This window comes from Streptomyces sp. NPDC093544, from assembly GCF_040683495.1.
Lineage (GTDB): Bacteria > Actinomycetota > Actinomycetes > Streptomycetales > Streptomycetaceae > Streptomyces.
Genome location: NZ_JBFBEA010000014.1, coordinates 173014 through 229844 on the forward strand (window position 1 = coordinate 173014; position 56831 = coordinate 229844).

A 56831-nucleotide genomic window follows, 5' to 3' on the forward strand; every position below is an offset into this window, starting at 1 on the left:
ATTGGCCTCCTTGACCGCCGCGATGTCCAGCCCGAGCTGGAAACCGGGCCGGCACCACGGCACCCACACCACGCTGTCCCCGAAGCACTCGGCGGTCAGCTTCTCCCCGTCCGCCGCGCACGCGAGCGCGATGCCCGAGTCGGGGTGCAGGTGGTCGACGTGCGGCGCGTCCACCAGAGCGTGCATCGCGGTGTCGATGGACGGAGCGGCGCCCCCCTTGCCGTGCAGGCAGTAGTCGAACGCGGCGACCATCTCGTCCTCGCGTTCCACCCCCGGATAGACGCCCTTAAGCGCATGCAACCGGTCCAGCCGCAACACAGCGAGCCCGCCCTCGGTCAGGGTCCCGAGATCACCCCCCGACCCCTTGACCCACATCAACTCGACATCACCACCGGTGACGGGATCGGTATCGGTGCCCTTCGCGGACGTGTTGCCGCCCGCGTAGTTGGTGTTACGGGCGTCAGCACCAAGCCGACGGGACCGGGCGAGCAGAGCAGCGGCTTCGGAATGGATAGCCATGATCAGTCCTTCACAAGAAAACCAACGTGCACGGAGACGCCCCTCCAGGGGCGCGGGGAACTGCGCGACCAGCCACAGACGGCCCGCAGCCTGCCACCGCCGGAACCCGGCAGACGCGACGCAGCACAGCGCAAGGCAGCACAGCGTCTACGCCCCCCAGCCGGCTTGTTGCCCACCCACGCGCTCCGCAGAGATCTTCGCTGCCCACCCGGACCGGTGGTACGCCGCCACGGGATCGGGGTCGAGCTCCAACTCCTCCCGCAAGGAGGCCAATAGCGGACGCACGTCCGAGTTGTACGCATCCATCAACACCGCGTTCGCCGCCAGTACATCCCCACCCCGCTGTGCTTCACCAAGCGCGGAACGGTCGACGAGAAGCGCCTTCGCCGTGGCCTCCTGGACGTTCATCACGGACCGGATGATCGCCGGGATCTTCGCCTCGATGTTGTGGCACTGGTCGAGCATGAAAGCGATGTCCGGTGTGAAGCCGCCGCCGCGGATCACCTCGTACATGATCCGGAACAGCTGGAAGGGGTCGGCGGCGCCCGCCATCAGGTCGTCGTCGGCGTAGAAGCGTGAGTTGAAGTCGAAGCCGCCGAGCTTCCCCTCACGCAGCAGCGTCGCGACGATGAACTCGATGTTGGTGCCGGGCGCGTGGTGCCCGGTGTCCACCACGACCTGCGCCTTGGCACCGAGCTTGAGGCAGTGGGCGTACGCCGTGCCCCAGTCCGGCACGTCCGTCGTGTAGAAGGCGGGCTCGAACAGCTTGTACTCCAGCAACAGCCGCTGGTCGTCGCCGATGCGCTCATACACCTTCGCCAGGCCCTCGGCGAGCCGGTCCTGACGCTCGCGGATGTCGTCCTGGCCCGGGTAGTTGGTGCCGTCGGCGAACCACAGCTTCAGGTCCTTCGAACCCGTCGCGTCCATGATGTCGACGCACTCCAACAGATGATCAAGAGCCTTGCGGCGCACCACCGCGTCCGGATGGCAGATGCTGCCGAGCCGGTAGTCGTCGTCCTGAAAGGTGTTGGAGTTGATCGTGCCCAGCTTCAGTCCACGCTCCTCCGCGTGCTTCGCCAACGCCGCGTAGTCCTCGACCTTGTCCCAGGGGATGTGCAGCGCGACGCTCGGGGCCGCCCCGGTGAACTCGTGCACCTTCGCCGCGTCGTCCAGCTTCTCGCGCGGATCGCGCGGTACGCCGGGCTGCGTGAACACCTTGAAACGCGTTCCCGAGTTCCCGTACGCCCATGACGGCGTCTCTACTGCCTGGGTCTTGAGAGCGGCTTTCACCGCGGCGAGCTCGGTCACTTCAGGGCTCCTGTGACATCTGGTCTTGAAGACGGTCTGGAACGCGTCCGGAAGGCATTTGAAGGGCGTCTCAAAGACGTCTGAAAGGTGTCTGGATGAAACGATTCAGAGAGCGAAACTATGAGGCTGCCAGGGGGCTGTCAACCCTTCTGGCGGGGGCTGTTTCTCGTAACTCTCTTGTGACCGCTGGATATCGAGATTTTCGAGGCGGACCCATTGACGTGACCTGGGCTACATGTCTAACGTCCCGGCAACCTAGTTGAAACCTTTCACGACGTCGTGAGGCTTCTCGGCCCGCGTCGTTGAGGAGCCCCCATGACCCACCGGTCCGACGCGGGCCCGGCCCCCGTCCTGGCGCTTGAGGACATCTCCAAGTCCTTCGGCGCCGTACGTGCCTTGCGCGACGTTTCCCTGGAACTGTTCCCCGGCGAAGTGCACGCACTCGCCGGCGAGAACGGCGCGGGCAAGTCGACCCTCATCAAGACGCTCGCCGGCGTGCACCGACCGGACGCCGGCTGGGTGCTGCTCGACGGCGAGCCCACCGTCTTCCACGGTCCCGCCGACGCCCGGGACGCGGGCATCGCGGTGATCTACCAGGAGCCCACGCTCTTCCCCGACCTCTCGATCGCCGAGAACATCTTCATGGGCCGCCGACCTCGGCGCTCCCTCGGCCGCATCGACCACAAGGCCACGCGCACCGCGACCCTGGCCCTGATGAAGCGCCTGGGCGTCGAACTCGACCCCGACCGCCCGGCGCGCGGCCTGTCCATCGCCGACCAGCAGATCGTCGAGATCGCCAAGGCCCTCTCCTTCGACGCCCGCGTCCTGATCATGGACGAGCCGACCGCGGCCCTCACCGGCAGCGAGGTGGCGCGTCTGTTCGGCGTCGTCCGCACCCTGCGCGAGCAGGGTGCGGCCGTGCTGTTCATCTCGCACCGGCTGGAGGAGATCTTCCGGATATGCCGGCGGGTGACCATCCTGAGGGACGGCGCCCTGATCTCCAGCGAACCGCTGGAGGGCATGACCGAGGACGATCTCGTACGCCGGATGGTCGGCCGTGACCTCGACGAGCTCTATCCCAAGCAGGACGTCGAAGCGGGCGAAGTGGCCTTGAGCGTACGGCGGCTCACCCGCGAGGGCGTCTTCAGCGATGTCTCCTTCGATGTCCGGCGCGGTGAGATCGTCGGTCTCGCCGGGCTCGTCGGCGCCGGTCGCACCGAAGTAGCCCGGGCGGTGTTCGGCGTCGACCGGTGGGACGGCGGTGAGGTGGCCGTCGACGGTAAGCCGCTGACGAACGGCGCGCCCTCTCTGGCCGTGGCCGCGGGGCTGGCCCTCGTACCCGAGGACCGGCGCGCCCAGGGCCTGGTGATGGACATGTCCATCGAGCGCAATATCGGCCTGACCGGGCTGCGTACGACCGTGAAGGCCGGACTGGTGGACCGGGGCGCCGAGCGAAGCCGCTCGCTCGACTGGGCGGTCAAGCTCCAGGTGAAGTACGCGCGGATCGCCGACGCCGTGTCCACGCTCTCCGGCGGCAACCAGCAGAAGGTCGTTCTCGCCAAGTGGCTGGCCACCGGACCCAAGGTGCTGATCGTCGACGAGCCGACCCGTGGCATCGACGTCGGTACGAAGGCCGAGGTGCACCGGCTGCTCAGCGAGCTGGCCGGCGACGGGGTGGCCGTCCTGATGATCTCCTCCGACCTGCCCGAGATCCTCGGCATGGCCGACCGTGTCCTCGTGATGCACGAGGGGCGGCTCACCGCCGAGATCCCGCGCTCCGAAGCCACCGAGGAATCAGTGATGGCCGCAGCCACCGGGAGGGCCGCCGCATGACGACGACCATGACGGGGAGGGCCGCTGTATGAAGGCGACCGTCACAGGGAGGGCCGACGCGTGACCGTGACCGCGCCCAACCCGAATCCGGCGCCCGCCGCCGAGGTGCCCAAGTCGAGCGGCACCCGGCTGGTGGACCGTGTCTTCAAGATGCGGGAACTCGCCATCCTGGCCGTCTTCCTGGTGATGATCGTGATCACCCAGCTGGGCAACAGCGAGTTCCTCTCCGAGCAGGGCATCAAGGACCTGCTGCTGAACGCGACCATCCTGGTGCTCGTCGCCACCGGTCAGTCGCTGGTCGTGATCACCCGGAACGTCGACCTGTCGGTCGGCTCGACGCTCGGCATCAGTGCCTTCGCGGCCGGCAACTATCTCCAGGGCGGCGGAAACCCCGTCGTCGCGCTCGCCCTCGCGATCCTGCTCGGCGTCGGCTGCGGACTGGTGAACGGGCTGCTGGTCAGCCTCGGTCAGGTGCCCGCGCTCGTCGTCACCCTCGGCACGCTCTACATCATCCGCGGCATCGACTCCATCTGGGTCGGCTCCCGCCAGATCACCGCGGCCAACCTCCCCGACTCCTTCATCGACTTCGGCTCCGACGGCATCTCGGCGGTGCCCTGGCTCGCGCTGATCGCGGTGGCGGTCGTGGTGGTCACCGCGTACTACCTCAAGCACTTCGGCAGCGGACGCGAGCTGTACGCGCTCGGCTCCAACCCGGAGGCCGCGCGGCTCGCCGGCATCCCTGTCCGCAAGCGGATCCTGACCGCGTACGTCGTCTGCGGCGGCCTCGCCGGGCTCGCGGGCGCCCTGTATCTCGCCCGGTTCGGCAACGTGGACTCCGGTACGGGCAACGGCTATGAACTCACCGTCGTCAGCGCGGTCGTGGTCGGCGGTGTCGTCTTCACCGGCGGCTCCGGCAGCGTCTACGGGGCCGCGCTCGGCGCACTGCTCCTCACCTCGATCAACAGTGTGCTGCCCGCGCTCGGGGTCAGCTCCGTCTGGGTGCTCGCCATCAACGGCATCCTGCTCATCCTCGCCATCGCGGTCGACCGGATCGTCGCCCTGCGGGTGGCGACCGCCCTGAAGAAGAGGAACGCCCGCCATGGCTGACTCCGCTCTCACGCGCGCCGTCCGCCGGCCCGCCTTGAAAAGGTGGGATTCAGCCGTCGGCGTGCTCCTCCTCGTCGTCCTGCTGTTCTCCTTCGGGTTCGTCGACGGCTTCGGCAACGCGCTCAACCTGTCGTTCCTGATCGGCAACACGCTGCCCATCGCGCTGATCGCGCTGCCGATGACCCTGCTGGTCGTGGCGGGAGAGATCGACCTCTCGGTCGCGTCCACGGCCGGGCTGTCCGGCGCGGTGATGGGCGCGCTGTGGAACCAGGGCATGACCATCGAGACGATCATCCCGCTGTGCCTGCTGCTGGGCGTGGTGTGCGGGCTGATCAACGGTCTGCTGGTGACGCGGCTCGGGCTGCCGTCCCTCGCTGTCACCATCGGTACGCTCGCCGCCTACCGGGGCATCGCGCAGATCGTGCTCGGCTCGGACGCGGTGACCGACTTCCCCACCCAGTACCTGGACTTCGCGGCCGGACGCATCGGCGACACCTTCATCCCGTACGCGTTCCTGCCCTTCCTGGTGCTGCTCGTGATCGCCGTGGTCGTGCTGCACGCCACCCCGTTCGGGCGGTCCGCCTTCGCGGTCGGCGCGAACGAGGAGGCCGCCCGGTTCGCGGGCATCCGCGTCAAGCGGCAGAAGCTGCTCCTGTTCGTCGCCACCGGCTTCATGGCCTCGCTCACCGGCATCTTCTGGGCGCTGCACTACGCCAGCGCCCGCTACGACAACGCCACCGGACTCGAACTGTCCGTCGTCGCCGCCGTGTTGCTCGGCGGCATCGATTTCGACGGCGGCAAGGGCACGCTCGGTGGCGCCATCGCCGGGGTGTTTCTGCTCGGGGCTCTGCAGAACGTGATGAGCCTGCAGGATGTCTCGGCCCAGTCGCAGATCGTCGTCACCGGCGTCCTGCTCGTCCTGTCCGTGCTCGGTCCGCGGGTCGCACGGCAGATCTCAGTCGCTCGGGCGCAAAGGCTGACATAGATGGGCTGTTCGAAAGCTGCCGGTCCGTTGTGGCTGGTCGCGCCCACGCGGCGGAGCCGCAAATGGACACCGTCCCGCGCCCCTTCAGGGCGCGTCCGCTCACCTTCGTTCAAAGGACCCCGCCATGCGCAAGTCATCCCTCCGCCGCACCTGTGTGGCCCTCGCCGCCGTCACCTCGCTCGCCCTGGCCGCCACGGCCTGCGGCGGGACCACCAAGAAGGACGTCAGCAACGAGACAGGCTCGGCCGCCGCGGCCGGCACCGCCGACCCGAACGCGGCCACCAAGAAGGGCCTCACCGTCGGCTTCCTGCCCAAGGCGGTCAACAACCCGTACTTCACCTCTGCCGACAAGGGCGGCGAGGCGGCCCTCAAGGAACTGGGCTCCAGCTACAAGGAGGTCGGCCCGAGCAGCGCCACCGACACCAGCGGCCAGGTGAGTTACGTCAACACGCTCACCCAGCAGCAGGTCGACGCCATGGCCGTCTCCGCGCAGGACCCGGGCGCTCTGTGCACCGCGCTCAAGCAGGCCATGAAGAACGGCATCAAGGTCATCACGTACGACTCCGACACCAAGCCCGACTGCCGCAACGCCTTCGTGTCGCAGGCCAGCGCCGAGGACCTGGGCCGTACCGAGGTGCAGCTGCTCGCCGAACAGATCGGCTACAAGGGCGAGATCGCGATCCTGTCCGCCGCGCAGACCGCGACGAACCAGAACACCTGGATCGACTTCATGAAGGACGAGCTGAAGGACCCCAAGTACAAGGACATCAAGCTGGTGAAGGTCGCGTACGGCAACGACGACGCCCAGCAGTCCTTCCAGCAGACCCAGGGCCTGCTCCAGGAGTACCCGAAGCTGGCCGGGATCATCTCCCCGACCACCGTCGGCATCAAGGCCGCCGCCCAGTACCTGTCCGGCTCCAAGTACAAGGGCAAGGTCAAGCTGACCGGCCTCGGCACCCCCAACGACATGCGCAAGTACGTCAAGAACGGCACCGTCGAGGCCTTCGAGCTGTGGAACCCGGCGACGCTCGGCGAGCTGGCCGCGCGGACCGCCGTGGCCATGTCCTCGGGACAGATAACCGGCAAGGAGGGCGAGACCTTCAAGGCCGGTGCCATGGGCGAGTTCACCATCGGCAAGGACGGTGTGATCAACCTGGGCAAGCCGACGGTCTTCGACGCCAAGAACATCGACCAGTTCGACTTCTAGAACTTTCAGGACCCTCCAAGACTTCCAGGACCCTCCAGGACGTCTTGTGCGCCTTTTGTTCGCCTTCCAGGCCATGAGGCGACGCACGTTGTCGGCGACCGCTCTGGTGGGCTCGGGGGGCGAGCCCAGGCCTGGCAGCCGGTACGGCGCACGCGGCCGACCCAGGCCTGTCCGTCACCCTGACCGGGAAGTCCAGTGGCAGGGCGCCCTCACCGCTGCGTGTCGTCGATTTCCGGCTGCCCGCGTGACCACTGCTTTCGGCGGACCCGCGGGTAATGTGATGATCCGCGTGCCGTTTCCCGTGCCCCTGGAGGTCCCTGCCTGATGGCCCATTCGGTGGGTATCAAGGACGTCGCCCGCGCCGCCGGAGTCTCGGTCGGCACGGTCTCGAACGTCATCAACCGCCCGGACTCGGTCGCCACCGAGACCCGTGCCCGCGTGCTGTCCGCGATCGACCGGCTCGGCTACGTCCGCAGCGAGTCCGCGCGCCAGCTGCGGGCCGGGCGCAGCCGGATCATGGGCCTGCTCGTCCTCGACATGGGCAACCCGTTCTTCGTGGACGTCGCGCGCGGCGCCGAGCGCGCCGCGCGGGACACCGGGCTCGGCGTGATGGTCTGCAACAGTGCCCAGAGCGCGAGCGAGGAGGCCGAGTACCTCTCCCTCTTCGCCGAGCAGCGGGTGCGCGGTGTGCTGCTCACGCCGACGGACGCGAGCGGGCGCAACATCGAGGCCTTCCGCCGCAACGGCATCCCGTTCGTGCTCGTCGACCGGGTGGCTGACGGCACCACCGAGTGCTCGGTCTCGGTCGACGACGTGGCGGGCGGCGCGCTGGCCGTACGTCATCTCATCGACGCAGGTCACCGCTCCATCGCGTACGTCAGCGGGCCCCCAGGCCTCAACCAGGTCAGGGACCGCAGGACGGGCGCCCTGAACGCCCTGACCGAGGCGGGGCTCGGCCCTGAGCGCATGCGCGAGCTGCCCACCGAGCGGCTCGACGTAGCCGCCGGGCGCGATGCCGGCGCCCGGCTCCTGGGCCTTGCCGACCGCCCGACCGCCGTCTTCTGTGCCAACGACCTGCTCGCGCTCGGCGTGCTGCAGGCCATGTACGCGGCCGGGGTCGGCGTCCCCGACGACCTCGCGATCGTCGGCTACGACGACATCGAGTTCGCCGCCGCCGCGGCCGTCCCGCTCACCTCTGTACGCCAGCCCGCCGTGACCATGGGAGCCCTCGCCGCCGAGCTGCTCCTGGAGGAGACCGAGGCGGAGACCGCGCCCACGCCGCACGAGCACCGGCGCGTGGTGCTCCAGCCGGAGCTGGTGGTGCGCCGTTCCAGCCTGTCGGCGCGCTGAGTGACCGTTCAGTTGCGGCCACTTTCGCGCTGAGCCGCTGTTCAGTAGGATTTCTTGATCCCGGGCTCGGCAGCCCGCGGATCATGTGCTCAACTGGGGCGCAGCCTGGAAACCGTTCGTCTCGGGAGCCCTGTTGACCGTCAGCTACCGCCAGCCCGGTGTCGTTCTCACCGACCGACACTTCACCGTGCCTCTCGACCACGCCGATCCGGCGGGGGAGAGTATCGAGGTGTTCGCCCGCGAGGTGGTCGCGAGCGAGAAGGCACACCAGGACCTGCCGTGGCTGGTCTATCTCCAGGGTGGTCCCGGTTTCGGGGCGAATCGTTTCGTCGGCAAGCAGGCCTGGCTCGGCCGAGCCCTGAAGGACTTCCGGGTACTGCTCCTCGACCAACGCGGCACCGGCCACTCCACCCCCGCCAACCGGCAGACCCTGCCCCTGCGCGGTGGCCCGAGCGAACAGGCCGACTACCTCGAGCACTTCCGCGCCGACTCCATCGTCCGAGACTGCGAGATCATCCGCCGCCTGCTCACCGGCGGTGCCCCCTGGACCGTACTCGGCCAGAGCTTCGGCGGCTTCTGCGCGGTGCACTACCTGTCCACCGCGCCCGAGGGCCTGAGCGCCGCCCTGATCACCGGCGGGCTGCCGACCCTGGACGGCCACGCGGACGACGTCTACCGGGCCGCGTATCCGCGTATCGAGCGCAAGGTCGTCGCGCACTACGCGCGTTACCCACAGGACGTCGAGCGGGCCCGCCGGATCGCGGAGTACCTCCTCCAGCACGAGCCGGTCCTGCCCGGCGGCTTCCACCTGACCGCCGAGGCCTTCCAGTCGCTCGGCATCCTCCTCGGTGGCGGCGAGGGCAGCCACCGCCTCCACTACCTCCTGGAGCAGGCCTTCGTCCGCACCCCACAGGGCCCGGCTCTCTCCGACGCCTTCCAGGAGGAGGTGCTGGGGCTGCTGTCGTACGCGGGCCACCCGCTGTACGCCCTCGTCCACGAGGCCTGCTACGCCCAGGGCGACCGCCCCACCGACTGGTCCGCGGAGCGGGTGCGCGCCGAGTTCCCGCAGTTCGACGCGGCCAAGGCACTCGCGGACGACCGGCCGGTGCTGTTCACCGGTGAGTCCGTGCACCCTTGGACCTTCGACACCGACCCGGCGCTGCGCCCGCTGCGCGAAACCGCCGAGGAACTGGCTGCCCGCACCGACTGGCCGGTGCTGTACGACCCCGCCAGGCTCGCCGCCAACGAGGTGCCGGTCGCCGCTGCGGTCTACCACGACGACATGTACGTCGACACCGGGCACGCCCTGCGTACGGCGCGCGCCATCCGGGGGCTGCGTACCTGGGTGACCGACGAGTTCGAGCACGACGGCGTACGGGCGGGTGGACCGCGTGTCCTGGACCGGCTGCTGGCACTCACGCGCGACGAGGTCTGAGGTCCTGAAGTCCTGAAGCCCCCTAGGATTCTGACGGGCCGTCAGAATCCAGAGGGGGCACGGATGATCGACACCACGCGTACGGACATCCCGGAGGGTGAGGAGCGGCTGCGCCTCGACGTCGAGGACGGCATCGGCGTCCTCACCCTCTGCCGCCCGGCGAAACTCAACGCCTGGAGCTGGGAGTCCACGCGCCAACTAGGCCTGTTCGCCGACCGCATCCGGTTCGACGAGTCGATCCGGGTGGTCCTGTTGCGGGCCGAGGGCCGGGCTTTTTGCGCGGGGATCGACGTCACGGCGCCGGGCGGTGCGATCATCGGCCGCTCCGGCTCCGAGCGTGCCCGCAACTACTACGAGGGCCTGCGCTGGGCACACGAGCGGTTCGCCGCCTTCGCGCATCTGCCGCAGCCGGTCGTCGCGGCGGTACAGGGCTACTGCCTGGGCTTCGGATTCGAGCTCGCGCTGATGGCGGACATCAGGATCGCGGCCGGTGACGCCGTGTTCGCGCTTCCGGAGGCCCAGCTCGGGGTCGCGGTGGACGCGGGTGGTGATCTGCGGATCGCACGCGAGGCGGGCGCCGGCTGGGCGAAGTTTTTCGCGCTGACCGGGCGGCGGCTGGACGCGGCCACGGCGGAGCGCCTGCATCTGCTCCAACTGGTTGTCGAACAAGCCGAGTTGGACAAGTCGGCCCGTGGCGTCGCCGCCGAGATCGCGGCGAACGGCCCCCTCGCCGTGCAGGGGATCAAGCGTGACATCGACGCCTACGCGGACGCCGGTCTCGCCGCCGCGCTCGATCGCACCGCCATGTCGGCGGCGCTCACCCTGACGTCCGAGGACTCGCGCGAGGGATACGCGGCCAAGGGCGCCCGCCGCGTACCGCGCTTCGAAGGGAAGTGACCGACATGTTCTGATCAGTTCTGGTCGACATGCCGGAGGTATGGGGGACTGATGAACGACAAGGAACTGCTCGCGGGCCGATTCGAGGAGAACCGCGGCCACTTGAGGGCTGTGGTTTCCGGATGCTCGGCTCGCGCCGCCGGGACGGTCAGCCGGTGAAGGGGCCCCGCCCCAGCTGCTCCCTCACCGGCACCACCGGCGGGCTGACGATCCCCCTGCGCTGCCAGTTCGCGCCATCCACCACCAGGGTGTGGCCGGTGATGAAACGGGCGTAGGGGGAGGCCAGGAAGGTGGCGGCCCAGCCGAGTTCGCGTGGGGCGCCCACCCGGAGCGCGGGCTGACGCATGTCGTGTCCCTCAGCCCGGTCCAGGTTGCCGCGGATGTCGGCGGTCATGTCCTCGTGCGGCATCAGCCCGGGCACCAGCCCGTTGATCTGGATGCCGTACGGCCCCCACTCCACGGCCAGCGTCTCCACCAGGTTGCGTACGCCGGCCTTGGCCGCCGCGCTGTGCGCGAAGCCTGGGCCGCCCGTCCAGGCGTACGACGCGCCGACGTTGATGATCGAGCCGGGTGTGCCGGCGGCCAGATGACGCCTGCCGAACTCACGGGTCATCAGAAACGTTCCGGTGAGCGTGATGTCGACGACCGCACGCCAGGCGTTCGGGGACATCTCCTCCGCGGGTACGGGGAAGTTGGCGGCGGCGTTGTTGACCAGTACGTCCGGCAGGCCGCAGGCGTCGAAGACCGCGGCGATGCGGTCCGGGTCCCGTATGTCGCACACGGTCGTGGTCACCCGCGTGCCCGAGGCCGCCAACTCCTTCTGCGCGGAACGCAGATGCTCTTCGTCGCGGCTGGCGATCACCAGGTCGGCGCCGAGCCGGGCGAACTCCGTCGCGATCGCCTTGCCGAGTCCGGTGCCGCCGCCTGTGACCAGGACGAGGGAGCCTTCGTACGTCCCGGGCGGCAGCGCGCTCGCGCCCTGCGGAGGAGGGGCGGGCAGCCCGCGGGGGGCTGGTGTGTTGTCCATGGCTGCCTGGATACCTGGTGTGCCTCCAAATCTCCAGAAGCAGGGCGGGGCGGGGTCGTGGTGGTGCAGGTGAGGTGTTTTCGCCCCCTCCGCCCCGACCCGACCCTTGCCCCTGGGGCTCCGCCCCCTGGACCCCCGCTCCTCAAGCGCCGGAGGGGCTGACCCTCCCCCAGGGGATTCTTCAGCCCGTCCGGCGTTTGAGGACGAGGCCGTTCAGGCCGACAGCGGGGGTCTGGGGGTGCAGCTCCCAGGAACAAGGGACGGGTAGGGGCGGAGGGGGCGAAAACCGCATAGCCCCAGTTCAGTACGCTGGGCACCATGCAAGAGGACAGCGGACCAGCCGAAGACCGGCGCCTCGACCTCGAGGCCGACTGCGGCGCATGCTTCGGGCTCTGCTGCGTCGCGCTCCCCTTCACCCGCTCGGCCGACTTCGCGATCGACAAGCCCGCCGGGAAGCCGTGCCCGAACCTGCGGACCGACTCCCGGTGCGGCATCCACACGGAACTGCGGCAGAAGGGCTTCACCGGCTGCACGGTGTACGACTGCTTCGGCGCCGGCCAGAAGGTCTCGCAGCTCACCTTCGGCGGCCGGGACTGGCGCGAGGGGACTCGCGAGCAGGCCCAGCAGATGTTCGACGTCTTCCCGGTCGTGCGCCAACTTCACGAACTGCTCTGGTATCTGCAAGAGGCCCTGACACTTCCCGCCGCCCAACCCCTCCACGCCGACCTCCGCGACGCGCTCGACAGGACCGAGCACCTCACGCACCGGACCCCGGAAGAACTGGGTGAGCTGGATGTGGGCGCACACCGGCAGGAGGTCAACGTGCTGTTGCTGCGGACCAGTGAACTCATGCGCGCGGGAGTCGGCCGGGGGAGCAAGAAGGACCGCCGGGGCGCCGATCTGATGGGCGCCCGGCTCAAGGGCGCCGACCTGCGGGGTGCCGGACTGCGCGGCGCCTACCTCATCGCCGCCGATCTCACAGGCGCCGACCTGCGAGGCGCTGACCTGATCGGCGCCGACCTGCGTGACACCGACCTCACGGACGCCGACCTGACCGGCGCCTTCTTCCTGACCCAGCCGCAGCTGAACGCCGCCAGGGGCAGCGCAGGGACGAAACTGCCGGAGTCACTCACCCGCCCGGGCCACTGGACGGCCGAGCGCTGAGTCCGGTACGGGCGCACGGCCTTCGAGGTGCAGCCGCAGCCCCGCCGGCATGAGCGTCAGTCGTTCGGCCACGCGGAGCCGGTAGCCGGGGTCGGGTCGCAGCTCATAGCGGCGCAGCAGCAGCCCCAGGACCAGCGTCGCCTCGTGCAGCGCGAACTGCCGGCCGATGCAGGCCCGCGCCCCGGTGCCGAACGGCTTGAAGGTGTGCGCGGGCCGCGACCGTACCGCCTTGGCGTCGAAGCGCTCCGGGTCGAACTCCTCGGCGTCCGCGCCCCAGACGTCCGGATCCCGGTGCAGCAGCGCCGTCAGGACCAGCGCCCACGCTCCCTGCCGCATCGGATGGACGCCGCCGAGGACCGTGTCCAGGCGGGCCTCGCGCGCGAAGGCGGGTGCGGTGGGCCAGAGCCGTAGGGACTCGTCGAGAACGCGGCGTACGTACCGGAGTCTGGCGACCTGGTCGTAGCCGGGCCGGGCCGTGTCACCCCACACGCGGTCCACCTCGGCCCGGGCGCGGGCGGCGATGTCCGGGTGCCGGGAGAGGTAGTGCAGGGCGAAGGAGAGGGCGCCCGAAGTCGTTTCGTGGCCCGCTACCAGGAAGGTGATGACCTGACGGCGGATGTTCTCCGGCGCCAGGCGTTCCCCGGTCTCGGGGTGGACGGTCTCCAGCATGCGGTCGAGCAGATCCCCTTCTCCGCTTGAGGACTGACGGTCCGTCACCACGGCGTCGACCGTGCGGTTGAGATACGCGATGTCGGCCTCGTTGCGACGTGAGGGGCCGCGGAGCAGCAGCGGGGCCAGGGGTGCGGGGACGGAATTGAGGCGCTGGGCGTAGCTCAGTGTGCCCACCATCGCGTTCACGAAGGGATGCGGCCGGGAGCGCTCGAAGGAACCGAAGTCGTGGCCGAAACCGGTCCGCGCGATCGTCTCCAGCGTCAGCTTCGTCATGTCGCCGGGCACGTCGACCGCGTTCCCCGCCGCCCGCTCCCGGTCCCAGCGGTCCATCAGGCGCTCGGTCACCGCGAGCATCATCGGGTGGTAGCCCTCCATGGCCTCACGGCTGAAGCCCGGAGCCAGGACGTCGTGCGCCAACTGCCAGTTCGGCTCGTGGTTGTACGCCGTGAACAGTCCGTCCCCGGCGACCGGGCGGAGGTTGGCGACCCCGAGGCCCACATGCTTGGTGAACCGCGACTCGTCGGCCAGCTCGGCCGCGAGGTCCGCGCCCCAGACGAACACGATCTCCTTGCCGAAGCCCTTGCGCCGGAAGATCGGCCCGAGCCGCCGCCCTAGCCGCAGCGAATCCTGAATGGGCGTACGGACGTTGGCGCCGATCGCGTCGCCGATCAGCGGGACCCGGCGCGGCGGATGCGGAATGCGGTGCAGCTCCGGCCAGCCCAGCTCGGCACTGCGGAACCCCTTGGGCAGCGTGGCCGCTGTCGTCTCCGCCATGACGCCATCTCCCTTGTCCCTGCGGCAGATTGAGTCTGTTGTACGCCGGTTCAATAGCGGAATTCAGTGTGATCCCGTTATTGAACCGACGTCAAGTAAAGTGCGGGCATGTCCGGGAACCAGCGGGAGCGGGTACGCCGTCGCCTCAGCACCGAAGAACGCCGGGAGCAGCTTCTCTCGGTGGGGGCGCGCCTGTTCTCGGAGAGCCCGTACGACGAGGTGTGGATCGAGCAGGTCGCCGAGATCGCCGGAGTCTCCCGCGGACTGCTGTACCACTACTTCCCGACCAAGCGGGACTTCTTCGCGGCCGTCGTCGAGCGCGAGAGCAAGCGGATGCTGCGCATGACGGCGGCGGTGCCCGGGATTCCTGTGCGCGAGCAGCTCGGCGCCGGCCTCGACACCTTCCTCGGCTATGTCGAGCAGCACGCGCACGGTTTCCGTGCCTTCCACCGTGCCGACGCGGCCGGCGACCAGGCCGTACGGAAGGTGTACCAGCAGGCGCTGGCCGCGCAGGAGCGGCAGATCCTGGCGGCGCTCGCCGCGGATCCGGAGATCGGCCGTACGCCCGAGGGGGAGCCTGAGCTGCGGATCGCCGTGCGCGGCTGGCTGGCCTTCACCACGGCCGTCTGCCTGGAGTGGCTGCGGGGCTCGGAGTTGAGCCGGGAACAGGTGCGCGATCTGTGTGCACGGGCGCTGCTGGGTGCGATTGCTCCCTGAGGCCCTGTCCCTGGGGTCCTTGAGGCCCGGTCGCTGAGGTCGCTGAGACCCGGTCCGGTCGCCGCTCGTCAAAAGCGCTCTCAAACGATGGCGAGTGTGGTTGGCGTACACCCGGATCTTCGATAGGTTAGGCAAGCCTTACCTAAGGAGGAGTCTGATGGGTGACCGTCACACCTGGACGGCCGCGCCTGCCGCGGCGGAGCGCGCGCGTTCGGTGCTCGCCGCGGCATGGTCATGCGCGGTGACCGCGGAAGGCGGCCGGGAGGAGTTCGTCGGTGCGCACTCCGTGGCCGCGGACGGCAGGATCCTCCTGCACGTGCCGGACGACAGCATGCTGCTCACGGCCGCGATCTGCGCACCTCGCGGCGAGCCGTCCGCAGTCCTGGAGTTCGCCGATGTCGCACCCGTTCCCGTACGGAACCGGATCCGTGCCCGGTTGTGGCTCGCCGGCTGGTTCGCTCCCGAGGAAGGGCATCTGGCGTTCCGTCCGACGCGCGCGGTGCTGCGCCAACCGTCCGGGACGGTCGTGGTCGACCTCAATGAACTGGCCGACGCCGACCCGGACCCCCTCGCCATTGCGGAGTCCGCGTTGCTCACCCATCTCGCCGAGGCCCACCCGGACGCGGTCGACCGGCTGACCCGGCTCGTCGAACCGGACAGCCTGCACGGCGCTGTGCGCGTCCAGCCCCTTGCCGTCGACCGCCACGGACTCACGCTGCGCATCGAGCGGGTGCGTGGCAACGGCGATGTACGGCTGCCCTTCCACAAGCCCGCCGACACCGTCGCGCAGCTCACCGAGCGGATGCATGTCCTGCTCAACCAGGCCAGCTCCGCGTCCTGCCCCCGCGCGCTACAGCGGCAGCGCACAGACGGCGACGGGTGAGGCGAACGGCTCACCCGCGAGCCGGAGTTCACCGCTCTCGCCGTCGACGTGGAAGACGCTGACGGTGCTCGACCTCTGGTTCGCCGCGAACAGCAACGTCTCGTCCGGCGAGAAGGCGATGTGGCGCGGGAAGTCGCCGCCGACCGGCACGGTGTCCAGGAGCTTCAGACGGGCGCCGTCCGCCTCGACCGCGTAGCGCGTGAGGCTGTTGTGGCCCCGGTTGGCGAGATAGGCGTAGGACCCGTGCGACGTCACCAGGATCTGCGCCGGATAACTCGTGCCCTCACCCGTCCCGGTGGGCTGCGGGTCGCCCGGCGTGAGCCGCCCGGTGGCCGCGTCGTAGGCGCAGACCGCGACCGTGTTGTCGACCTCGTTGGCGAGATACGCGAAGCGGCCGTCGGGGTGGAAGGTGAGATGGCGTGGTCCCGCACCTGGCCGGGTATGAGCCTGGGAGACCTCGGTGAGCGTGCCCTTGGACTCGTCCAGTCGGTAGCTGTAGACGGTGTCGGTGCCCAGGTCGACGGCGAGCACATGGCCGCCGTCGGGGCTGGTGATGAACTGGTGGGCGTGCGGCCCCTGTTGACCCGGACCGGGCGCGGGGCTCGAGTGCGTGACGACGTCGGTGCGCTCGCCGAGCGCACCCGAGGCGTCGATCGGGTGCACGGCGACACTCCCCGACCCGTAATTGGCGCTCAGCAGCCAGCGTCCGCTCGGATGCACGGACAGATGGCAGGGGCTCGCGCCACCGGTGCCGCGCGTGCCGAGAACGTCGTTCTGGGCGAGCCCTACGGCCGTCACCCTGCCCGCTTCCCGCTCATCGACGGCGTACAGCGTGCGGCCGTCCGGATGCGCTGCGAGATACGAGGGGTCGCCGACGCCGGTGATGACGGCGCCAGTGCTGGTGATGCCGCCCGTCACGGAGTCGTACGTGGCCAGGCCAATGCCCTTTCCGCCGCCCTCGACCGAGGTGTACGTCCCGAGGAACAGCGGGCGGGCTCCCGAGCCGCCGACGGAGGGCGCGGACGAGCCGGCCGTCGGCGCGGTCGTCCCCTCCGCAGAACCGGCCGTCGGCGGAACCGTTTTGGGGGCGGCCGGCGAGGGATCCGACGTGAGGGCGGCCGATGCCGCGACCGTCGTCACCGAGGCGGCCCCTGCCAGCGTGCCGACGAAACGACGCCTGGTCCAGCCGCCGCCCGAGCCGCGTGCCCGATCTGACCCACTGCTCATACCTGCACCCCGGGTGTCGGTTGCCTCACCTGCGACAGCCACCTTGGCGCGCGGCACCCGCGAAGTGCAAAAAAGGCCATGGGCGTTGCGGATTGCGCAACGGGATCTTGGCCGGTTACCAGTCACCGTCCTCGACCGGCTTGCCCGGCGCGTCCCCTAGCGGCTTCACCTGGTCGGGCGAGGGCTGCTGCCAGGGTTCATGGTCGTCACCGAGCCAGTCGCCCACCGACTGCACCGAGCTGAGCGTGTCCGTGGGGGAGAGGTCCGTGGCGTCCTGGTCGTAGTAGTCGAACCACGGGAGCCCCGCCCTGGTGTAGGCCGCGCGGTTCACGGGGGACGGCGGGGGCGCCTCGCCCGTGATGCGGCGCCACTCCGGAGGCGTCACCAGGTGCACGAACACCCGCCCGGCGGGCTCCTCGGCCCAGCCCTTGAGTGGTCGGTCGTCCTCGTAGACCTCCTGACGCATCGAGCCGCCGACCCCGAGACCCATCGCCGGAGCGCTGCCCGCCCGGCCGCCCGGTGCGCGGGCGGGACCCGGTGCGCCGCCAAAGGCGGGCGCTGCGGCCATCGGGAACGCGGCGCCGTAGCCCCCGACGGACACCGTCATCTCCCTGTGCGCCGCGGCCCTGCGGCGCTCCGCCTCACGCCAGGCACGCAGGTCCCCCTCGCTCAGCGGGAACGACTGCAACTGCACGCCGCCCCACACCTCCTCGCCGGTGACCTGGCCCTCGACGGTGGCGCCCAGGCCAAGGGGCACCGCCACGAACTGGCGGACCGTTCCCTTGCCGGAGTTGATCCCGTCGAGCCACGGCTGACGCGGCAGCACCACATAGTTCTGCGGGTCCCGGCCGAGCCGGGAACTCCACGGCTTGCCCGAGACCGCGCACACCTTGCCCACGCCGACCTGTAGAGCGGCCGGTTCCGCCGTACCCCCGAAACTCAGCCACATCGCCTCGCGCAGATACACCGGCAGCATCACACCGCCGCGCGCCCGCCATTCGGCGGGCACCGTGCCCGCGTAGTCCTCGACCCGACGTATCGGGAACTCGCCGAGTCCCGGAGGCAGCGCGTGCGTGCCCTTCTCGGGCAGGCGCAAGGTCCGTATGAACCGCACCCGCACCTCGCCCGGCAGGCACAGCGTGTTCCCTTCGATCCGCACGGTGCTGTCGGTCATCCGCCCGCTCCCCTCGTCGTTGTGAAGCATCCCCGTGAAGCATCCACGCGAAGTGTCCTCGTGAGGCCTCCTCGCGCGGCTTCCTCACATAGAACGACGGGAAGCAGCACGCCGGTTCCTGCGCAGCGCCCGCGGGACGCGCAGATATGGGCGCAGGCGCGTGAGCCGTGGCCAGCGCTCGCGGTCCTCGCGTGCGCACCGGTCCAGCTCCTCCAGGAGCCGTCGGGACCGGTACTCCGTGTCGAGCTCGGCGATGATCCGGTTGACCTCGGTCAGCACCGCGCCCTGCAGCTCCCATTGGCTGGCGTCGCGCTGGATCTCATCGAGGAACAGCTGGGCAAGTTTGTCGCGGGTGGCGGCGGCCGTGGTGAGTTCCGCGGTGAGCCGTTTCTCCGCCGACTCGGCACTGCGGGACACATCGGTGGTCACCAGGACGGCGAAACTGACGATGGCGTCGGCGACCTCGGACAGCAGCTGCTCAAGCACGGCCCCGGCCTGCGGCTCGAACAGCGGCTCCGGCTCGCGCTCCTTGGCCAGGTCGGTGAGGCTGCGTGCGAGCACCCGCAGGACCACCGTGCAGATCTCCAGTGTGTCGAGGCCGGTGCGCAGCACGACCCGGTGCAGCAGCCCCTCACGTACACGCGGATTGAGCTTCAGGCTGTCCTCGGCCTGCCGCAGCGCCGCGTCCACCTCGACGATGTCGTGGTCCAGGCGGCGCGCCTCGTGCAGCCGCTCGGCCGCCAGCGAGGCGGGGGTGCGGCCCGCGGCCTCCTCGCCGATCCGCAGCATCAACTGCCGCATCCGGCGCGCGAGATCCTCGATGGACTCACCGGCCACGCCCACCCACACCGGCGGCGCCAGTACGAGGTTGCAGGCGAGCCCCACGACCGCCCCGATCAGCGTTTCCAGCACGCGGGCCCAGGCCGTGTCACCCACCCTGGTGACGCCGAGGACCAGCATGGCGCTGATCGCCACCTCGGGAACGAACTCGCTGACCCGTACGAGATGACCCACGGCCAGCGAGGCGACGATCAGCAGGGCCAGACTCCACCAGGTCAGCCCCACCAGGCTGCTGAATGCGATGGCGACGAGGACGCCGGCGACCACGGAGTTCACCCGTCGGACGCCGGTGGTGATCGTGGCGTACAGGGTGACCTGCACGACGAGCAGGGCCGTCAGGGGCGCGGTGAGCGGCGCGGGCTCGGGGCTGAGGTGCAGGGCGATGACGTACGCGATCGTCGCGGCCGCCGCCGATCTGAGCGCCTGGACGACCACGGGCTCTCGTCGACGCTTCACGAGCTGGGCGACGGAGGTCGCCCACTCACCACGGTCCTCGCTACGTTCCTTTCGCACCCTTGGGCCTTTCCCGTTCCATAGGTGCATCGAACGTGTGGGGAAAACCGGATCTCCACCGACGAGTTTCCCCCCGACTCTATGCGGGGGCCCACCGGATGGTTCGCACGGGTCCGGCACGGGAGCCTTGGATCATGAAAAGGCACCGTTCCGGCACCGTTCTGGCCCTGCTCGTCTGCCTGGGCGCCTCCTTAGTCGGCGCGCCCCCAGCCGCCGTCGCCGTGTCGACCGATCACACGGTGGTCGGCGCCCTCGAACGTGAAGCGCACCCGCTGCGGACCGTGGAGCCGGGCGGCGACACCACTGATCTGCGCGCACTCGACCGGATGATCGGTCCCGCGCGCGTGGTGGGCTTCGGCGAGGCCACCCACAGCTCGCACGACTTCTTCGCCCTCAAGGACCGCGTCTTCCGCCACCTCGTGGAGGAGAAGGGGTTCCGCACCTTCGCTCTGGAGGGCAGCTGGAGCACCGGCCTGCGCCTCAACGACTACGTTCTGTACGGCAAGGGCGATCCGCGGCGCATCATGAGCGAGGAGTTCCAGAGCGAGTACCTGTGGTGGAACAACACCGACTACTTGAAGCTGGTCGAGTGGATGCGCGCGTACAACGTCCGGCATCCCGACGACCCGGTCCGCTTCATGGGTGACGACTTCGCGTGGACCGGACCCGAGCTGTACGACACGGTCACGGAATACGTGGCCCGTACCTACCCGGAGCTGCGTGCCCGCTTCGACGCGCTCTACCGCGGCCTGCGGCCCACCGTGGATGTGGAGACGTACCAGGTGGGCTACTACACCATGCCGCTCGCCGAGCGGAAGGAGAGGGCGGTCCGGACCGGGCAGGCCCTGGATCTGTTGAAGCGGCAGTCTCCGGGTGCAGACCCGGAGGCGTACGACTGGGCCGTGCGCGACGCGGCGGTCATCGACCAGACGGCACGCTGGTACGCGTTCGACTTCGAGGACCCGGAGCAGAACGCCGCCTCCCTGCTCTACCGCGACTCGGTCATGGCCGACAACGTGGTCTGGTGGCAGGAGCACACCGGCACCAAGGTCCTGCTGTCGGCGCATGACGCGCACGTCGGCTACGAGGCCTTCGACCCCGCCACCTACCCCAAGATGCAGGGCGCGTTCCTGCGCGACAGCCTCGGATCGGCGTACCTGAGCGTCGGGACCACCTATGACCGGGGTTCGTTCAACGCTGTGGACGAGAACGGGAAGATGCGCCGTTGGACGCTGGGGCCGGCCGGCCCGAACACCAATGAGGGGACGCTCGACCGGGTCGGGTACCGCGACTACATCGTCGACCTGCGCAAGGTCGGATCACCGGCCCGGGAGTGGCTCGGCCAGAAGCGGCCGACCCGGCTCGTCGGCACCGACTATCCGAGCCCGGAGTTCGACATCGCGCTCGGCCGTAGCCACGACATCCTGATCCACCTTCACCGGGTGGAGGCGGCGCGGCTGCGGGACCGGTAACCGGCCACCTTCGCGAGGTTGCCGCAGCGGTCCATGGAGCACCAGCGGCGCCGCCGGGCCTGGGAGTCGTCCAGGAACAGCAGAGAGCAGGTCGGGTTCTCGCACTCCTTGACCCTGGCCAGCAGCGGACCACCGGACAGGAGGACGGCATCCCGGGCCACGGTCGCGAGCGCCGCGGGTCCGGGACGGCCGGCCTTCCAGTACAGGGGTGGCGCGGAGCCGTCGTCCGGCGCGGCGAGCTGGGGGGCGAGGTCGGGGAGGGCCGCCGCTTCGTTGACCTGCGCGATGTCGGCCGGGTCCGGGGCATCTCCGCCCATCGAGGCGCGTACGAGGCGGTAGACGGCCTCGCGCAGGGTGCGGGCGTAGGACAGGTCCCCGGTGGTGACGTGCACCGGAGCGTCGTCCGCCCCCGCGTACAGGCCCGCCTCGCCGATCCAGCGTGCCAGGGCGTCCGGATCGGGGAGCCGTTCGAGGGGGGTGTCGCCGTGTTGTTTGCCGAGCGTGGCCACGAAGTTCAGACAGGGGCGTCCGCCGATGAGGGGGAACGCCGGCGTCGGGTCGGTGGCATCCGGCGGCGGGGGAGCAGGTACGCGAGGCATGGCCCGAGTCTATCGCTTGACACCGGTTCATGGGGTGTCGCATGGTGACACCAGTTCAACCGGTGTCACTGCCTCTCGTCCTGAGGTGTCGCGGTGCTCCGGTGTGTCCTGACGAGAGAGCAGGTACAGGGATGCGTGCGGTACGGATCGACGAGTTCGGCGGGCCCGAGGTGCTGGTGCCCGTGGAGGTGCCCGACCCGGTCGCCGGGCCGGGTCAGGCGCTGGTCCGGGTGGTCGCGGCGGGCGTGAACCGTGTGGACGCCCTTGTCCGCGCCGGGGTGTACCACCGGGCGGGGCGTCCGCCGCTGATCCCCGGGGTGGAGGCGGCCGGAACCGTCGCCGCGGTGGGGGAGGGGGTGACCGGCATCAGCGTCGGGCAGCGGGTGATGGCCCTGGACGGGGTGAACGCACCTGGCTTCTACGCCGAGTTGGCCGTCGTACCGGCCGAGCGGGTGACCGTCCTGCCGGACGGCGTGGGCCTGACCGAGGCCGCGACCCTGCCCGTCGCGTGGCTCTCCGCCTGGTACAGCCTGCGTCGGCTGGCCCGGGTGGCCAAGGGCGACACCGTGGTGGTGAAGGCCGCCGCCAGCGGCGTCGGCAGCGCGGCCGTACAGATCGCGGCGGAGGCCGGTGCGCACGTCATCGCGATCGCCGGTTCACCGCGGAAGACCGCCTGGGCGGCCGGATTCGGCGCCGATTCCGTCATCGACACCTCCGCGCACCCCGATGACGCGGAGGTCGACGAGGTGCTGCGGCTGACGGACGGGCGGGGCGCGGACGTCGTCCTCGACACCGTCGGTGGCCGGGCCTTCGGGCGGAGCCTGCGCGAGATCGCGCACGGCGGGCGGGTCGTCGCCCTCGCCAACGTGGCGCTGGAGCCGAGCACCGTCGACACCCGCGACTTCTACCCGAAGAACGCCTCCATCCTCGGTTTCCAGCTCACCAACCTACAGATCCATGGGTACGACCCCCGCGCGGACCTGCGGGAACTGGCCGAACGGGTCGCGGCGGGCACGTACCGCGTCCCCGTCGAGACGGTGTTCCCGCTGGAGCAGGCGCGCGCGGCCCACGAGCGGCTGGAACAGCGCGACAACCGGGGCAAGATCGTGATCGCGGTGGCGGGGGACTGACCACCTGATTGCCTGATCGCCAGTGAGGTGAGCGGCAGGGTCGGTGTCAGGCGTACAGCCTCTCCAGGAACGCCGACACATTGCCCACCATCCGGGCGATCTGTTGCTCCACCGTGAGGCTCTCCTCGAAGCGACTGCCCGATTCAAGGGCCTTTTTGCCGCGTACGTACAGGGAACAGGCGAGGTCGGCGCACATGTAGATGCCAATCGAGTTGCCCTCGCGGCCGGCCGCGCCCGTCTTGCGGGCTGTCATCAGCGAGACGCCGTTGCCCGGGTGCGTCGTCAGGCACAGCGAGCACATGCTGCGGTGCAGAAAGCCGCGCCGGGAGGAGGGGAAGCGCAGGGTGACGCCGACGAGATCGCCGGCCCGTTCGGTGACGAGATAACTGCGGTCGGGCGCCCCGGGATCTCGCCAGCCGAGGAAGTCCAGGTCGTCCCAGGGGCGTTCGCCGAGATCGCGCGGTATCGGGAGACGCTTGGCCTCGCCCTTGGAGCAGTTGATGAAAGAGTTGCGGATGTGCTGCTCGGTGAGTGATCTCATGGGGGAGTGCTCCTGGGGTCGGACGTGAAAAACCTAGGAGTACTAGGTTTTTGGCTAAGCTACAGAAACCCGCGGGAGAGATCCAATGCATTTTCGGGAACGGCGGCGCACCGCAGGAACGGGCCGTGCGTCACGTACAAGCCCTTTCCTGCGGCCCGGCGGTGGATCCCGAGCTCCGGATAACCTTGAACTTCCACCCGGACCGGCTCGCACGCGGAGTCCCGATCCTTCAGGCGCTGGCCCAGGACGGCACGTATCGCTCGCAGTTCGTCACCGGCACGAGCAACGGCGGCCTGACCGCACACCCGGGCGGTGACCGCTGGCGCTGGGAGAGCCGGATCTTCGGGGCGGCGTACGACACCGCGTCCGCACGCGAACGCCCGGTGTACGGCGGGCTGAACTTCCGGCGCCAACTGGTCGGCGCGGCACCCCGGTTCGGCTCCTCGCACTTCCGGCTGACCGGCGAGGTACTGCGTGCGGCGGGCCACCTTCTGCTACCCCGACAGCGCGGCCGAGCCGTCGGCATTCCGGGTAGCCGCCGGGATGTCCCTCATCGAGCCGGCCGAGGCGGACGACCAGGACGCTCTCAACGACTACATCGAGGCGCAGGTGCACGGAAGGGTCGTACTGGCGAGGGACATGGAGGCACTGGTCCTCGACGAGTCCTACCATGGGACGCCCGTCGAGGCCGCGGCCCTGCGGCTGCCGTGCCCGGTCGAGTGGCACCCCGGATACCGGCTCTCTGTCGAGGAGTTGAGACGCCACCCGGACTTTCGCGGCCCGGAGTTCGTCGACCTCGGCGCCCGGATCGCCGAAGACGGGTACCTAGACCCACGGATCATCGGGGACGCGGCGCGCATGGACCGGTACGAGCTGCAGGACCTGAAGATGGTGTGGCACTACCTCGCGCGTTTCGGTGCTCCTCAGGGGGCGGCCGTGGGCGGCCACACTCCTGGAGTCAGTACGCCCAGTGCGTAGGCGCGGGCGACCAGTTCCGTACGGGTGGCCGCGCCCCAGCGCTCGGACAGGCGCCGCAGGTGGTAATTGACGCCGTCCACGGTAAGGCCTGTCTCCCGGGCGGCCCCGGCCGTGGTCGCGCCCCCGGCGAGCAGCGCCAGAATGCGGGCCTCGGTGTCACCGGCGGGCGGGGCGGCCTGCCCGGGGTCGGGGCCGGGGGATTCACCGAGGACCCGGAGCGTGATCAGCAGGGCCGTGGACGCCTCAGTGCTGTCGCTGACGGGGTCCGCGGTCAGCTCGCCGTGGCGCCGCATCCCGTCGGCCGCGTTCCAGCGCACCGAGACCGGGTAGCGGGAGCGGTGCCGCAGCCGCAGCGCCTGGGCGATCCGCTCCACCTGCGTCGCCTCCTGCGGGTGGAACAGGTCCAGCACGTTCCGGCCGCGCAGCCGGCCCGGCGTCTCGCCCCACTCCGTCGCCATCGCGGGATTGGCCAGGACGATCACCCCGTACACATCGCAGACCGCGACCGGCATCGGAATCCGGTCGAACAGCAGCAGGGCCCGATTGCGCCACACCACGGCGTCCGCCCGCGTCAGATCCACCCATGCCTCCTGCCGTACCGGGCTCCTCGGAGCCGGCGCCGTCCGGTCTCGGCACAACACGCTACCCGCAGCTCAGCGACCGGGTTCAGCTTGCCGAAGCGAACCAAGCCGCGCGGCCGGGGTCGCGGTCACCGGTCCTTCGGCGGCTGATGCAGCCCGAACGCCGAGCACTGGTCGTCACGGCACAGCTTGAAACGGCCGAACCGGGCGACCGACTCCTTGTCCTCGTCCAGATCGTCCTCCCGAACGAGCGGCTCCGCAGCCCCACGCCCAGGGGCGCCCGTTCGGTTGCGGAGTACGGAACTGGAAGATCAGGCACTCATGGACCGCGCAAGCCCTGCCGCACACTTTCGACTGCACAATCATGTAGTGCCATGGCGCGGACGGGCGGCACCTCGCGAACAAGCTGGATCGCAGTACTTCCCGTACCGCGAAAGGCAGTTGTCGCGCCATGCCCCCCACCGCGCCGCACCCCCACACCACAGACACCTTCCACGGCCTCCCGTTGATCGACGTCTCCGCCACCGGTCCCGGCCGTACACCGATCCAGCAGGTGATGGGTCTCATGCGCGAGCACGGACCCGCGCTCGTACGACGACTGCACGGCCGGGACGCGCTCTTCGTGAGCGACCTCGACCTGGTCACCGACCTGGCCGACGAGAGCCGGTTCGCGAAGGCGATCGGGCCCGCCCTGGAGAACGTCCGTGAGTTCGCCGCCGATGGACTGTTCACCGCGTACAACGACGAGCCCAACTGGGCCAAGGCACACGACATCCTGATGCCCGCGTTCGCGCTGGGCTCCATGCGCACGTACCACCCCGTCATGCTGCGCGTGGCGCGCCGGCTGATCGAGTCCTGGGACCGCGGCGCCCGTGCCGGGCAGCCCGTGAACGTCCCCGACGACATGACGCGGATGACGCTCGACACCATCGGACTCGCCGGATTCGGCTATGACTTCGGGTCCTTCGAGCGCGCCGAACCGCACCCGTTCATCGAGGCCATGGTCCGCTGCCTGGAGTGGAGCATGACGAGGCTGGCCCGCACACCGGGCAGCGATCACGCGGTGGCGGACGCGGCCTTCCGGGCGGACGCGGACTACCTCGCGCGGGTCGTCGACGACGTGATCGCCGCCCGCGTGGAGGAGGGGCAGAGCCAGGCCGCCGACCTCCTCGGGCTCATGCTCACCGCCGAGCACCCCGCCGACGGCAGCACCCTCGACACCGCCAACATCCGCAACCAGGTGATCACCTTCCTGATCGCGGGCCACGAGACGACCTCCGGCGCGATGTCCTTCGCGCTGTACCACCTGGCCAAGCACCCCGCCGTACTCCAGCTCGTCCAGCGCGAGGTCGACGCGCTGTGGGGTGACACGGCCGAGCTCGATCCGACGTTCGACGACATCGGACGGCTCACCTACACCCGACAGGTGCTCAACGAAGCGCTGCGGCTGTATCCGACCGCCGCCGTGTTCAACCGGCACGCCCGCGAGGACACGCTGCTCGGCGGCCGGATCCCGGTGCGCGCCGGGCAGCCGGTCAGCGTCATCGGGCCGATGCTGCACCGGCAGCCGGCCTGGGGCGACAACCCCGAGCTGTTCGACCCTTCCCGCTTCACGCCGGAGGCGGAGGCCGCGCGCTCACCGCACGCCTTCAAGCCCTTCGGAACCGGTGAACGCGCCTGTATCGGGCGGCAGTTCGCACTCCACGAGGCGACCATGCTGCTTGCGATGCTCGTCCACCGCTACCGGCTGCACGACCACGCCGACTACCGGCTGACGGTCAAGGAGACGCTCACCCTCAAGCCCGACGCCTTCACACTCACGCTCTCACCGCGCACCGCCGCCGACCGTGTCCACGCGGCGCTGCCAGGCGTGGTCCAGGACCGGCCGGAGCCATCGGCCGACGGGCTGGCCGTCCTGCCCTCCCGGGTCCGCCCCGGCACTCGCGTCCTCTTCCTGCACGGCAGCAACTACGGCACCTGCCGTGAGTTCGCCGCCACTCTCGCCGACGAGGCCGGCGCGATCGGCTGCGAGACGGACGTGGCAACCCTGGACGCCTACGCCGACGGGCTACCCACCGACCGTCTCGTCGTCATCACCGCCGCCTCCTACAACGGACAGCCGACGGACGACGCCACCGCCTTCGCCGCCCGCCTCGACGGGACCGAGTGGGCCGAGGACCTCACCTACACGGTCCTCGGCGTAGGCGACCGCAACTGGGCCGCCACCTACCAGCACTTCCCGACCCGCATCGACGAACGCCTCGCGGAACTGGGCGGCACGCGCTTCCTGGAGCGCACGGCGGCAGACGCCTCGGGCGACCTCGCAGGCACCGTCCGCGCCTTCACGGCGCGGCTGCGCACCGCTCTCCTTGAGCGGTACGGCGACCCCGAGTCCGCGGCCTCGGAGGGGCCCGCGGAGGCGTACGAGGTCCGCACACTGACCGGCGGTCCCCTCGACGCACTCGCCGAACGGCACGGCCTCCTCCCCGTGACCGTCACCGAGGCATACGACCTCACCGCACCCGGACACCCGAGGACCAAGCGTTTCCTCCGCCTGGCGCTGCCGGACGGCGCGACCTACCGCACCGGTGACCACCTCACGGTGCTTCCCGTCAACGACCCGGCTCTCGTCGAGCGGACCGCCACCGCGCTGGGCCTCGACCTGGACACGGTTGTGGACATCAGGGCCGCACGCCCTCGCCGCGACGGAATCGCGGTCGACCGCCCTGTGACGGTGCATCAACTGCTCTCGCACCACGTCGAGTTGCAGGATCGCCCGACCGTCGGCCAGTTGTCCGCTCTCGCCGCCGCCAATCCATGCCCGCCCGAGCGCAAGGCCCTCGCGGCGCTCGCGGACGATCCGCGCACCCTGGTCGAGATCGCCGAGGCATACCCGGCCCTGCGCGGCGCACTCGACTGGCCGACCCTGCTCGAAGGGCTCTTTGCGCCCCTGCGGCCACGCCACTACTCGGTCTCCTCGTCCCCCGCGACCGACCCGGCCCACGTCGACCTGATGGTCTCGCTCCTGGAGGCACCGGCCCGCTCCGGCAACGGAACGTACAAGGGGGTCGGCTCCGGCTATCTGAACACCCTCAAGCCCGGCGACACCGTGCTCGCTCGCATCCAGCCCTGCCGGGAGGCTTTCCGTATCGACGGCTCCTCGAAGGTCATCATGGTCGCGGCGGGAACGGGCCTCGCCCCCTTCCGCGGAGCCATCGCGGACCGCCGCGCACTGGTGGAGAGCGACGCCGGGACCCAACTCGCCCCAGCTCTCTGCTACTTCGGATGCGACGCCCCGGATGCGGACTTCCTGCACGCCGACGAACTCCGCGCAGCCGAGGCCGTCGGCGCGGTGTCCCTGCGCCCGGCCTTCAGCGCGGCCCCCGTCGATGGTGTCGCCTTCGTACAGCACCGGATCGCCGCCGAGGCGGACGAGGTCCGGGACCTGCTGGACGAAGGAGCCCGCGTCTACGTCTGCGGCGACGGCTCCCGGATGGCCCCCGGCGTCCGGGACGCCTTCCGCACGCTGCACGCGGACCGGAACCCGGGCGGCGACTCGGAACAGTGGCTGAACGACCTGATCGCGTCGGGGCGTTACGTCGAGGACGTGTACGCGGCCGGGTGAATGTGAACGGACCGGTGGGCCCCGCCCACGTACGGACCGGTGGGCCCCGCCCACGTACAGACCGGTGGGCCCCGCCCGCGAAAGGGGGCCCACCGGTAGCCGATACGGCTAGGCGGCGTTGCGCCGCTTCCTTCCGTGTGCCCGGATGATGTCCGCGTACCGGTGCCCGCTTCCCTTCACCGTGCGGCGCTGGGTCTTGTAGTCCACGTGCACAAGTCCGAAGCGCTTGTCGTAGCCGTACGCCCACTCGAAGTTGTCGAGCAGCGACCACGCGAAGTAGCCGGCGAGCGGAACGCCCTGGGCGGCCGCCGACGCGCAGGCCGCGAGGTGCTGTTCCAGGTACTCGATGCGCTCGGGGTCGTCGACGGTGCCGTCGGGACGCACGATGTCGGGATAGGCGGAGCCGTTCTCGGTGACGTAGATCTTCTGCGCGCCGTAGTCGTTTGTCAGACGGAGCAGGAGGCTCTCGATACCGTGGGCGCCGACCTCCCAGTCCATGCCGGTGCGCGGTACGCCGAGACGGCGGACGGTGCGGACGCGGGGCGCCGGTCCGGTGGGGTCGTCGGCGACCGTGGACGGGAAGTAGTAGTTGAGGCCCAGCCAGTCCAGGGGCGCCGCGATGGTCTCCAAGTCGCCCGGCTGCTCGGGGAGTTCGACTCCGTAGACCTCCTGCATGTCCGCCGGGAAGCCGCGGCCGTGCACCGGGTCGAGCCACCAGCGGTTGGTGTGGCCGTCCAGCCGGCGGGCCGCCGCGACATCCTCGGGGCGGTCGGTGGCGGGCTCGATGTAGGACAGGTTGTTGACGATGCCGACCTGGGCGCCGGGGACGGCCGCGCGGATCGCCTGAGTGGCGAGGCCATGGCCGAGGAGCAGGTGGTACGACGTCTGCACGGCGGCCGTGAGGTCCGTCCAGCCCGGGGCCATCCGGCCCTCCAGGTGGCCGATCCAGGCAGAGCAGAGCGGCTCGTTGAGCGTGGTCCAGTGCTTGACGCGGTCACCTAGGCGCTCGGCCACGGCCGCCGAGTAGGCGGCGAAGTGGTAGGCCGTGTCGCGGACCGGCCAGCCGCCCCGATCCTGGAGGACCTGGGGCAGATCCCAGTGGTAGAGGGTGACGGACGGGGTGATGCCCGCCTCCAGGAGGGCGTCGATCAGCCCGTCGTAGAAGTCGAGCCCCTTGGCGTTGACCGGGCCGTCGCCGCCCGGTACGACACGTGGCCAGGCGATGGACAACCGGTAGGCGTTGGTGCCCAGTTGGCGCATGATCTCGATGTCCTCGCGCCAGCGGTGGTAGTGATCGCAGGCGAGGTCCCCGTCGTCGCCGTTGTCGATCTTGCCGGGGGTGTGCGAGAAGGTGTCCCAGATGGAGGGGGAGCGGCCGTCCTCGGCGACGGCGCCCTCGATCTGGTAGGCCGACGTGGCCGTGCCCCACAGGAAGTCCTCGGGGAGGGCGGCAAGGTCGATGGTCACGGAAGTCCTTTCGGGGGGAGGAGAGTTGGTCACTTGACGGCTCCCGCGGTGAGCCCGGTGACCAGAAAACGCTGGAGGAGCAGGAAGCCGGCGACCACGGGAACGCTGACGACGAGCGACGCGGCCATGATCTGGTTCCAGTAGACGTTGTAGAGCGTGGAGTAGCCCTGGAGCCCGACGGCGAGTGTGCGGGTCTGTTCGTTGGTCATCACCGACGCGAACAGCACCTCGCCCCAGGCGGTCATGAAGGCGTAGACGGCGACCGCGATGATGCCGGGGATCGCGGCCGGCACGACGACCCGGAACAGCGCGCCGAGCGGCCCGCAGCCGTCCACCAGTGCCGCCTCGTCCAGGTCGCGCGGCACCGAGTCGAAGTACCCGATCAGCATCCAGATCGAGAACGGGAGGGAGAAGGTGAGGTACGTCAGGATCAGACCGCCGCGGGATCCGAACAGCGCGATGCCGGTGGCCTGGCCGATGTTGACGTAGAGGAGGAACAGCGGCAGCAGGAAGAGAATGCCGGGGAACATCTGGGTGGACAGCACGGTGACCGTGAAGACGCGCTTGCCGCGGAAGTTGTAGCGGCTGACGGCGTAGGCCGAGAAGACCGCGATCACCACCGAGCAGACCGTCGCGGCGCCCGCCACGATCAGCGAGTTCACGAAGTACCTGGCGAGCGGGATCGTCGTCCAGATGTCGATGTACGGGCGGATGGTCAGGCTGCTCGGTACCCACTGGAACTTCGTCTGGACGTCCTGCAGGGGCTTCAGCGAGCTGGAGACCATGACGTAGACGGGCACCAGGACGAAGCTGGTGAGCACCGTGAGGAAGATCCGCCGGGTCCAGAGGAAGGACTTCGGCTGGGCCATCGGGGAGCGGAGCTTCGTGGAGGTACTAGACATCGGCCGTCTTCCTTCCTCGGGAGGTCAGCAGGAGGTAGACGCCCGTCACGACGAGCAGGAAGAGCAACAGCAGGACCGACATGGCGGAGCCATAGCCGAAGTTCCAGCTGACGAACGACGCCTGGTAGATGTGCACCGAGATGAGGTCCGCGGCCGGCGGAGCTGTCTTGCCGAACAGGACGTACGGCGTGTTGAAGTCGTTGAACGTCCATAGGAACAGCACCAGGATCAGTACCTGGTTGACAGGCCGCAGCGACGGCAGGGTGATGCGGCGGATCTGCTGCCACACGCCGGCGCCGTCGAGGGCGGCCGCCTCGTACAGGTCCTTGGGGATGTTCTGCAGGCCCGCCATGACGATGAGGAAGGCGAACGGCCAGCCCTTCCACACGGACACGGTGAGCAGCGCGTAGAACGCGTTGTCGCCGAGGAGCCAGAAGGACGGCTTGTCGGTGATGCCCAGCTGATCGTGCAGGACGTGGTTCACCAGGCCGTTGTCGTGCTGGAACATGAACACCCAGGTGATGACGGCCGCGTACACGGGCAGCGCGTACGGCACCAGGAACAGGGCGCGCAGCAGGCCGCGGCCGCGGAAGGCGTCCTGCATGCAGATGGCGGCCGCCGTGCCGATCAGCCAGCACAGGCCGACCGACAGCAGGGTGAAGCCGACGGTGGTGACGAACGAGTCGAGCAGCGCCTTGCCGACGGGCGCGGCGAAGTCCACCGTCACCTTGTAGTTGTCCAGGCCGGCCCAGGGCGCGGTGCCCCAGTCGCGGATGTAGAACTGCGTGAGCTCCTTGAAGCTCATCACGATGCCGATCACCATCGGCACCAGGTGCACAAGGAGTTCGAGAAGCAGGGCGGGCAGAAGCAGCAGGTAGGGCAGTCCGATGCGTTTGATCCGCCCGGTGCGGCGCGGGCGACGCGCCGCACCGGGGGAGTTCTTGCGCACCGTCCGATCGCCGGCCTCTTGGGAGGCGGTCGTGGTGGTCATTTTTGTGCTCGCGCTCACTTCGTCGGCATCTGCGTCTGGGCCTTTTCGAGCTGAGCCTTCACCGACTCCGTGGTCACCGGCTTTCCGGCGGCGGCGTCGGCGAACAGGTTCTTGATCGCCGTACCGACGGCAGTCTCGAACTGGGACTCGTCGGCGACCTGCGGAGCCGCCACGGCGCTCTTGGCGAGGGTGTCCTTCAGCACGGCGGTCGCCGGGGTGTTGAAGGCGGCGTCCGTCTGGGCGGTCTTGACCGGCGGGATGGAGCTGTACGCCGTGTTGAGGATCTTCTGCTCCGCGTCGCTGGTCATGAACTTCACGAACTCGGTCGAGCCGTCGAGGTTGTCGGTGTTCTTGAAGACGGACAGGTTGATACCCATGACCATCGAGTTGACGTTCGTACCGGTCCCCGGGGCGCCGGACTGCACGGGCACCGGAGCGATGCCGAAGTCGTCCGGCTTCATGCCCTGCGACTCCAGGTTGGCGGACGCGGACTGCCACAGCAGCATCCCCGTCTTGCCGGTGGCGAAGTCGCTCACGGACTGGTTCTGCGCGTACTCGGCGTTGCCCGGCGCGACGATCTTGTCCGTGGCCATCAGGTCGACGAACTGCTTGACCCCTGCGACCGCGCCGTCGTTGGTGAAGTCCGGCTTCCCGTCGGCGGTGAAGAAGTCGCCCCCGTTCTGCTTGGCGAAGACGACGGCGTGGTGGATGTTCTCCGCCGGGTTGGAGCCTTCGAAGGCCGCACCCCACTTGCCGCCCTTGGAGAGCTTCTTGCCGTCGGCGACGAACTCGTCCCAGGTGGCCGGCGGCTTCGAGATGCCGGCGGCGGCGAACTGGGCCTTGTTGTAGTAGAGCGCGTACGACATCGAGTACAACGGCACCGCGGCCGGGTCCTGACCCGTGGCGCCCGTCGAGCCGAGGGCCGAGTCGACGAAGCGGTCCTTGCCGCCGATCTTGTCGAAGTTCTTGGCGTCCCAGGGCAGTAGCGCCCCGGTGGCCTGCAGGGAAGCACTCCAGGTGTTGCCGATGTTCAGGACGTCAGGCCCCTGGCCCGAGGTGGTCGCGGTGAGGATCCGGTTGAGCAGATCCGACCAGGGCACGACCTCCAGCTCCACCTTGATGCCGGTGTCCTTCTCGAACTTGTCGAGCTCGGGCTGGAGGACCTTCTTGTCGATCTCGACACTGGCGCCCTGGTTGGAGGCCCAGTAGGTGAGGGTCTTGGGCGAGTCGTTGGATCCGCCGTTCGACGAGCCGCCACCACAGGCGGTCACGGCGGTCAGCATGGAGACAGTGACCGCACCGGCGGCCGCGGCTCGGATTCTGCGCATGGCTCAGGCGTCCCTTTCCGAAGGAGCGTCATGACGGCGTCCGCGGCGTGTAATGGCACCGCGCGTACGTCCCTTGCGAGTGTTCACTTCTCGAACGCCCCTCACGACTTAATTTAGGATGTGAGTTAAGACTCGGAAGAAAGTCGCGTCAAGGGATCGCGCAGCGGTATCTTGCAAGTCGGGCGAACCGGAGGGGAGCCACATGACGGGGCGGAACGGGCGGACAGTCCGTGACCTGCGGCGGGGCAATCGAACCGCCGTACTGCAACGGTTGTATTTCGACGGACCGATGAGCCGTTACGAACTGGGTCCGGCCACCGCACTGAGTTCCGGTTCCATCAGCAACGTGGTCGCGGAACTGGTCGCCGACGGACTGGTCGAGGAGGCCGGCAGCGTCGACTCCGACGGCGGCCGCCCGCGCACCCTCCTGCGCGTCGCCCCGACCAGCGGCTACATGATCGGCGTCGACGTCGGCGAAACCCGTGTCCGCGTCGAGCTCTTCGACCTCACCCTCACCGAACTCGCCCGCACCGACCGGCCGTTGGAGCAGCAGGGTTACGACGTCGAAGTCGTCGTCGGCCACATCCGCGACGGCATCGCCGAGGTGCTGGCCCAGACGGACATCACCCCGGACCAGCTCCTCGGCGTCGGCATCGGCGTCCCCGGCATCGTGGCCCGTGCCCCGGGGCTCGGCGCGGTGGTGCACGGCCAGACGATCGGCTGGGACGCCGTCCCGCTCGAATCCCTGCTCCGCCAGACCTGTGAACTCCCCGACACCGTCCCGTACTTCGCCGACAACGGCGCCCGGACCCTCGGCCAGGCCGAGATGTGGTTCGGCGCCGGACGCGGCGCCCGCAACGCGGTCGTCGTCCTCTTCGGTTCGGGCGTCGGCGCGTGCCTCGTCACGGAGGACGTGGAGTATGGCCGGGCCGTCGAATGGGGGCACTTGACCGTACGGGTCAGGGGTCGCCGCTGCCGCTGCGGTGCCCTGGGCTGCCTGGAGGCGTACGCGGGAGCGGAGGCGCTGCTGGACCGCTGGCGCGAGGAGGGCGGACGCCCGCCGGAGGGCGTCGACGAGGAGACGGCGCTGACCGCGATGCTCGCGGCCGCCTACCCGCCCGAGGACGCCGAGGACGGCAGCCGGGCCGAGCCCGACGCGGTGGCGCTCGCCGTCCTGGAGGAGACCGCCGAGTACCTGGGCGCCGGCCTGTCCGACCTGATCAACCTCTTCCAGCCCGAGCGCATCCTCATCGGCGGCTGGGCGGGCCTCCAGCTCGGCTCCCGCTTCCTGCCCGCCGTACGCCGGTACGCGACCGAGTACGCCCTGCGCTATCCGGCCGAGCGCGTCTCCATCGACCTCGGCAAGCTGGGCCCGGACGCGGTCACCGTCGGTGCCGCCATCCTGCCCCTCGCCGATTTCTTCGCCCGCGGCGGGCGGCGCGCCGCACCGGTCGGTGAGAGCCCGTCCCCGGCCTGGCGCACCGCGCTGGAGGACCGGGCACCGCACTGATCCCGGGCGGCCGGTTTCGGCGATCACTCCCGCGGTACTCGCTCCGGGCCGGAAACGGCCCGGCCAGAGTGTGCCGGGGCCACGCCGAGCTACCGAAGGATGGGGTGCGACATGACTGAATACCGGCCGGAGGGTCCCGGCGAGAACACCGATCCGGTCCCGCGGGACATGCCGGACCAGCAGGTCCAGGAGGGCGAGGACCCCTGGGACCTGGCTCCGGCGGCGGATCCCGGCGAGGACGAGCCCGGCACGGACGTCCCCGATACGGACGAGGCGGGTACGAGCAGGAAGGGCGCCCCGCGCTCGGACACCGTTCACCCCGAGGACCCCGAGGACCCCGAAGGCCCCGATCCCGGCGAGTCCCCGGCCTGACCTTGACGGGGAGGCCTCACGGGGACACGACCGGCGCGTGGACATGCCCTTCACGGATTCACGCGAACGCGTTCACCCCGGTCAGCTCCGCCGACAGCTCCCACAGGCGGGCGGCCTGCTCGGGATCGATCGCGTACGCCTGTACGCCGGTCAGCGCGCCGTCCGCCGGAGCGGGCTCCGCGACGTCGCAGTCGAGGCAGTACACCCCGCCCATGCCGGCCAGTTGCGGGGAGGTCGCCGCCCACACCTGCGTGGCCGCGCCCTGCTCCGGCGACTTGAAGGTGCTGGGGGGTACCAGCTCGCCGTCCTCCTCGACCCAGCCGCGCGCCAGCAACTCCTCCCTGGGGAGGTGACGCTGGAGCGGCGTCCGGATGGATCCGGGGTGCACCGAGAAGGCCCGTACGCCGGACTCCTGGCCGAGCCGGTCTAGCTGCACGGCGAACAGCACGTTCGCCGTCTTCGCCTGCCCGTACGCCTGCCACTTGTCGTAGCCGGTCTTCCAGTGCACGTCGTCCCAGCGGATCCCCGAGAAGTGGTGGCCGCCCGAGGACACGGCGACGACTCGCCCTCCGCCGGGTGCGATCGCCGGCCAGAGCCGGTTGATGAGCGCGTAGTGGCCGAGGTGGTTGGTCGCGAACTGGGCTTCCCAGCCGGGCCCGACGCGGGTCTCGGGGCAGGCCATGATCCCGGCGTTGTTGATGACGAGGTCGACGGTGCGGCCCGAGGAGAGGAACCGCTCGGCGAAGGCACGGACGCTGTCGAGGTCGCCGAGGTCGAGCTCGTCCACCTCGACGCCCTCGATGCCGTCCACGGCCTCGCCGGCGGTGGACGGGCGCCGCGCGGGGACGACGACATGGGCGCCCGCCTTGGTGAGGGCGCGCGTCGTCTCCAGGCCGAGGCCCGAGTACCCGCCCGTGACGATCGCGAGCTTTCCGGAGAGGTCGATGCCCTGAAGGACGTCGTCGGCGGTGCTCCGGGCGCCGAAGCCCGAACCGATCTTGTGCTGTGCAGTGGTCATACCTGGAACGCTACGAATTGGAGTGCACTCGAAGTCAAGCGAACCCCGCCACCTGGGGTGGCGGGGTTCGGGGAAGACCCCGACCGGACGGGGGAATCTCGGTCGGGGTCGTCTTTGGGTGGGCACGGACGGCGGTCGCCTCTCGGCGGGGGGCTCCGCAGGGCTTCAGCCGAACGATCTTCCCTACGGGCGATGGATGAGGCCCGGGGACACTGTTCCATCCGCACCCACGGTTTGTTCAACGGGGAACTACCGGCGAGTGTTCCCCGGGGCGCATTCGGGCTCGGTGACGTGCGTCACGACGGGCAGGCCGGGGGCGCCGTGCGGTGATGTCAGGGATCACTCACGCGTGCCGGGGCCGTCCGGTCCCTGGTCCAGGACAGCAGCTCGTCGGCTGTCCATGTGGTGATCACGCGTCCCGACGGCACCCGGCACTCCTCGGCCCGCGCGCAGCCGTGGATCTGCCAGTCGAGCTGGCCGGGGGCGTGCGCGTCGGTGTCCACCGAGAACAGCACGCCCGCGTCGACCGCACGGCGCAGCAGTCGACGCGGTGGGTCGAGCCGTTCGGGGCGGCTGTTGATCTCCACGGCCGTGCCGGACTCCGCGCAGGCCGCGAAGACCGCGTCCGCGTCGAACTCCGACTCGGGCCGGCCCCGCCCGGTGACCAGGCGGCCCGTGCAGTGCCCGAGCACGTCCGCCAGCGGATTGCGTACGGCGGCGACCATACGGCGGGTCATCGGCCGCGCGTCCATGCGCAGCTTGGAGTGCACGGACACCACCACGACATCGAGCAGGTCCAGCAACTCCGGGTCCTGGTCGAGCGAGCCGTCGTCGAGGATGTCGCACTCGATGCCGGTGAGCAGCTGGAACGGCGCCCACCGCCGGTTGAGTTCCGCGACCACGGCCAGTTGCTCGCGCAGGCGCTCCGGGGACAGCCCGCGCGCCACGGTCAGCCGCGGCGAGTGGTCCGTGAGTACCGCCCACTCGTGTCCGAGTCGCGCCGCCGTCCGGCCCATCTCCTCGATCGGGCTGCCGCCGTCCGACCAGTCGGAGTGCAGATGGCAGTCGCCGCGGAGCAGCGCCCGCAGCCGCTCACCCCCCTGGGCGAGCGGCGCCCCGGCGTCCTGCTCCAGCTTCTCCAGATAACCCGGCACCTGACCGGCCAGCGCCTCGCGCACGACCTGCGCCGTCTTGGGGCCGACGCCCTTGAGCGACTCCAGCGATCCGTCGGCAGCGCGCTCCGCCACCTCGCCCTCGGGAAGCGCCGCCAGCACGGCCCCGGCGGTGCGGAAGGCACGTACGCGATAGGTGGGGGCCTGGTCCCGCTCCAGCAGGAACGCGATCCGGTCCAGCGCCTCGACGGGATCCATGGGCACCTCCCTCTCCCCAAGCCTTGCCCAGCCGTCGCCGGCCCGCACGGCGGATGGCTGCCGTCGGCCGGAGGCGGAACGCTCACCCGGCTGGGCGAACACGCCGACTTCCGCCGTCCCGCCGCACGAGGGGCCGTCGGGCGCCGGAGCCCCCCATGTGCGGCCGCTGACCTGAGGGAACCGTTCTACGCTCGGGCCATGAGCGAAATCGCGAGCCCCCACCTCTCCTACCCGCGGATCATGGTGCTCGGGGTACAGCCGGGGACCCCGCCGTTCCGGATCATGGAGATCGACGGCGAAGTGGTCGGCCGGGCTCACGCGCTCATCGACGTACTGACGACGGCCGCGGCCTACGGCATCACGGTCCACGATCTCGACGACCCGGCCGTGGTGCGCTGGGTGGGCGGCGACAAGCTGACCTGGCACGCGCGCTGAAGCTGCTGCGGGTGGGGTGAACGCGGAAGGTCCGACAGGGGTGAACCCTGCCGGACCCTCTGCTTGCCCGCCCGGGCGGTCTGTCAGCCAACCGTCCACTTCTGGTTGGCTGTGCCGGTGCACGTCCAGATCTGCAGACGTGTGGCGTTGGCCGAGTTGCTGCCGGTGACGTCCAGGCACTTGTTGGCCTGGGGGTTCACGATGTCGTTGGCCGAACTACGAGCCCACTGCTGGGCGGCGCTCCCGTTGCAGTCGTAGAGCTGGACGGTTGAGCCGTCCGCGGTGCCGCCGCTCGTGACATCGAGGCACTTGCCCAGTGCGCGGATCGTGCCGTCCGTGCCGACCGTCCACTGCTGGGCGGCGCTCGCGTTGCAGTCGTAGAGCTGTACGGCGGCGCCGTTGGTCGAGCTGCCCCCGGCAACGTCCACGCACTTGCCCGCGAGGCCCCTGATCGGGACCCCGGTGGCCGCGCTGTCGCTCGTGGTCACCTTCACCTGGTCGACGACGAGGTACTGCGGGAAGACGGTGGAGCTGTTGGGGTCGCCGGGCCAGTAGCCGCCGACCGCGAGGTTGAGGATCAGGAAGAACGGCTTGTTGAACACCCACGCGTTGCCGCCCACATCGGCGGGCGTACGCGTCTGGTAGACGATGCCGTCGACCGACCACTTGATCGAGTTGGGCGCCCAGTCGACCGCGAAGGTGTGGAAACCGTCCGCGAACTGCTGGCCGTTCGGCAGGGTGTACCCGGCGCCGATACCGGTCGAGCCGGAGTATCCCGGTCCGTGGATCGTGCCGTGGATGGTCGACGGCTCATAGCCGACGTTCTCCATGACATCGATCTCACCCGAGGCGGGCCAGCCGACCGATCCGAGGTCGTTGCCGAGCATCCAGAACGCGGGCCACATGCCCTGCCCGCGCGGAACCTTCAGCGTGGCCTCGACACGGCCGTACTGCGCCGTGAACTTGCCGGCGGTGTTCAGCCGGGCCGAGGTGTACTGACACGTTCCGTACCAGCACTGGTAGTTGGCCGGATTGTCCTTACGGGCGGTGATGACCAGGTGGCCCTGGCCGTCCAGCGCCGCGTTGTTGGCGCCGGACGTGTACATCTGCCGCTCGGCGTTGTTGACGTTGTCGCCGGTCTCGATCTGCCACTTGTTGGGGTCCACAGCCCATCCGGCGGAGCCGTCGAACGTGTCCTGGAACACCACGGCCGCCGCGCTCACGTCATCGGCCGCCGCGGGACCCGCCTGCGCGGGAGCGATGGCGGCGGACGCGATGAGGACGGAGGACAGAGCGGCAAAGAGGCATCTGCGGAGAAGGCGCGGAGAAACCACGACTCTCCCTTCTGTACGCGACCCGGGGAGAGGGGCGGGTCGACTGAGGTGGGGGGTACATGCTTTGCCTCTTGATTTAAGAAGTGAGGTAAGGGGGTGTCAAGGTCCTGGTCCGGACCAAACATTCACACTGCCGCCTCAGGCGTTCTTGGAAGTGTTTCGATCGCGACGACGCCCGTGCACCGCCCGGCTCAGCCGGCGCCCGAGCAGCAGATAACCCACCAGCGCCCCGGTCGTGTTGAGGATGACGTCATCGATGTCGAAGGCACGCCCGGTGATGAGCGCTCCCTGGAGCATTTCGACGAGCAGCATGACCGCCGCGGTCAGCAGCAGGACGCGCAGGACTCCCCGAGTCTTGGGCGCCAGCAGAGGCAGCAGCAGTCCGAAGGGCACCCCGAGCAAGAGGTTCCCGCCGATCTGCCTGAAGGCGTCGCGCATTTCCGGCTGGTTGAGATAGGCGTTCAGGGAACGGCCGGGGTGCAGGTTGGTGTGGATCAGGGCCTCTGACGCCGGGGACGGCTCCAGGGTGACCCGGGCCAGCGCGACAGCGAAGGCCACCATGGCCCCGAGGGCCAGCAGCACGACCAACAGCCGCACGGGAAGGGGAAGTGCTCCCCGTTCCCGGGCCGGCGCTCGTCCCCGTTCCTGCTTCCGCGTGGACGGCTGGCGACCCGATTTCGCGGTACGAGCGCGCAACGCCGTACGCAGCATGCGATCCTCCATGTTTCAACTGCCTGTGGGTAAAGCCGACTACCCGCGATCGGGGAATCGATGTCGTAGGGCACGGCGACTTGATGAGCTTCGCGCCGGGGCGCGGCTCAGGCGGCGTAGGTGACCTTTACCTCCGTGAAGCCGAGCGAGGTCAGCAGGCCCTTGAGCATGCTCGTGGTGTTCTCCTCGGCGCGCGCGGTGAGGTGGCTGTCCTTCGCCGCGTCGCTGATGTGCTTGACCGCGAGTTTCTGCACGGCCTGCTCGCCGTTCGGGTTGTCCGAGAAGATGTCGCCGATCCGGTCGAGGAGACCGCGCTGCTTGGAGACGGCGTACGAATTGTCGGGGTCGAGCGCGGGCTTGCCCAGCGCAGCGTGCGGCAGCCGCAGCGTGGCCGACGTGCGGTCCTCGTTGACCGTCACGTCCTTGTCGCTGATCTTGCCGAGGTCGACATACGAGTCGACCGTGCCGGCGCCCACGTACAGGGTGCGGGTGCCGCGGAGTGCGTCGGGCAGATATTTGGCGTCCTTCTCCAGGTCCACGACCACCTGGAAGTTCCCTGAGGCGGCGTCGTAACGGCTCATGTCCTGGATCGACTTGAGGAGCGTGGGGCCGGTGCGGTCGTTGGTCTCCGTGCCGAACACATCGCGCAGCCCCGGCAGAACGGCCAGCCGCAGGCCTGCGAACAGCACCACGAGCACCAGCACGAAGGCGCTGAGCACCTTGGCCCACCCGGGCAAGCGCTTGATGGACGTCGTCATGTCTACGGTCCTCCCTTTCTGGTAACCGGATGCCCCTCAAATCCCTTGGTAGGCCGACCTGTTGGTGGACCGGCGCCGTTGCCGGGTGCGCGGGGCCCGTCCGGCGCGGTGTGTCTGCTCCGGCGCGCCGGGAACCGGACGACCCGGGACGGCGGGTTCGGCCCCTTTGCCCCCTGCGTCGGGTGACCATTTCCGGGCCGGCCACACCCTGGGCGCGCCGCCAGGCCGCGGCAGCCCGGCCAGGCTCGTCAGCTTCGCGACCAGGCGCACCAGGTGCTTACGGCCCCCTGTGTACCTGGCAGTTCGCTGTACGCCGGGAACCCAGTGCGTCTAGTTGCTGTACCGAATCTGTCCGACGCACTCTGCGCCGCTGATCCCTACCTCAGCGCAACGCCCGGTCGCCCGACGCGCGGGACCACCACACGCCCTCGCCCCGGGTCAGCCCCGGAAGCCGCAGCTCGATGTCCCGCACATGCCGGGCAGGCAGCTCACCGGTGACCAGCCAGGCGGTGTGCCCTCCGGTCGTCTCCTTGAATTCCGTTCCATATGCGGCGAGTTGAGCCGTCACGGAGGCCAGCGCGTCCAGCGGGAGTTCCACCTCGAACGCGTGATATGGCTCGTACACCCGCGTCCCCGCCCGCTCCAGGGCGCGGCGCAGCACCACCGGGGTGAGTCCGCGGAAGTCGGCGGCCGTACTGAGGGGCGCGGCGAATCCCGAGCGGATGAGCGTGACCCGGTAGTCCGTCACCGGCCGGCCGTGCGGACCGGCGAGCAGGGTCGCGTGGACCGAGTCCTCGATCGCCTGGTGGAAGGCCCGGGGGAGAGCGCCGAGTTCGGTCTCGTACGAGAAGACGCCGCCGGAGCCGCGCGGCCCCGGCTCGACGCGCAGCCCGACCGTTGCCCAGAACCCGGTGTGGTCGTGCCGCTTGATCTCCTCGAACGCTTCGCCGGTGCCCCCCGGCCGTTCCAGGTAGCGCACCCGAATCGGCTCGAACTCGGCCTCGATGCCGAAGTCCTGGGAGAGCGTGGCGGCGAGGACCTCCTTCTGGACCTCGCCGTAGAGAAGCAGCGCGGTGGTGCCGGACGCGGCGGGCCTCGCGTGTGTCAGCGGGTCCTGGTCGGCGAGGGTGAGAAGCGCGGAACGCAACTGGGCCGCCTGCTCGGGGCGGATCGCCCGGACGGTCGTCTCCAGCGTCGGGGCCGCGAACTGCGGTACCCGGTCGGCGACTTCGCCGAGCCGGTCGCCGACGCGAATGCCCCCGACACCTCGGAGCACGGCGATGTTCCCCGGCGTGAGGGAAAGCGCCCGGGGCTGCCCGACCACCTCCAGGCCCAGCGCGCGGCCGGACACCTGAGTGGTCCGGCCGTCGGCCTCACGGCGCAGGAACGTCAGCCACTGACGAGGCGTCACCTCGCCTTCGTACAAGCGCAGACATGCCGTGCGCGAACCGCCGGGTCCTGGCCGTACGGCGAAGACCGTGCCGCGCGGCTCATCCGTGCCGGGGTACGCAGGGCGCGGCATCAGCCGGACCATGCCCTCGACGAGCTCGGCGACACCCTGCCCGCCCACCGCGGACCCGAAGAAGACCGGGTGGACAGAGCCGTCGGCGGTCCGGGCGGCGAGCGCCGCGCGCAGTTCGTCCTCGGTCGGCGCGGGCCCGTCCACGACCGCGGCCAGCACACCGGCATCGACCTCGGCGAGTGTGCCGGACGCCGCCTCGTCCAGCGGGCGCGGCACGACACGGGCGCGGGAGGTGCCGATGTCCAGCACGCCCGTGACGGGAACGACGTACGGAGTGAGGCGGCGCCGGATGTCGGCGAGCAGCTCCTCCTCACGCGCGCCCGCCCGGTCGATCTTGTTGACGAAGACGAGCGTGGGCAGCCGCAGCCGCCGCAGGGTCCTCATCAGGACACGGGTCTGCGCCTGGACTCCCTCGACGGCGGAGAGCAGCAGCACCGCGCCGTCCAGGACCTCCAGGGCGCGCTCGACCTCGGCGATGAAGTCGGAGTGCCCGGGGGTGTCGATCAGATTGATCTGTACGTCTCCGACGGTGAACGCGGCGACGGCCGAGCGGATGGTGATCCCGCGCTGCCGCTCGATCTCCCCGTCGTCCGTCCGGGTGTCACCGGCGTCCACACTGCCGAGCCGGTCGATGGCGCCGCAGTCGAACAGCAGCCGCTCGGTGAGGCTGGTCTTACCCGCGTCGACGTGGGCCAGAATTCCGATGTTCAGGGTGTGCATGCGTGGTCGAGTCCTCGAGAACAGTCGTCCGGTAGGGGCGCTGAGAAGTTCCGAGGAATCGGCGCATTCCGTTTCTCCTGAATTCGAGGGGATTCACAGGGGGCACTGGCCTCGTCATCATGGCGCGTCCCCAGTGGTCGTCCGCAAGCGGATTTCCCCCGGTGGGGGCACCGGGCGCGGGCCAGTAGCATGAGGCACGCATCCCGGGTCGATCATGCCTTCCGGCGGCGCATCCGGTTCGATCATGCGAGGAGCGGTCGTGCGTGACATCGCCGTGTTCAGCGGTAGTGCCCATCCCGAACTGGCCGCCGAGGTCTGCGCGCATCTCGGTGTGCCCCTCAGCCCGTGCCGCACCAGCCGGTTCGCCAACGACTGTCTGGAAGTGCAGCTCCAGTCGAACTGCCGGGAGCGTGATGTATTCCTGGTGCAGCCGCTGGTCAGGCCGGTGCAGGAGAATCTCGTCGAGCTGCTGATGATGTGCGACGCGGCGCGCGGTGCGTCCGCCGGGCGGATCACCGTGGTCATGCCGCACTACTCGTACGCCCGCTCGGACAAGAAGGACATGCCGAGGATCTCGCTCGGCGGGCGACTGGTCGCTGATCTGCTGGTGGCCGCGGGAGCGAGCCGGGTGCTGGCGATGACCCTGCACTCCCCGCAGGTGCACGGGTTCTTCTCCGTGCCGGTCGACCATCTGCACGCCCTGCGGGAGCTGGCCGCGCATTTCCGCCACTACGACCTGTCGCGTACGACGGTCGTCTCGCCGGACCTCGGCAACGCCAAGGAGGCCGCCCACTTCGCACGGCTGATCGGCGCCCAGGTGGCCGCAGGCGCCAAGCAGCGGTTCGCCGACGACCGGGTGAGCATCAGCTCCGTCATCGGTGAGATCACCGACCGGGATGTCATCGTGCTCGACGACGAGATCGCCAAGGGCAGCACCGTCCTCGAGCTGCTTGACCGGCTGAGGGAGCTGGGGCCGCGCTCAATTCGGGTCGCGTGCACCCATGGCCTGTTCGCGGCGGGCGCGCTCAAGCGACTCAGTGACCAGCCCGACGTCCTGGAGATCGTCTGCACGAACACCGTGCCGATACCGGCCGAGGAGCACACCGAGAAACTGCGGGTCCTGTCCATCGCCCCGGCGCTCGCCGAGGCCGTGCGGCGCATTCACAACGGTGAGTCCGTCAGCGCGCTGTTCGACACGCCTGAGAACGAATAGACGGGCGAGCTTCCCGGCGACGACTTCTTCGGCGGCAAGTGGTCAGGTGCGCAGGGAGTCGATGGCGTCCTCGACGGTGGGCTGGAAGACGAAGAGCTGATCGAGGCCGACGATGCGGAAGACATTCATCAGGTCGGCGTTCAGGCCGACGAAGATCAGCGGAGTGTCAGCCTTGCGGGCCCGGTGGTAGGCGCCGATGAACACGGTGATGCCGGTGGAGTCGCAGTAGGTCAGCTCGGAGACATCGATCAGTACGGCGACGCCGGGGCTGAAGGGTGTTTCCTGGATGACCCTGCTGAGTTCCGGTGCGGTGTGGTGGTCGAGTTCACCGGCTACGGCCAGCACGGTGGCGTTGTTGGAGTGCGTGAGTCGGGTGGTGGTCAGAGTGCGGTCGGTCACCTGTTCTCCTGGGCGGGTGGGGGCGTGCGGGGGTGCGGGACGGACAGGGCGAGCAGCGCGGTGTCGTCGCTCACTCCGGTTCCCAGGCCGGTGAAGAGCTTGTGCACCGTGGCCAGCAGGCTGTCGGCTCCCTGGGTGACGTGGACGGACAGATGGCGGGCCGGTCCTTCCTCGCCGAGCATGCTGCCATCCGCGGTACGGGCTTCGATGAGCCCGTCGGTGTACAACAGCAGCGCGTCACCGGGGGCGAGGCGTGTGGTGACCTGCACGAAATGAGGATCGGGCAGGAGTCCGATCAGCTGGCCGCCGCTGGTGGACACCGGTTCGACGGTGCCGTCCGCGCGTACCGCCAGGGTCGAGGGGTGGCCGCCGCCGGCCAGCGTGACGGTGAAGCACCCGTCGGCTGCGGCGTCGAACACGGCGGTGCGCACCCGGTCGCTGTCCACGATCGCCACAGTGGCCATGGGGACGTCGAAGATACGGGCGGCGAGTGAGGCGATCTTGTCGAAGGTCCCGTCAGGAGGGGTGTCCAGGACGGCGTAGCGGCGCACCGCGGCGAGCCGCCGCTGCTCGTCCGCCGCAGTGGCCCTCACGTCTTTGCGGAAGGCGTACTCGGCCCCCGTCATGTCGCCTTCCGCCCCCTCGTCGACTGAGCCTGTGCGTCCCGGACGCGGCCGTCCTATCCTACGGATCACGTCAACGAGCTCCCTCGGACGGTCCAACGGCCGTGCGGGTGTCTCACGGTCATGTGGAGCATGGCACGGGCGCGGAGGGGACAGCACAATGGACGCCGGAGGCTGCGCTCGGGCATCGGCCGTCCTGACCGAAGGGGTGGGCAGTGACGCGTTCCGAGGATGCCGAGCGGGAAGCGACAGCCTCGGCCGGGGCCGACGTGTTCGCCGCCGACGAGGTGGTCGGCCGGGATCTGGCCTCGGTGGACTGGGCGGCGACCACCCCGCTCGGGGACCCGGAGAGCTGGCCGCAGAGCCTGAAGACGACCGTGAGCATCCTGCTTTCGTCGAAGTTCTCGATGTGGATGGCCTGGGGACCAGAACTCACGTTCTTCTGCAACGCCGCCTACCGGCGCGACACCCTGGGCCGGAAGTACCCCTGGGCTCTGGGCCGGCCGGCGAGCGAGGTCTGGGCGGAGATCTGGGACGACATCGGCCCCCGCATCGACACCGTGCTCACCACCGGCGAAGCGACCTGGGACCAGGCGCTGCTGCTCTTCGTGGAGCGCTCCGGATACCCCGAGGAGAGCTACCACACGTTCTCCTACAGCCCACTGCGCGACGACGACGGCCATGTGGTCGGCATGCTGTGCGTGGTCAGTGAGGAGACCGAACGGGTCATCGGCGAACGCCGGATGGCCACGCTGCGCGACCTCGGCTCCGACCCCAGTGTGGTGCGGACCGAGCAGGAAATGCTCGACTTCGCCCGCCGACAGGTGAGCCGCAACGCGCACGACCTGCCGTTCACGCTGACCTACCTCTTCCAGGACGACGGCAGCGCCGGTCTGACCGCGGTCACCGGAATTGAGCACGATCACCCGGCCGCTGTGGAGCTTCTCCTGCCGGGCCCCGAGACGGTGTGGCCGACGGCCGCAGCGGCTCGGGGCGAGCCCGCGCTGGTCCCGTTGGACGGCGCTGTGTTCGCGGACCTGCCGACGGGGGAGTGGGCCGAAGCGCCCGTCCAGGCGTTGGTGGCGCCGCTGCGGCAGCAGGGCGGCGCCCCGTACGGATTCATGGTGGTCGGCCTGAACCGGTACCGGACCCTGGACGACGGATACCGCGGCTTCGTGGAACTGGTCGCCGGGCATGTAGCCACCGGAGTCGCCAGTGCCCGCAGTTACCAGGCGCAGCAGCGGCGCGCGGAGGAACTCGCGGAGCTGGACCGGGCGAAGACGACGTTCTTTTCCAACATCAGCCACGAGTTCCGTACCCCCCTGACACTGATCATGGGTCCGGTGGAGGAGCTGCGGGACCGGTTCGCGGACGCGGACGCTGACGTGGGCGTGCGTGAGGAACTGGAGGTCGTCCACCGCAACGGTCTGCGGCTGGGCAAGCTCGTCAACACTTTGCTGGACTTCTCCCGTATAGAGGCCGGCCGGATGCAGGCGCGCTACGAACCGGTCGACCTGGCCACGGTCACCGGTGAACTCGCCAGTGTGTTCCGCTCCGCCGTCGACCGGGCCGGCCTGGACTTCCGGGTCGACTGCTCCCCGCTGCCTGAATCGGTCTACATCGACCGGGGCATGTGGGAGAAGGTCGTCCTCAACCTGCTCAGCAACGCACTGAAGTTCACCTTCGACGGCTCGATCCGCGTCGCCGTAGGTGCCGACGACGGTGCGGCGGTGCTGAGCGTCGACGACACCGGGATCGGTGTCGCGGCGAAGGAGATGCCACGGCTGTTCGAACGGTTCCACCGCATCGAGAACGCCCGTTCCCGCTCCAACGAGGGAAGTGGCATCGGCCTGGCCCTGGTGAAGGAACTGGTCGAGTTGCACGGCGGCGAGATCAGCGCCACCTCCGTCGAAGGACAAGGCACCCGGTTCACCATCCGGCTGCCCTTCGGCTCCATGCACCTGCCCGCCGACGCAGTCCTCTCTGAAGCGGGCATCAGCTCGGTTCCCAGTGCGACCGACCCCTTCGTGGAGGAAGCCCTTCGCTGGCTGCCCGGTGAGCAGCCCGTAGCGACACCGGCCACGGTCAGGACTGCCGCGGACGGGAGTACCGACGGACCGACCACCGGCCCCGCGCTCCCGGCACACGTACTGGTCGCCGACGACAACGCCGACATGCGCGAATACCTCATCCGCATGCTGCGCGGCGCCGGTTACCAGGTCAGTGCGGTCAACGACGGCCGCCAGGCCCTGGGAGCAATAAGCGCGAAGGCCTTCGACCTGGTGGTCAGCGATGTCATGATGCCCCACCTGGACGGCCTCGCCCTGGTCGCGGCGCTGCGGTCCGATCCACGCACCGCCTCGGTCCCCGTGCTGCTGCTGTCCGCCCGGGCCGGCCAGGAAGCGTCCATCGAGGGTCTGCAGGCCGGTGCGGACGACTACCTCGTCAAACCGTTCGCGGCCGCCGAACTCCTCGCCCGGGTACGGGCGAACATCGAGTTGGCGCGGCTGCGCAGCCACCACGCCCGCTGGCGCACCGCGCTGGTGGACTCTCTACAGGAAGCCTTCTTCGTCTGTGACGAGGAGGGCGCCGTCATCGAGATCAACACGGCGTTCACCGACATCCTCGGCTACGGGCAGGAAGGCCTGCCCTACCGGCCGATCCACCCCTGGTGGCCCGACGCGACCACCGACCCCCAGGCACATCAGCAGGTCAGTGACGCTTTCGCCCTGCTGCTCGGCAATACCAAGGGCTCTTACACCATTCCGATCACCCACCGCGACGGGCGTCGGCTGTGGGTGACGGCCACCTTCAACCAGGTCGACGATCCCGACACCGGGCGCCGCGTGACCGTCGGCACCTTCCGCGACGTCACCGCCGAGCACTACGCCATCCAGCGCGAAAGCGCCCTGGCGGCCCTGGGTACCTGCCTGTCCCGCTCCACCAGCCTGCCCGAGGCGCTGGCCGGCGCGCTGAACGAACTGAAAAAACTGTGGCGTGCCCGGGGTGTCCTGGCAGCGGTCTTCGACCATGGTGACGAAGCCACTCTGACCTCCACCGACACGTCGCTCGCCTGGCCGGAACTGTCCGCCGAACGACGTGTGGCGCTCGAGAACCTGCGCCAAGGCCCGATTCTGACCCCGGTCGCCGACTACACCGGGGCCGGCATACTCCTTGAATTCCCCGACGGTCCGCTCGCCCTCTGGATCGACCTGGGCGAGAACCGGCTCTTCACCGGCGAGGACCAGCTGCTGCTGTCCCTCCTGGCCGGTCACCTCGCCCAAGGGCTGCAGCGCGCACACCAGATCGACCAGCAGCGCGAGACCGCCATCGCTCTCCAGCGCGCCATCCTCGGCCCCGCCCGGCTCCCCGCCGGATTCGCCGTCCGTTACGAACCCGCCACCCAGCCCCTGGAGGTCGGCGGTGACTGGTACGACACCGTCACCCTGCCCGACGGCCGTATCGGCATCGTCGTCGGCGACTGCGTCGGCCGGGGCCTCGAAGCCGCCAGCGTCATGGGTCAACTGCGCAGCGCCTGCCGCGCCCTGTTGCTCCAGGACGCGAGTCCCGCCCAGACGCTGATGGCCCTGGACCAGTTCGCCGCCGGCGTGCCGGGCGCGGCATGCACCACCGTCTTCTGCGGCGTCCTCAGTACCGACACCGGGGAGCTGACGTATTCCAGCGCCGGCCATCCGCCCGGCATCCTCGTTCATCCCGACGGCACCACCCGGCTCCTTGAGGACGGACGGTCCCTGCCGCTGGCCGTCCGGCCCGGCAACCAACGCCCCGAAGGTGCCTGCGCCATCCCGGCCCGGTCCACCCTGCTGCTGTACACCGACGGGCTCGTCGAACGCCGCCGCCGCCCGCTCAGTGCGGGCATCGACCAGGCGAGCGAAGCCCTTCAGGACGGCCGGGGCACAGCGGTCGACGACCTCGCCACCGACGTCATGTCGCGGTTGGCCCCCGTCGACGGCTACGACGACGACGTCGCCCTGCTGCTCTACCGCCACCCGGCCCCACTGGAGATGTCCTTTCCCGCCGAATCGTCCCAGCTCGCCCCCGTCCGCAAGACACTGCGCGGCTGGCTCGACAAGTGCGACCTGCCTCCCGCCACCGTGCAGAACATCCTGGTCGCCGCGGGCGAGGCGTGTGCCAACGCCATCGAGCACGGCCACCGCGACGCCCCCGGCGACACCATCTACTTCCGGGCCGAGGCGTATGTCGACAATCTGCGCCTGACCATCGCCGACACCGGCCGCTGGAAAGCCCCGCAGCCCGAGCTCAACACCCACCGCGGTCGCGGGATGGGCCTGATGCGCGCACTGATGCAGCAGGTGACCATCACCCCCGGCCCGTCCGGCACCACCGTCGACATGCATACGAGGATCGCCTGATGACCACTCCCCTGACCCTCACCCCCGGACGACGGCCCGACGGCACCGCGCTGCTGACTGCTGTCGGCGAGATCGACATGAGCAACACCAAAGACCTGGCCGCAGCCCTCGCGGGCACGGACGGCCCTCTGGTCCTCGACCTCACCGGTGTCGAGTACCTCGACAGCGCCGGTCTCAGTGTGCTTTTCCCGCACGCCGACCGCATCGAACTCGTCGCCAACCCCCTCCTGGAACCCGTGCTGACCATCTCTGGCCTCACCGGACTCACCACCGTCCACGGGACGTAGCCGTCACCCCTAGGCGGGGGTTGCTTTGCCGCGCTCAGGAGCCCGACGACCTCGGATGGCTGTCCTCCGGGACTCCTGGGCGCACGTCACAACCAGCCCGCCGGGGCCTTTCCTGTGGAATGCCCGCACGCAAGTCAGAAGGTGCCCGACGTGGCCTCGGGCTGCCCCAGCGCCTCGTCCAGCGACGCGGACGGAGGCAGCAGGTGTGCGAGGCCGGTGACCTTGAGGATCCGCAGGGTCAGTGGCTGGGTGCAGACGAGGTGCAGCCGGCCCTCCCGGGCGAGTACGCGGCGCCTGGCCCGGTACAGCAGGCGCAGTCCGGAGCAGTCGAAGAACTCGACCGGCCGCAGGTCGATCACGATCTGCGGTGCCTGGCCGCCTGTCGCGGAGTCCAGGAACGGGGTGATCTCCATCGCCGCGAGGATGTCGATCTCCCCGTGCAGTTCCAGCACGGTGTGCCCCCGGTGCCGGTGGACACGCAGATGCCGGGTGAGTGGTGCGGGGCCGGGTGCCATGACGGCATCACCTCCAACCGGCTGCTGAACCGTTCCTCATTGCAGGGTCCGGAGTCACCAGGGGCCGGGGTGACGGCGTCTGAGAGCTTAGACACGACACCGGGGTACTGGTGGTTGCAAAACCGTTCCTTGCTCTGCAAGTTACCCTCGTTGGAATGAATTTCAGCATGTTCGATTGACATATGTCTTCGATTTGCGCGAAGCGTCGTCCCAGCGGCTGAGCGCCGTCGTCCTCCAGGATGCGGTGTCGACGCTACGACAGTGCGTGCCAGGCCTTGGACAGGGCTTGGCGGAGCTGGTCGGCCTGGTGTGATGTGAGGTCCCGGACCATGCGTTCCTCCAGCTTCCGGACGGGCTCCGCGAACCGCGCGAGCAGTTCGCGCCCCTCGTCGGTCAGCAGGATCAGCAGCTCGCGCCGGTTGCCGGGGTTCCGCTCGCGGCGCACGAGTCCGCGGTTCTCCAGCGACCGCACCACATCGGCCACGGACTGGGCCGTCACGAACGAGTCGCGCGCGAGCTGCGCCGCCGACAGCCCGTCGTGCCGCTCAAGGATGGTGAGCGAGGTGTACTGCAGCGCGGTGATCCCTGCCGGTTTCACGAGTTCGTCGAGGTGTGAGCGTACGACGAGATCCACCCGCTTGATCATGTAGAGCAGCGACGGGTGTGCCTGCGTTGCCTGAGCGACGACCATGGGATCAGCGTAGGGCATTGACAGGAAACCTGTCCGTGAATCGACTGTGAACCAGACCGCCCCGCTGGGCTGCGGGGTAGAGACCGGTGTCGGTGCCGTCTGGAACGTACTGAAGCCGCGAGCGGGCAGCACCCTCGTCGTCCTCGGCGCCGGAGCCGTCGGCCTCTCGGCGGTGATGGCCGCAGCCCTGACCGCGACGGCCATAGTCATGGCCGTCGACATGGTCGGCGAACGCCTCTCCCTGGTCAAGGAGTTGGGCGCCCACACACACCGTCGACGCGGGCGAGGCCGGTATCGGCCATGTGATCGCGCTGCTGACGGACGGTCAGGAAGTGGACGGCGTCATCGAGACCGCCGGGAGCGTTGCCGTCCTGCGCGAGGGTGCCGACGCGCCGGCCGCGCGCGGCACCCTCGTCGTCGTAGGTGCCCCGCCCTTCGGCACCGAAGTCCCCCTGGATATCGACGGGTTGCTCTCCGGCAGGCGGATCGTCGGTCTCACCCTCGGTGACAGCGAGACGCAGACGGCGATCCTCGCCCTGGTCCAGCTGGTCAAGGAGGGCCGCCTTCCGCTGCACCGCCTGATCGGTGCTTATCCGTTCGCGGACATCGACCGGGCGGTGCGGGACATGAGCGCGGGCAGGACGATCAAGCCGGTGCTCACCTTCTGACTCAGTCGACCGTCAGCACCAGCTTGCCCGTGGTCCGGCCGGTGTCGCCGAGCGCGTGCGCCTTGGCGGCCTCGGCCAGCGGGAACGACCCGGCGATGGTCGCGCGCAGCTTCCCCGCCTCGACCAGCTCCGCGACCCCGTTCATTCCGGCGTGATCGGCCTCGACGAGCAGCTCGATCGCCCGTACGCCGAGCTTCTCGGCCTCCTCGATGAGGTCCTTCGCACCCCGCGGCAGGATCGACACCAGGAGGCCGCCCTCGCGAAGGACACGCAGTGAGCGGGATCGGTAGTCGCCGCCGACCGTGTCCAGGACGACGTCCACGTCGCTCACGGCCTCGGCGAAGTCGGTCTCCCGGTAGTCGATCGGCTCGTCGACTCCCAGTTCGCGCAGGAAGTCGTGCTTGCCCGCGCTGGCCGTGCCGATCACATACGCGCCGCGCGCCTTCGCGATCTGCACCGCCAGATGTCCGACCCCGCCCGCCGCCGCGTGGATCAGCACCCGCTGCCCCGGCCGTACGTCGGCGGTGTCGACGAGGGCCTGCCAGGCGGTCAGCGCGGCCAGCGGAATGGCACCCGCCTGCTCGTGGTCGACATTGGAGGGCTTACGGGCGAAGGCGCGCGCGGGGCCGGTGACGTACTCGGCGTGCGCGCCGACGCCGAACGGATAGGGCAACATGCCGAAGACCTCGTCGCCCGGCTTGAACAGGGTGACCCCGATACCGATGGACTCCACCACCCCCGAGACGTCCCAGCCCAGGACGAACGGTGGTTCCTTGACGAATCCGCCGCCCGCACGGTGCTTCCAGTCGGTCGGGTTCAGCCCCGCCGCGTGCACCCGGATGAGCAGCTCGCTCGGCCCCGGTACGGGCCGTTCCTTCTCCACTTCCTTGAGCACCTCGGGCCCGCCGAGGGTGTCCTGACTGATTGCGCGCATCGTGTTCGCTTGGCTCATGTGCACCAGCCTGCCGGGGTACGGCCACCAGGGAAATGGCAAGATTGCCAAGATCCGATAAGATCGTGCCATGCCTTCTGTGGAACGTGTCGTGGTCCTCGCGCTCGACGGCGTCTACCCCTTCGAGCTGGGCATCCCCAGTCGGATCTTCGGTGCCGCGGACGGCCGGTACGAGGTGCTGACCTGCACCGTCGACGGCCGGCCGGTGCGGAGCAACGCGGACTTCTCCGTCACCGTCGAGCATGGCCCCGAAGTGCTGCGCACGGCGGACACGGTGGTGATCCCGGCCATCAACCCGGACGGCGTCACCGCGGAACTCCCCGAAGAGGTGACCCGCGCCCTCGCGTTGATCCGGCCCGGTGCCCGCATCGTCTCCATCTGCACGGGCGCGTTCGTGCTTGCGGCGGCCGGTCTGCTGGACGGGCGGCCGGCGACCACGCACTGGCTGCTGGCCGACCTGTTCCGGCGCATGTTCCCGCACGTGGCACTGGACCCGGACGTGCTGTTCGTCGACGACGGCACGATCCTCACTTCGGCCGGTGCCGCGTCCGGAGTCGACGTCTGCCTGCACATCCTGCGCAAGGACCACGGCAGCGAAATGGCCAACAAGGTGGCCCGGCGCTGCGTGGTGCCGCCCTGGCGCGACGGCGGTCAGGCCCAGTACATCGAACAGCCCGTGCCCGAGTCCGCCGCGGCGAGCACCGCCGGAACCCGGGCGTGGGCTCTTGCCCGACTGGGCGACCCGCTGGTGCTGTCCGATCTCGCCGGCCATGCCCGGATGAGCCCGCGCACCTTCGCCCGCCGCTTCAACGACGAGGTCGGTCTGAGCCCCGGCCGCTGGCTCATCCAGCAGCGTGTCTCCCGGGCCCGCCATCTGCTGGAATCCAGCGACCTGTCGGTCGACCAGATCGCCGGCGAGGTCGGCTTCGCCACCGGAACCTCCCTGCGCCAGCACCTGCACGCCGCGATCGGCGTCTCGCCCCAGGCGTACCGACGTACCTTCCAGGCGACCCGCTAGGCACTGAACGATCACTGCCGCCCCCGCGTCGGAGGAGGGAACGAGAGAACGGCAGTCGGCGGACAGGGGTGGGAATGCGTAAACGAATCGCGGCGACGGTGCTGGTGCTGGGGCTGACAGCGGTGGGGTGCGGGGATGACGGGATGCGTGAGGACCTCGTGGTCACCGGAACGCCGCCGGCCACGCCGTACGCGGGGCGTCTGGACCTGCCGTTCAGGGAGAGCGCCGACGGCAGTGAACGGGAGGCCGAGGAGGGATCGGGCTCGGCAGGGCGGGCGCTGGAGTGCGACGGCGAGATCTACTCGGGCAGCGGAGGCGAGACGTGGACCAAGAGTGACGGCGGTTCGACACCGGAGGAGGGCCTGAACGCGTTCTTCGACATGGACCAGCCCGAACTGCCGCACCACGGCTACCGGATGGAGAGCAGGCAGGGAGACCGTGTCCTGTTCTCCTACGACGTCGACGGCAGGACGAAGGTCGCCGTCGTCGTCGCCAAGGACCAGCCGGACCGCCCCGGTTGGGGCCCGGAGACCAACGCCTCCTGCGACCCCGCCGAACTCCCCGCGAGCTACACCGACTCGAAGTCGTACGAGATCTGGACCGACCGCGCCGGCCACCGTGTGCCGACCACCGTGCTGTCCAGCTACGCGGGTGCGGAGCACTGCGACTGGGAGAGCGCGCACTTCCTGGGGATGGGCCGGGACGAGGACAGCAGGCAGTACGCGCGGGATCCGAAGGGGGTGCTGGGAAGCGAACTGTTCACCGCCGAATACGACGGTGACGTCCCGATGCCCGCCGACGCGCACGACACCGGATACCGCTTCAAGGACTGGCGACTCTGGCTGACGGACGACAAGTCGACGGCGTACGTCCGCACATCCGACGGGGTGGAGGCGTGGCCCGAGGCGAAGGACATGGTGGCTTGCCAGTGAGGCGTCATCGGCTCCGGTGCAGGGCGACGAGCAACTGCCATACCTGGTGGGCGACTTCGTCGGGAGTGGCATCGAGCAGACCGTGCAGCCAGTCGGCCAGGACCCCTGCGAAGGTGGCGGCCACGGCGGAGGCGACGAGCGGGGCGTCCGGGGCGCCCACGAGGGTGCGCTCGGCCAGGCTGCGGGCGCGCAGGTCCCGATGCAGTACGCGGCCGAGCGGGCCGCCGCCGCCCGGGCTCAGGAGGGCGCGGTAGAGGGGGGCGTGCGGGGGGAGCCCGGCGAAGAACGTGAGGAGGGCGGGCGGCGCGGACACCGGGTCGGGCCGGCCGCGCCATGCGTGCAGCGCGTCCACGGCCTCCCGTACGACATCGGCGCAGGTGTCGACGGCCAGCGCCTCCAGGTCGGCGTAGTGCACGTAGAAGGTGGCCCGGCCGACCCCGGCCCGCCGCACCAGGGCGGCGACACCGACCTCCTCCAGCGGGCGCTCGGCGCACTCCTCCAGGAGGGCCTGCCGCAGCTTCGCCCGGGTGCGGGCGGCCCGCGGGTCCTGTGGGGTCACCGTGCGACGAGAACGGCGGCGAGGGCGAGCGCGCCCGGCAGCGCCTGCGCGAAGAGGATGCGCCGGTTCGCGGTCACCGATCCGTACACACCGGCGACGACCACGCACACCAGGAAGAAGACCTGGACGCGGAAACCGGTCGGATCCGCGGCGATCAGCCCCCACACCAGTCCCGCCGCCAGAAACCCGTTGTAGAGGCCCTGGTTGGCGGCCAGCGGTGCGGTCGCCCGCGCCATCTCCGCATCGAACCCGTGCAGGCCGCGCCCCGGCTTGCGCTCCCACAGGAACATCTCCAGGACCAGGATGTAAGCGTGCAGCGCGGCCACCAGGCCGACCAGCACATTCGCGACCGTCTCCATCGTTCGGCAAGCCCCACTGCTCAGTGATGCATTTCATGGACAGGTGTCCACTATACCTGGGCACCTGTCCATGAAATCGCACGGCTGAGAACGTCAAAGGAGCTGCTCGCCCAGAACGGAGAGGAATTGGAGTCTCTCGTAGCTCTCGCTGCCAGGGCTGGCGGTGAAGACGGTGAGGATCTGGGACTGGTCGGGATCTATCAGGCTCTGTCCGTGCAGCTCCATGAGGCCGACCCGGGGATGCTCGATCAGCTTGGGTGCGCAGTACGGGCCGATGACGGGGTGCCGGCGCCAGATATCGGCGAACTCTTCGCTCCTGTTGAGCAGTTCCTCGACGAGGCCGGTGACGCGGGGGTCGTCGGGGTGGCGGGTGTGAGCCGCGAGGAGTTGGGCGGTGACGGTCCGGCCGTGCCCGGGGTGGTCGTCGGCCGGGAAGAGCTGCCGTTCGACGGGGTCGGTGAACCAGCGGAAGGCCAACGAGCGGGCCATACCGGTGTGTTGGGACTGGTCGCCGATCAGGAGAGTGGAGAGCCGGTTCTGCGCGAGTGTCTCGCCCAGATGGTTGATGATCTGGGCCGGACTGTCGTCCATACGCTGGAAGATGCGCTGCATGCCGGGGTTGATGTGGTCGGTGCGGGAGACGCGCTTGGGAGTGCCGTACCCGGCCAGCCGGAAGAGGTGATCGCGCTCGTCCAGCGACAGGCGCAGGCCCTGTGCGAGGGCGGCGAGCATCTGCTCGGACGGGCGGGGGCCGCGCTGCTGCTCGATACGGCTGTAGTAGTCGGTCGACATGCTGCTGAGTGCGGCGACCTCTTCGCGGCGCAGACCCCCGGTACGGCGACGGCGGGTGCGCGGCAGACCGACATCCTCCGGCTGCAGCGCCTCGCGCCGGGTGCGCAGGAAGTCGGCGAGCTCGGCGCGGTCCATATGCCTACTCCTCTCACGCATCGGGGTGGCCGGAGCCCTCTGTGGGAGAGGCTTCGACCCGCTCCTCGGTAAGCGACGCCCAGGTCAGACGCATTCCCGCCATTCAGCTTCGCAGGTCGGGCGCGGCCGTTGAAGAGCTCAGCCAGGGTCAGTCGGTCCGTGGACAAGTTGCCATCAGCCATACGATATGTGACCTGGATCACGGGACATTGTGTCCCTGGATGTGCCCATTGGCTCCTGTGACGCTGGACGGCATGAACGCCAACAGCGAACTCAGCTTCCCCGCCCCCGCCCACTG

At 69.7% G+C, this 56831-nt stretch carries 50 protein-coding genes and 2 pseudogenes (2 of these 52 only partly in view); 24 read left to right on the top strand and 28 right to left on the bottom strand.

What is annotated here, in order from left to right; genetic code table 11:
* Both AB0N66_RS22520 and rhaI read right to left on the bottom strand, forming a co-directional pair.
* Positions 1-519: the 5' portion of a bifunctional aldolase/short-chain dehydrogenase gene (locus AB0N66_RS22520; protein ID WP_365437898.1), read on the bottom strand. 1521 nt of this gene lie to the left of the window's left edge; only the first 519 of its 2040 coding nucleotides appear in the window; it begins with the start codon at positions 517-519; its stop codon lies beyond the left edge, outside the window.
* A gap of 147 nt (positions 520-666) precedes the next feature.
* Positions 667-1827, bottom strand: coding sequence for an L-rhamnose isomerase (rhaI, locus tag AB0N66_RS22525; protein WP_365437901.1), 1161 nt, complete (start codon positions 1825-1827; stop codon positions 667-669).
* Positions 1828-2142: 315 nt separating this feature from the next.
* Between rhaI and AB0N66_RS22530 the strand changes: the two genes are divergently transcribed.
* From AB0N66_RS22530 to AB0N66_RS22560, 7 genes are all read left to right on the top strand, one after another.
* The gene (locus AB0N66_RS22530; protein ID WP_365437904.1) at positions 2143-3660 is read left to right on the top strand and encodes a sugar ABC transporter ATP-binding protein; all 1518 of its coding nucleotides are present in this window, start codon (positions 2143-2145) and stop codon (positions 3658-3660) included.
* A 60-nt stretch (positions 3661-3720) separates the two neighbouring features.
* A complete protein-coding gene (locus AB0N66_RS22535) occupies positions 3721-4767 on the top strand; it encodes an ABC transporter permease (RefSeq protein WP_365437906.1) in 1047 nt (348 codons plus the stop codon).
* Entirely contained in the window at positions 4760-5752 is a 993-nt protein-coding gene (locus AB0N66_RS22540) for an ABC transporter permease (RefSeq protein ID WP_365437909.1), read from the top strand. The genes AB0N66_RS22535 and AB0N66_RS22540 overlap by 8 nt, the downstream gene beginning before the upstream one ends.
* Positions 5753-5876: 124 nt before the next feature.
* Positions 5877-6959 (top strand): rhamnose ABC transporter substrate-binding protein, encoded by a 1083-nt coding sequence (rhaS, locus tag AB0N66_RS22545; protein ID WP_365437912.1) that lies wholly within the window; start codon positions 5877-5879, stop codon positions 6957-6959.
* 324 nt (positions 6960-7283) lie between these two features.
* Positions 7284-8309, top strand: a complete 1026-nt coding sequence (locus AB0N66_RS22550; RefSeq protein WP_365437915.1) for a LacI family DNA-binding transcriptional regulator — start codon at positions 7284-7286, stop codon at positions 8307-8309.
* Between the two features lie 133 nt (positions 8310-8442).
* Positions 8443-9744 carry an alpha/beta fold hydrolase gene (locus AB0N66_RS22555; RefSeq protein WP_365437918.1) on the top strand — a complete coding sequence of 434 codons (1302 nt, stop codon included), beginning with the start codon at positions 8443-8445 and terminating at the stop codon, positions 9742-9744.
* Between the two features lie 63 nt (positions 9745-9807).
* Complete coding sequence (locus AB0N66_RS22560; RefSeq protein WP_365437921.1) at positions 9808-10641, top strand: enoyl-CoA hydratase/isomerase family protein; 834 nt, start codon at positions 9808-9810, stop codon at positions 10639-10641.
* Between the two features lie 148 nt (positions 10642-10789).
* Here the strand turns inward: AB0N66_RS22560 and AB0N66_RS22565 are convergent, their stop codons facing one another.
* Positions 10790-11668: an SDR family oxidoreductase gene (locus tag AB0N66_RS22565; RefSeq protein ID WP_365437924.1), complete on the bottom strand. Its 879-nt coding sequence runs from the start codon at positions 11666-11668 to the stop codon at positions 10790-10792.
* Between the two features lie 318 nt (positions 11669-11986).
* On the opposite strand from AB0N66_RS22565, the gene AB0N66_RS22570 reads away from it, so the two are divergent.
* On the top strand, positions 11987-12832 hold the full coding sequence (locus tag AB0N66_RS22570) for a pentapeptide repeat-containing protein (protein WP_365437927.1): 846 nt from the start codon (positions 11987-11989) through the stop codon (positions 12830-12832).
* On the opposite strand, the gene AB0N66_RS22575 is transcribed toward AB0N66_RS22570, so the two are convergent.
* Positions 12794-14278, bottom strand: a complete 1485-nt coding sequence (locus AB0N66_RS22575; protein ID WP_365437930.1) for a cytochrome P450 — start codon at positions 14276-14278, stop codon at positions 12794-12796. The two genes, AB0N66_RS22570 and AB0N66_RS22575, sit on opposite strands and share 39 nt — an antisense overlap.
* A gap of 108 nt (positions 14279-14386) precedes the next feature.
* Here AB0N66_RS22575 and AB0N66_RS22580 point away from each other — a divergent pair, with 108 nt between their 5' ends.
* Together AB0N66_RS22580 and AB0N66_RS22585 are read left to right on the top strand one after the other, a co-directional pair.
* Positions 14387-14995 carry a TetR/AcrR family transcriptional regulator gene (locus AB0N66_RS22580; protein ID WP_365437932.1) on the top strand — a complete coding sequence of 203 codons (609 nt, stop codon included), beginning with the start codon at positions 14387-14389 and terminating at the stop codon, positions 14993-14995.
* 157 nt (positions 14996-15152) lie between these two features.
* Positions 15153-15878, top strand: a complete 726-nt coding sequence (locus tag AB0N66_RS22585) for a DUF2470 domain-containing protein (protein WP_365437935.1) — start codon at positions 15153-15155, stop codon at positions 15876-15878.
* Here AB0N66_RS22585 and AB0N66_RS22590 read toward each other — a convergent pair.
* From AB0N66_RS22590 to AB0N66_RS22600, 3 genes are all read right to left on the bottom strand, one after another.
* Positions 15846-17105: a lactonase family protein gene (locus AB0N66_RS22590; protein ID WP_365437938.1), complete on the bottom strand. Its 1260-nt coding sequence runs from the start codon at positions 17103-17105 to the stop codon at positions 15846-15848. The two genes, AB0N66_RS22585 and AB0N66_RS22590, sit on opposite strands and share 33 nt — an antisense overlap.
* 115 nt (positions 17106-17220) lie before the next feature.
* A complete protein-coding gene (locus AB0N66_RS22595; protein ID WP_365437941.1) occupies positions 17221-18279 on the bottom strand; it encodes a hypothetical protein in 1059 nt (352 codons plus the stop codon).
* Between the two features lie 84 nt (positions 18280-18363).
* Positions 18364-19632, bottom strand: a complete 1269-nt coding sequence (locus tag AB0N66_RS22600) for an FUSC family protein (RefSeq protein WP_365437944.1) — start codon at positions 19630-19632, stop codon at positions 18364-18366.
* Positions 19633-19766: 134 nt separating this feature from the next.
* On the opposite strand from AB0N66_RS22600, the gene AB0N66_RS22605 reads away from it, so the two are divergent.
* A complete protein-coding gene (locus AB0N66_RS22605) occupies positions 19767-21104 on the top strand; it encodes an erythromycin esterase family protein (RefSeq protein WP_365437947.1) in 1338 nt (445 codons plus the stop codon).
* On the opposite strand, the gene AB0N66_RS22610 is transcribed toward AB0N66_RS22605, so the two are convergent.
* The gene (locus tag AB0N66_RS22610) at positions 21068-21703 is read right to left on the bottom strand and encodes an ABATE domain-containing protein (protein WP_365437950.1); all 636 of its coding nucleotides are present in this window, start codon (positions 21701-21703) and stop codon (positions 21068-21070) included. The genes AB0N66_RS22605 and AB0N66_RS22610 overlap by 37 nt on opposite strands.
* Positions 21704-21834: 131 nt before the next feature.
* Between AB0N66_RS22610 and AB0N66_RS22615 the strand changes: the two genes are divergently transcribed.
* Positions 21835-22833, top strand: coding sequence for a zinc-binding dehydrogenase (locus tag AB0N66_RS22615; RefSeq protein ID WP_365437953.1), 999 nt, complete (start codon positions 21835-21837; stop codon positions 22831-22833).
* A gap of 46 nt (positions 22834-22879) precedes the next feature.
* On the opposite strand, the gene AB0N66_RS22620 is transcribed toward AB0N66_RS22615, so the two are convergent.
* A complete protein-coding gene (locus tag AB0N66_RS22620) occupies positions 22880-23374 on the bottom strand; it encodes an FBP domain-containing protein (protein WP_365437956.1) in 495 nt (164 codons plus the stop codon).
* A 125-nt stretch (positions 23375-23499) separates the two neighbouring features.
* On the opposite strand from AB0N66_RS22620, the pseudogene AB0N66_RS22625 reads away from it, so the two are divergent.
* Positions 23500-24352, top strand: a pseudogene (locus AB0N66_RS22625) (DUF3626 domain-containing protein).
* On the opposite strand, the gene AB0N66_RS22630 reads toward AB0N66_RS22625, so the two are convergent.
* Positions 24298-24933 carry a PAS domain-containing protein gene (locus AB0N66_RS22630; protein WP_365437959.1) on the bottom strand — a complete coding sequence of 212 codons (636 nt, stop codon included), beginning with the start codon at positions 24931-24933 and terminating at the stop codon, positions 24298-24300. The pseudogene AB0N66_RS22625 and the gene AB0N66_RS22630 sit on opposite strands and share 55 nt — an antisense overlap.
* 451 nt (positions 24934-25384) lie before the next feature.
* On the opposite strand from AB0N66_RS22630, the gene AB0N66_RS22635 reads away from it, so the two are divergent.
* Entirely contained in the window at positions 25385-28558 is a 3174-nt protein-coding gene (locus AB0N66_RS22635; RefSeq protein WP_365437962.1) for a cytochrome P450, read from the top strand.
* A gap of 108 nt (positions 28559-28666) precedes the next feature.
* On the opposite strand, the gene AB0N66_RS22640 is transcribed toward AB0N66_RS22635, so the two are convergent.
* The 4 genes from AB0N66_RS22640 to AB0N66_RS22655 are packed head-to-tail and all read right to left on the bottom strand — an operon-like array spanning position 28667 to position 33246.
* Positions 28667-30025, bottom strand: a complete 1359-nt coding sequence (locus AB0N66_RS22640; RefSeq protein WP_365437965.1) for a GH1 family beta-glucosidase — start codon at positions 30023-30025, stop codon at positions 28667-28669.
* A 29-nt stretch (positions 30026-30054) separates the two neighbouring features.
* Complete coding sequence (locus AB0N66_RS22645; RefSeq protein WP_365438120.1) at positions 30055-30894, bottom strand: carbohydrate ABC transporter permease; 840 nt, start codon at positions 30892-30894, stop codon at positions 30055-30057.
* A 25-nt stretch (positions 30895-30919) separates the two neighbouring features.
* Positions 30920-31918: a sugar ABC transporter permease gene (locus tag AB0N66_RS22650; protein ID WP_365437967.1), complete on the bottom strand. Its 999-nt coding sequence runs from the start codon at positions 31916-31918 to the stop codon at positions 30920-30922.
* A 14-nt stretch (positions 31919-31932) separates the two neighbouring features.
* Positions 31933-33246, bottom strand: a complete 1314-nt coding sequence (locus tag AB0N66_RS22655) for a sugar ABC transporter substrate-binding protein (RefSeq protein WP_365437969.1) — start codon at positions 33244-33246, stop codon at positions 31933-31935.
* Between the two features lie 202 nt (positions 33247-33448).
* Here AB0N66_RS22655 and AB0N66_RS22660 point away from each other — a divergent pair, with 202 nt between their 5' ends.
* Together AB0N66_RS22660 and AB0N66_RS22665 are read left to right on the top strand one after the other, a co-directional pair.
* The gene (locus AB0N66_RS22660; RefSeq protein WP_365437972.1) at positions 33449-34756 is read left to right on the top strand and encodes an ROK family transcriptional regulator; all 1308 of its coding nucleotides are present in this window, start codon (positions 33449-33451) and stop codon (positions 34754-34756) included.
* Between the two features lie 111 nt (positions 34757-34867).
* Complete coding sequence (locus tag AB0N66_RS22665) at positions 34868-35128, top strand: hypothetical protein (RefSeq protein WP_365437975.1); 261 nt, start codon at positions 34868-34870, stop codon at positions 35126-35128.
* Positions 35129-35186: 58 nt separating this feature from the next.
* On the opposite strand, the gene AB0N66_RS22670 is transcribed toward AB0N66_RS22665, so the two are convergent.
* Both AB0N66_RS22670 and AB0N66_RS22675 read right to left on the bottom strand, forming a co-directional pair.
* A complete protein-coding gene (locus AB0N66_RS22670) occupies positions 35187-36146 on the bottom strand; it encodes an SDR family NAD(P)-dependent oxidoreductase (RefSeq protein WP_365437978.1) in 960 nt (319 codons plus the stop codon).
* 332 nt (positions 36147-36478) lie between these two features.
* Positions 36479-37516 (bottom strand): PHP domain-containing protein, encoded by a 1038-nt coding sequence (locus AB0N66_RS22675; RefSeq protein WP_365437981.1) that lies wholly within the window; start codon positions 37514-37516, stop codon positions 36479-36481.
* A gap of 198 nt (positions 37517-37714) precedes the next feature.
* Here AB0N66_RS22675 and AB0N66_RS22680 point away from each other — a divergent pair, with 198 nt between their 5' ends.
* Positions 37715-37951 carry a hypothetical protein gene (locus tag AB0N66_RS22680; protein ID WP_365437983.1) on the top strand — a complete coding sequence of 79 codons (237 nt, stop codon included), beginning with the start codon at positions 37715-37717 and terminating at the stop codon, positions 37949-37951.
* A gap of 83 nt (positions 37952-38034) precedes the next feature.
* Here AB0N66_RS22680 and AB0N66_RS22685 read toward each other — a convergent pair whose 3' ends face one another.
* The 4 genes from AB0N66_RS22685 to otr(A) all read right to left on the bottom strand — a co-directional run bounded on the left by AB0N66_RS22685 (position 38035) and on the right by otr(A) (position 42996).
* The gene (locus AB0N66_RS22685) at positions 38035-39285 is read right to left on the bottom strand and encodes a family 16 glycosylhydrolase (protein WP_365437986.1); all 1251 of its coding nucleotides are present in this window, start codon (positions 39283-39285) and stop codon (positions 38035-38037) included.
* A gap of 138 nt (positions 39286-39423) precedes the next feature.
* Positions 39424-39996, bottom strand: coding sequence for a VanZ family protein (locus AB0N66_RS22690; protein WP_365438123.1), 573 nt, complete (start codon positions 39994-39996; stop codon positions 39424-39426).
* A 107-nt stretch (positions 39997-40103) separates the two neighbouring features.
* Positions 40104-40754, bottom strand: coding sequence for a DUF4230 domain-containing protein (locus tag AB0N66_RS22695; RefSeq protein ID WP_365437989.1), 651 nt, complete (start codon positions 40752-40754; stop codon positions 40104-40106).
* A 382-nt stretch (positions 40755-41136) separates the two neighbouring features.
* Positions 41137-42996 (bottom strand): tetracycline resistance ribosomal protection protein Otr(A), encoded by a 1860-nt coding sequence (gene otr(A), locus AB0N66_RS22700; protein WP_365437992.1) that lies wholly within the window; start codon positions 42994-42996, stop codon positions 41137-41139.
* A 259-nt stretch (positions 42997-43255) separates the two neighbouring features.
* Here otr(A) and AB0N66_RS22705 point away from each other — a divergent pair, with 259 nt between their 5' ends.
* Positions 43256-44209: a ribose-phosphate pyrophosphokinase gene (locus AB0N66_RS22705; RefSeq protein WP_365437995.1), complete on the top strand. Its 954-nt coding sequence runs from the start codon at positions 43256-43258 to the stop codon at positions 44207-44209.
* Positions 44210-44251: 42 nt separating this feature from the next.
* On the opposite strand, the gene AB0N66_RS22710 is transcribed toward AB0N66_RS22705, so the two are convergent.
* Together AB0N66_RS22710 and AB0N66_RS22715 are read right to left on the bottom strand one after the other, a co-directional pair.
* On the bottom strand, positions 44252-44608 hold the full coding sequence (locus AB0N66_RS22710; protein WP_365437998.1) for an STAS domain-containing protein: 357 nt from the start codon (positions 44606-44608) through the stop codon (positions 44252-44254).
* The gene (locus AB0N66_RS22715) at positions 44605-45234 is read right to left on the bottom strand and encodes a PP2C family protein-serine/threonine phosphatase (RefSeq protein WP_365438001.1); all 630 of its coding nucleotides are present in this window, start codon (positions 45232-45234) and stop codon (positions 44605-44607) included. Before AB0N66_RS22715 ends, AB0N66_RS22710 begins: the two co-directional genes overlap by 4 nt.
* A 212-nt stretch (positions 45235-45446) precedes the next feature.
* On the opposite strand from AB0N66_RS22715, the gene AB0N66_RS22720 reads away from it, so the two are divergent.
* A complete protein-coding gene (locus AB0N66_RS22720; protein ID WP_365438004.1) occupies positions 45447-49625 on the top strand; it encodes a SpoIIE family protein phosphatase in 4179 nt (1392 codons plus the stop codon).
* Positions 49625-49912, top strand: coding sequence for an STAS domain-containing protein (locus AB0N66_RS22725; protein ID WP_365438007.1), 288 nt, complete (start codon positions 49625-49627; stop codon positions 49910-49912). Before AB0N66_RS22720 ends, AB0N66_RS22725 begins: the two co-directional genes overlap by 1 nt.
* Before the next feature lie 134 nt (positions 49913-50046).
* Here the strand turns inward: AB0N66_RS22725 and AB0N66_RS22730 are convergent, their stop codons facing one another.
* The gene (locus tag AB0N66_RS22730; RefSeq protein ID WP_365438010.1) at positions 50047-50427 is read right to left on the bottom strand and encodes an anti-sigma factor antagonist; all 381 of its coding nucleotides are present in this window, start codon (positions 50425-50427) and stop codon (positions 50047-50049) included.
* A gap of 253 nt (positions 50428-50680) precedes the next feature.
* Complete coding sequence (locus tag AB0N66_RS22735) at positions 50681-51118, bottom strand: MarR family transcriptional regulator (RefSeq protein ID WP_365438013.1); 438 nt, start codon at positions 51116-51118, stop codon at positions 50681-50683.
* Between the two features lie 58 nt (positions 51119-51176).
* On the opposite strand from AB0N66_RS22735, the pseudogene AB0N66_RS22740 reads away from it, so the two are divergent.
* Positions 51177-51786: pseudogene (locus AB0N66_RS22740) on the top strand (zinc-binding dehydrogenase); the annotation flags it as partial.
* Between the two features lies 1 nt (position 51787).
* Here the strand turns inward: AB0N66_RS22740 and AB0N66_RS22745 are convergent.
* Positions 51788-52738: an NADP-dependent oxidoreductase gene (locus AB0N66_RS22745; protein ID WP_365438016.1), complete on the bottom strand. Its 951-nt coding sequence runs from the start codon at positions 52736-52738 to the stop codon at positions 51788-51790.
* 70 nt (positions 52739-52808) lie between these two features.
* Here AB0N66_RS22745 and AB0N66_RS22750 point away from each other — a divergent pair, with 70 nt between their 5' ends.
* A complete protein-coding gene (locus tag AB0N66_RS22750; protein ID WP_365438019.1) occupies positions 52809-53756 on the top strand; it encodes a helix-turn-helix domain-containing protein in 948 nt (315 codons plus the stop codon).
* Between the two features lie 74 nt (positions 53757-53830).
* Positions 53831-54688 (top strand): hypothetical protein, encoded by an 858-nt coding sequence (locus AB0N66_RS22755; RefSeq protein WP_365438022.1) that lies wholly within the window; start codon positions 53831-53833, stop codon positions 54686-54688.
* Between the two features lie 4 nt (positions 54689-54692).
* Here AB0N66_RS22755 and AB0N66_RS22760 read toward each other — a convergent pair whose 3' ends face one another.
* The 3 genes from AB0N66_RS22760 to AB0N66_RS22770 all read right to left on the bottom strand — a co-directional run bounded on the left by AB0N66_RS22760 (position 54693) and on the right by AB0N66_RS22770 (position 56533).
* Entirely contained in the window at positions 54693-55247 is a 555-nt protein-coding gene (locus AB0N66_RS22760) for a TetR/AcrR family transcriptional regulator (protein ID WP_365438024.1), read from the bottom strand.
* Positions 55244-55606 (bottom strand): DUF1304 domain-containing protein, encoded by a 363-nt coding sequence (locus AB0N66_RS22765; protein WP_266471921.1) that lies wholly within the window; start codon positions 55604-55606, stop codon positions 55244-55246. Before AB0N66_RS22765 ends, AB0N66_RS22760 begins: the two co-directional genes overlap by 4 nt.
* Before the next feature lie 93 nt (positions 55607-55699).
* Entirely contained in the window at positions 55700-56533 is an 834-nt protein-coding gene (locus AB0N66_RS22770) for a helix-turn-helix transcriptional regulator (protein ID WP_365438028.1), read from the bottom strand.
* A gap of 254 nt (positions 56534-56787) precedes the next feature.
* On the opposite strand from AB0N66_RS22770, the gene AB0N66_RS22775 reads away from it, so the two are divergent.
* Positions 56788-56831 carry the 5' portion of an aldehyde dehydrogenase family protein gene (locus AB0N66_RS22775; protein ID WP_365438031.1) on the top strand. It continues 1390 nt past the right edge of the window, so 44 of the gene's 1434 nt are visible here — the first part of the coding sequence; the start codon lies at positions 56788-56790; its stop codon lies beyond the right edge, outside the window.

Excerpts from the sequence above, each read along its gene's own strand:
- AB0N66_RS22530 (WP_365437904.1), top strand. The coding sequence starts at position 2,143 with ATGACCCACCGGTCCGACGCGGGCCCGGCCCCCGTCCTGGCGCTTGAG.
- AB0N66_RS22540 (WP_365437909.1), top strand. The coding sequence starts at position 4,760 with ATGGCTGACTCCGCTCTCACGCGCGCCGTCCGCCGGCCCGCCTTGAAA.
- rhaS (WP_365437912.1), top strand. The coding sequence starts at position 5,877 with ATGCGCAAGTCATCCCTCCGCCGCACCTGTGTGGCCCTCGCCGCCGTC.
- AB0N66_RS22550 (WP_365437915.1), top strand. The coding sequence starts at position 7,284 with ATGGCCCATTCGGTGGGTATCAAGGACGTCGCCCGCGCCGCCGGAGTC.
- AB0N66_RS22560 (WP_365437921.1), top strand. The coding sequence starts at position 9,808 with ATGATCGACACCACGCGTACGGACATCCCGGAGGGTGAGGAGCGGCTG.
- AB0N66_RS22565 (WP_365437924.1), bottom strand. The coding sequence starts at position 11,668 with ATGGACAACACACCAGCCCCCCGCGGGCTGCCCGCCCCTCCTCCGCAG.
- AB0N66_RS22570 (WP_365437927.1), top strand. The coding sequence starts at position 11,987 with ATGCAAGAGGACAGCGGACCAGCCGAAGACCGGCGCCTCGACCTCGAG.
- AB0N66_RS22575 (WP_365437930.1), bottom strand. The coding sequence starts at position 14,278 with ATGGCGGAGACGACAGCGGCCACGCTGCCCAAGGGGTTCCGCAGTGCC.
- AB0N66_RS22580 (WP_365437932.1), top strand. The coding sequence starts at position 14,387 with ATGTCCGGGAACCAGCGGGAGCGGGTACGCCGTCGCCTCAGCACCGAA.
- AB0N66_RS22585 (WP_365437935.1), top strand. The coding sequence starts at position 15,153 with ATGGGTGACCGTCACACCTGGACGGCCGCGCCTGCCGCGGCGGAGCGC.
- AB0N66_RS22590 (WP_365437938.1), bottom strand. The coding sequence starts at position 17,105 with ATGAGCAGTGGGTCAGATCGGGCACGCGGCTCGGGCGGCGGCTGGACC.
- AB0N66_RS22595 (WP_365437941.1), bottom strand. The coding sequence starts at position 18,279 with ATGACCGACAGCACCGTGCGGATCGAAGGGAACACGCTGTGCCTGCCG.
- AB0N66_RS22605 (WP_365437947.1), top strand. The coding sequence starts at position 19,767 with ATGAAAAGGCACCGTTCCGGCACCGTTCTGGCCCTGCTCGTCTGCCTG.
- AB0N66_RS22610 (WP_365437950.1), bottom strand. The coding sequence starts at position 21,703 with ATGCCTCGCGTACCTGCTCCCCCGCCGCCGGATGCCACCGACCCGACG.
- AB0N66_RS22615 (WP_365437953.1), top strand. The coding sequence starts at position 21,835 with ATGCGTGCGGTACGGATCGACGAGTTCGGCGGGCCCGAGGTGCTGGTG.
- AB0N66_RS22620 (WP_365437956.1), bottom strand. The coding sequence starts at position 23,374 with ATGAGATCACTCACCGAGCAGCACATCCGCAACTCTTTCATCAACTGC.
- AB0N66_RS22635 (WP_365437962.1), top strand. The coding sequence starts at position 25,385 with ATGCCCCCCACCGCGCCGCACCCCCACACCACAGACACCTTCCACGGC.
- AB0N66_RS22645 (WP_365438120.1), bottom strand. The coding sequence starts at position 30,894 with ATGGCCCAGCCGAAGTCCTTCCTCTGGACCCGGCGGATCTTCCTCACG.
- AB0N66_RS22650 (WP_365437967.1), bottom strand. The coding sequence starts at position 31,918 with ATGACCACCACGACCGCCTCCCAAGAGGCCGGCGATCGGACGGTGCGC.
- AB0N66_RS22655 (WP_365437969.1), bottom strand. The coding sequence starts at position 33,246 with ATGCGCAGAATCCGAGCCGCGGCCGCCGGTGCGGTCACTGTCTCCATG.
- AB0N66_RS22660 (WP_365437972.1), top strand. The coding sequence starts at position 33,449 with ATGACGGGGCGGAACGGGCGGACAGTCCGTGACCTGCGGCGGGGCAAT.
- AB0N66_RS22665 (WP_365437975.1), top strand. The coding sequence starts at position 34,868 with ATGACTGAATACCGGCCGGAGGGTCCCGGCGAGAACACCGATCCGGTC.
- AB0N66_RS22670 (WP_365437978.1), bottom strand. The coding sequence starts at position 36,146 with ATGACCACTGCACAGCACAAGATCGGTTCGGGCTTCGGCGCCCGGAGC.
- AB0N66_RS22675 (WP_365437981.1), bottom strand. The coding sequence starts at position 37,516 with ATGGATCCCGTCGAGGCGCTGGACCGGATCGCGTTCCTGCTGGAGCGG.
- AB0N66_RS22680 (WP_365437983.1), top strand. The coding sequence starts at position 37,715 with ATGAGCGAAATCGCGAGCCCCCACCTCTCCTACCCGCGGATCATGGTG.
- AB0N66_RS22690 (WP_365438123.1), bottom strand. The coding sequence starts at position 39,996 with ATGCTGCGTACGGCGTTGCGCGCTCGTACCGCGAAATCGGGTCGCCAG.
- AB0N66_RS22695 (WP_365437989.1), bottom strand. The coding sequence starts at position 40,754 with ATGACGACGTCCATCAAGCGCTTGCCCGGGTGGGCCAAGGTGCTCAGC.
- AB0N66_RS22715 (WP_365438001.1), bottom strand. The coding sequence starts at position 45,234 with ATGACGGGGGCCGAGTACGCCTTCCGCAAAGACGTGAGGGCCACTGCG.
- AB0N66_RS22725 (WP_365438007.1), top strand. The coding sequence starts at position 49,625 with ATGACCACTCCCCTGACCCTCACCCCCGGACGACGGCCCGACGGCACC.
- AB0N66_RS22730 (WP_365438010.1), bottom strand. The coding sequence starts at position 50,427 with ATGGCACCCGGCCCCGCACCACTCACCCGGCATCTGCGTGTCCACCGG.
- AB0N66_RS22735 (WP_365438013.1), bottom strand. The coding sequence starts at position 51,118 with ATGGTCGTCGCTCAGGCAACGCAGGCACACCCGTCGCTGCTCTACATG.
- AB0N66_RS22745 (WP_365438016.1), bottom strand. The coding sequence starts at position 52,738 with ATGAGCCAAGCGAACACGATGCGCGCAATCAGTCAGGACACCCTCGGC.
- AB0N66_RS22750 (WP_365438019.1), top strand. The coding sequence starts at position 52,809 with ATGCCTTCTGTGGAACGTGTCGTGGTCCTCGCGCTCGACGGCGTCTAC.
- AB0N66_RS22755 (WP_365438022.1), top strand. The coding sequence starts at position 53,831 with ATGCGTAAACGAATCGCGGCGACGGTGCTGGTGCTGGGGCTGACAGCG.
- AB0N66_RS22765 (WP_266471921.1), bottom strand. The coding sequence starts at position 55,606 with ATGGAGACGGTCGCGAATGTGCTGGTCGGCCTGGTGGCCGCGCTGCAC.
- AB0N66_RS22770 (WP_365438028.1), bottom strand. The coding sequence starts at position 56,533 with ATGGACCGCGCCGAGCTCGCCGACTTCCTGCGCACCCGGCGCGAGGCG.